Source organism: Streptomyces sp. CB01881, from assembly GCF_002953255.1.
Taxonomy (GTDB): domain Bacteria; phylum Actinomycetota; class Actinomycetes; order Streptomycetales; family Streptomycetaceae; genus Kitasatospora.
Genome location: NZ_CP026498.1, coordinates 814559 through 872229 on the forward strand (window position 1 = coordinate 814559; position 57671 = coordinate 872229).

The window sequence follows — 57671 nt, forward strand, 5'->3', positions numbered from 1 at the left end:
GGGCTTCACCGTTCGACTTGCATGTGTTAAGCACGCCGCCAGCGTTCGTCCTGAGCCAGGATCAAACTCTCCGTGAATGATTACTCGGCCCACTGATTAGAAGGGGCCGGTTCACACCCGCGTTGAGCGGCACGGCAACCACCGGAATAGGGCGGCCCCGCGCACTGCGTCCTCGCTGTGTTATTTCAAAAGGAATCTCCAACCCCAGAAGAATCTGAGGCCGGGGATGTCAACATATCTGGCGTTGACTTTTGGCACGCTGTTGAGTTCTCAAGGAACGGACACTTCCTTCGGACCGCCTTCCAGCGGGCCCTCCGGGCGCTTCGTTCTTTCGTGTTCCCAGCTTATCAGATGTTTTCCGCTCCGTTTCCGGCGCTTCGTTCATCCAACTCGCTGGTGTCTTCTGCGGCTTGACGCCCCGTCCGACGTTCCAAACTCTAGCCCATCACCGCTCCGAGAAGCGAATCCGGCCGCAATCCATATAAACGGACACGCCGAATAAGACCCGAGCCGCGCCGCCGAAAAAGGCAAAGCACGACCCGGCCCGAACCGGGAAGTGGTGTTTCCAGGGATTGGCCGCTCCGGGACCGTCCGCGCCGATGCGTGTCCGGTGCTCCCTGCCGAGCGACTGGGCGACAGTACTCCTCTTCCACGCCCCAGAACAAATTGCCCCGCCCTGCCGCGCAGATGTCTCCGCCAACTCCCGCACGGCAGCGCGGCAACGAACGTCGGGTCAGTTCGGCGTCTCCGGCACGGCCTCCGGCACGGCCACCGGCGACGAGCCGCCGGGCACCAGCAGGTGCGGCGTCCCGCTGCCGTCCGCCGGCACGCTCCAGACGTCGGTGCCCTTCCCGTCCTGGCCCGGCAGCGCGTAACCGAGTGTCCCCCCGTCGAGCCAGGCCGCCTGGTCGTCCACGCTGCGCGGCTCGGCCAGCGGGTACTCGCGCATGCCCGCCAGTTCCAGGACGTGGAGCCGCCAGGGCGCCGCCGGGTCGGCCGAGACCTTCTTCTTGAAGGCGATCCGGGTACCGTCCGGCGAGAGCGAGGGGCACTCCACGTTCTCCCGCAGCGTGCGGGCCGACCACGCCCGGAGGTCGCCCTCGACCAGGTGGGTCCGGCCGCCGGTCGAGACGGTGGCGTAGAAGCGGTTGTCGTCGGCGGCGAAGGTGACGCCCCAGTAGTTGACGTCGGCGGCGTGGTAGCGGGTGCCGCCGACGGTCAGCGGGATGGACTCGACCGACTTGACCAGGTAGCCGGTGCGCAGGTCCAGGATCGAGGTCCGGGTGGAGAAGGTGCCGGCCGCGTAGGAGTCCCCCACGGCGAAGGTGGTCCAGGAGAGCAGGTGCCCGGAGGCCGACACCCGGGCCCGGTTCGGGATGCCGGGGACCGTCACCGTCTGGAGCTCGGTGAACCGCCGGTCGTACACCACCGCCTGGGTGCGGGCCGGGGTGCCGGGCAGCGCCCGCAGGCACAGGGCCCGGTCGCCCGCGGCGTAGAAGCGGACGCAGGACGGGCCGTCCGGCGCCCCCGGGCTGCGGGCGACCCGTCCGGTGGCGGTGTCCCGGTAGTACAGCCCGGGTCCGTCCAGGGTGAACGAGCTCTCGGCGGCCACGAGCCGCTGCCCGCCGCCGCGCTGCCTGGCGTGCAGCACGTACCCCAGCGAACCGCCCAGCAGCACCAGGGCGGCGGCGATCAGCACCACCGAACGCGCCTTCACGAGGCCTCCCCCTCCGGCAGGATCCGCCATGCGGCGGCGAGTGCGGCGGCCAGCGCGAGTGCGGCCACCGTCAGGGCCGGGCGCGGCCCCCACCACGTCCAGGCCGCGCCGAAGCCGGCCGCACCGACCAGCCGGGCCAGCGCCTGGCCGGTCTGCAGGACGGCGAGCCCGCCCGCCCGGCCGTCGGGCGGCAGCACCGGCCCGGCGAGCGCCATCAGCACACCGTCCGTGGCGGCGTAGAAGACGCCCAGGAGGACCAGGACGAGTACGGCGGCCGGCCATCCCGGCGGGGCGGTCATGGTGAGGTAGGCCGCGAGCAGCGCACCGTGCCCGCAGAGGAACGGCGTGCGCCGCCCGGTCCGGTCCGCGATCCGGCCCGCCGGTACGGCCAGCAGCAGGTAGCAGGCCGCGGCACCGAGCGGCAGCAGCGGGAAGAGCAGGGGCGGCAGGTCCAGGCCGCGTTGGAGCAGTAGGTAGAGGAAGGAGTCGCCGATCGTCGCGGCACCCAGCAGTGCGGCGGCCGTGACGATCCGCCGGAACACCGGATCCCCGAGGGCCCTGCTCCTCCTCCTTCCGGCCGGCCTCGGCCCGGCGGCCGCCACCGCCACCGCCGGCCCGGCCGGGACGAACAGCACCAGCACCAGCACGCCGAACAGCCCGGTGGCGAAGCTGACCACGAAGACCGCGTCGTACGCGTCGGCCGTCGCCCACAGCACCACGAACGCGACCAGGGGTCCGAGCAGCGCCCCCGTGGTGTCCATCGCCCGGTGCACGCCGAACGCCCGGCCGAGCGCCTCCGGCGGTGCGCTGAGCGAGATCATCGCGTCCCTCGGTGCGGTCCGCACGCCCTTGCCGAGCCGGTCGGCGGCCAGCGCGGCGGCGATCCCTCCGGCCGCCCCGCCGGCCAGCAGCAGCCCGAGCCGCGAGAGCGCCGAGAGCAGGTAGCCGACCCCGGCGACGGTCCGGTGCCGGCCCCCGCCGCGGTCGGCGAGCCTGCCTCCGAGCAGCCGGACCACCGCCGTGGCGCCGTTGAACAGCCCGTCGAGGAAACCGAATTGCAGTGGTGAGAGGCCGAGCCCCAGCACCAGGTAGAGCGGCAGCACGGCGGTGACCATCTCCGAGGAGACATCGGTGACCAGGCTGACCGCGCCGAGCGCGATGACCGTGCCGGGGACGCGTCGCCCCGGCCCCGCGGGGCGGGGCGACGCGTCCGGACGGCGGCCGGTGGTGGCCAGGTACATCATCAGTGGCAGCTGTACTTCGGGCTGGCGTCCTTGACCTGGCCGTCCGTTCCGACGTAGCTCCAGCCGTAGCCGGAGTCGGTGAAGTCCAGCTTCAGCACGCCGTACTCGCCGCTGATCCGCTTCTGGCTGTTCGGCTGGACCTGCTCGATCGGGTACGGCTCGGCGCCGCCCATCCCGCCGACGATCTCGACGATCCCGTCCGCGGTGGCCTTCCCGTCCGGGTCCTGCGGGGCGAACCGCTCGTAGTGGTGGTCGTGCCCGTTCAGCACCAGGTCGGCCCTGGCGCCGTAGAGGATCTTCCACACCGGCCGGGAGACCGGGTCGTTGCCGTGCCCGCCCGAGGAGTACAGCGGGTGGTGCCAGTAGGCGGCGACGCACTTCTTCGCGTTGGCCGCGAGGTCGGCCTTGAGCCAGTCGATCTGGGCGCTCTGGTCGAAGGCGTTGGAGTCCAGGGCGACGAAGTGCCAGTTGCCCTCGTCGAAGCTGTACCAGCTCTTCCCCTGCGGGTAGGCGATGCTGCCGAAGTACGCCTTGTACCCGGCGAGCGACCCGGCCGGGTCGTAGGTCTCGTGGTTGCCCGGCACCGGGTGGGTCTTCGCCTTGAACGCCCCCCAGGTCTTGTCGTAGTAGTTGCGGAAGTCCGCCAACCGGGCGTCGTCGTACTGGTTGTCACCCATCGTCAGGTAGAACTTCGGGTTGATCTGCTGGGCCAGCGCGGCCGTCTTCGGGTGCGCGCAACCGCTGTCCGAGGCGGTGCACTGTGCGGCGATGTCGCCAGCGGCCACCACGGTGAACGCCCCGCCCGGCGTGGGCGTCGCCGTCGGCCCGGTCGGTGAGGGGCCGGTCGGCGAGGGGCTGCCGTCCGGCACCCCGTACACCTGCATCTCGAACAGCGAGTACCCGTACGACGTCCCGCGCGCCGTCCCGTACATCCGGACGTAGCGGCCGTGGCCGGCCAGCCCCGTCCAGTCGTCCGTCCCGCCGTTCCCGGCCTTCTCCTCCGCCAGCGTCGTCCAGGTCACCCCGTCCGCCGACACCTCCACCCGGTACGCCTTCGCGTAGGCGGACTCCCAACTCAGCTTCACCCGGGAGATGCTGACGCTCGCTCCGAGATCGACCCGCAGCCACTGCGGGTCCTTCCCCTCCGCACTCGCCCACCGCGTGGAGGCGTTCCCGTCGAACGCCTTCCCCGCCGCGTACGACGACCCCTCGGTGGACGAGGCCGTCGCGGCCTTGCCCTGGGAGACCAGCGGATCGGCCGCCGCTCCCGCCCGCCCGGACCAGCCGAGCAACAGGCCGCCGAGCAACGCGAGCACGGCGGCGAAGATTCCGACACGAACAGGCCTTGCCGAGACACCCAGACGCATCCCTGGACTCCATGACCTTGAGAAACGGCGAGAGCTGGACTCCGGTCCACACCGCACGAACTCACCGGGCAGCGGCGACCGCAACACCGTGGCGGCCGGGTCAGAGCTCTCACTGAGCGCGTCACGCCCCATCCGGCACGGGCGCCGCGCCAAGCCGCCAGCCGACAGCGTAATAGAAAGTAAAGTTCCCTACCAATAGTTGGGCGGCACCGACTTCGCCCGTCTCCGGGCCCGGCGCACCACGGGGGTTGAGGCGGCGTCGGGCCGCTCCGCCGCGGCCGTCCCGCCCGGCGTCCTCCCCGTACCCGCAGCGCCCGGCCGGGCCGGCGGCCACCGCCCGGGGCCGATCCGGCCGCACTGATCGTTACTGCTTGACAGGGTGCGTAATACTGTAACGCGCACGGCCCGGGCGTCGTCGGAGCGGGCAGCGCCATCGGGGCCTCGCGGGTCCAGCGGGTCCCCTCTCCTCCCAGCTCGGAGCACGACATGCACCCCTTCCTCGACCAGCCGGGGCCGCTGGCCTTCGCGCACCGGGGCGGCGACCTCGGCCACCCCGAGAACTCGCTCGCCGCCTTCGAGGCCGCCGTCGCCCTCGGGTACCGCTACCTCGAAACGGACGTGCACGCCACCCGCGACGGAGTGCTCGTGGCCTTCCACGACTCCCGCCTCGACCGGGTCACCGACCGCACCGGCGCGGTGGCCGAACTGCCCTGGGACGCCGTCAGGCAGGCCCGGATCGGCGGGACCGAGCCGGTGCCGCTGCTGGAGGACCTGCTCGACGCGTTCCCCGGGGCCCGCTTCAACGTCGACGTGAAGGCCGCGCCGGCCGTCGGGCCGCTGGTCGAGGCGGTCCGCCGGACCAACGCCTGGGACCGCGTCTGCGTCGGCGGCTTCTCCGACAGCCGCCTCGCCGCCGTCCGCGCCGCCGCCGGCCCCCGGCTCGCCACCTCGCTCGGCCCGCGCGAGGTGGCCCGGCTGCGGCTGCGCTCGCTGGCCGGGCCGCTGCTGCGGGGGCGCGGGGCGCCGTTCGCCGGGGTCTGCGCGCAGGTGCCGGAGCGGCACCGCGGCGTGCGGGTCGTCGACCGGGCCTTCGTCCGTGCCGCCCACCGTCTCGGTCTGCAGGTCCACGTCTGGACGGTGGACGATCCCACCCGGATCAGGGCTCTCCTCGACCTGGGTGTGGATGGCATCATGGCCGATCGCATCGACGTCCTGCGCGACGTCCTCGGTGAGCGCGGCTGCTGGACCGACGGCAGCACCGGCTCCAGCACGAAGATGGGAGCCTCATGAACACCACGGCCCACCTGTCGGACCGTCTCCCGGACCATCCGGCGACCACCACCACCGACGACCGCGCCCTGCGCCGGATGCAGTTCGGCTGGTACATCAACGACTGGGCCAACGCCGCCTTCTCGGCCACGGTCCTGACGGTCTTCCTCGGGCCCTACCTGACCTCGGTGGCCAGGAACGCCGCCGACGCGGCCGGCGACGTGCACCCGCTCGGTCTCTCGGTCCGCGCGGGGTCGTTCTTCCCGTACACGGTCTCCTTCTCCGTCCTGATCTCGGTCGCGGTGATGCTGCTGACCGGGACGGTCGCGGACCGCACCGGGCGGCACAAGGAGCTGATGTGCGGCTTCGCGTACGTCGGCGCGGTCGCCACGATGGGGATGTTCCTCCTCGACGGCGACCGCTACCTGCTCGGCGGCGCGCTGCTGGTGGTCGCCAACATCGCGTACGCGGTGTCGGTCGCGCTCTCCTACGCCTACCTCCCCGGCCTGGCCTCCCCCGACGAACGCGACGCGGTCTCCTCCAAGGGCTGGGCGTACGGGTACGCGGGCGGCGGCCTGCTGCTGGTCGTCAACCTGGCGTTGTTCGAGGGCCATGACGCGCTCGGCCTGTCCTCCGGCACCGCCGTGCGCATCTGCCTGGCCTCGGCCGGCCTGTGGTGGGCGCTGTTCACGATCGTCCCGATGCTGCGGCTGCCCTCCCGGGCCGGGGCGACCCCCGAGCGTGCGGCGCCCGTGCCGGACCGGCCCACCGCCGGCAGCCTGCGCGAACTCGCCCGCACCCTGCGCAGCATGCGCGACCACCCGCTCACGCTCCTCTACCTGGGCGCCTTCCTCTGCTACAACGACGGCATCCAGACCGTCGTCTCCCAGGCCTCGCTCTACGGCAGCGAGGAGCTCGGCATGGACCAGACCTCGCTGGTCGCCGCCGTGCTCCTGGTCCAGATCGTCGCGATCGGCGGCGCGCTGCTCCTCGGCCGGATCGCCCGCCGGTACGGCGCCAAGCGGACCATCCTCGGCTCCCTGGTCGGCTGGGTGGTCACCGTCGGCCTCGGGTACCTCATGCCGGCCCACCGGCCCGCCTGGTTCTTCGCCCTGGCCTGCATGATCGGCCTGGTGCTCGGCGGCAGCCAGGCGCTCTCCCGTTCGCTGTTCTCCCACCTCATCCCGGCCGGCCGGGAGGCCGAGTACTTCGCCGTCTACAAGGTCAGCGACCGCGGCACCAGCTGGATGGGCCCGCTGGTCTTCGGCCTCGCGTACCAGATCACCGGCAGCTACCGCTCGGCGATCATCTCCCTGCTGGTGTTCTTCGTGATCGGCTTCACCGTGCTGGCGACGGTTCCCGTCCGCCGGGCCGTCGAGGCCGTCGGCAACCCCGTCCCCGAGCGGCTCTGACGGACCGGGACGACCCGACCGGCCGGGCAGCCCGGTCGGGTCGTCCCGGTGCCCCCGGGATCGGGGAGCAGCGGGGCCCGGCCGGTCCGCCGGGCCCTCACGAGCCGGCGGTGGCCGCCTCCAGGGTGGTCGCCATGACCGGGCTGGTGAAGGTGTTCGTCGCGTCCCCCGAGGAGGGGTGGTAGGAGCCCCACTTGAGGTAGTTGCGGTCGCCGTCCCAGGTGGTGCCCTTGAAGGTGCCCGAGCCGGTGGTGAAGGTCTGCTTCACACCGTCGAACCAGAAGTCGATGGTGCCGTTGGTACGGCCCAGGCGGATCTTCAGCGCGTAGGAGTGCCACTGGTTGTTGGCGGTCGGCGCGGTCCACAGCTGGTGCGCGACGTGGTTGACGTCCCACTCCTGGAGGCGGATGCGCCCGGTCGTCGCGTCGATCTCGATCGGGTGGTTCGCCGTGTCGGTGCTCGGCGAGCACTTGAGCTGGAAGACGTAGCGGCTGTTCGAGTCCTTGATGTCCACCTTGGACGACCAGCCGAGGTAGAAGGTGTCGCCCTCCTTCAGGTCGGGGCCGACCGTCTCGCAGCGCTCCTCCCCCGCGGCCTGGAACGCCCGCCACACACTGCCCTTGACGGAGTCCTTGACGACGCCGAAGCCGCCCTGGGCGCACTGGACGGCGGCGAAGGAGGACGGTCCCTTGCTGGTGCTCGGGGTCCACAGGACCTTGCCCGCGGCGGCGGCGGAGCTGCTGGCGGTGGCCGAGCCGCAGGAGATCGCGAACGTGGTGAGGGCCACGAGGCCGAGGGCGGTCTTGCGGTACCGGGACAGAAACGACATGCGTCTCCCTGGGGATGAGTGGCCGGAAAGGACGCCGTCCGGGCCGGTCGGCCGGGGCGCACGGAGCGATTCGACCACCTGACGGACTGTCGGGCCAAGCGGGCCGGCCGGCTGCGGCCCTTTCGGGCACGTCCACCGGCCGGCCGGGGGCACCGCGGCGGGGGCTGTGCGGACGCCCTGGACGCACCGCACCACCCCGGCCGGGCGTACCGCTACCGGGTACGCCGCTCCGCCCCGCCCGGTTCCCCGGAGTTCTCGACGTCCACGTCGTCCACGTCGTAGGAGGAGGTGCCCGCGTCCAGCAGCGGCTCCTCCGTCTTGAGGTGCGCGGGGGCCAGCGCCCGCAGCACGTGGTAGCCGGTGATGACGACCAGGGTGCCCAGCGCGATGCCGCTGAGGCTGAAGGTGTCGCTGAACTTCAGGGTGACGTTGCCGATGCCGATGATGATGCCCGCGGCGGCCGGCACCAGGTTCAGCGGGTTGCGCAGGTCCACGTCGGACCGGATCCAGATCTGCGCGCCGAGCAGGCCGATCATGCCGTACAGGATGACGGTGATGCCGCCGAGCACCCCGCCGGGGATCGCGGCCACGACGGCGCCGAACTTCGGGCAGATGCCGAACAGCAGCGCGAAGCCGGCCGCGGCCCAGTAGGCGGCGGTGGAGTACACGCGGGTGGCGGCCATGACGCCGATGTTCTCGGAGTACGTGGTGTTCGGCGGGCCTCCGAGCGCGGTCGAGAGCATGGAACCGACGCCGTCCGCGGAGATCGCGGTACCGAGCTTGTCGTCCAGGGTCCGGCCGGTCATCTCCCCCACGGCCTTGACGTGCCCGGCGTTCTCCGCGACCAGCGCGATCACCACGGGCAGGGCCACCAGGATCGCGGACCACTGGAAGGAGGGGCCGTGGAAGGCGGGCAGGCCGAGCCAGTCCGCCTTGCCGACGCCCGACAGGTCCAGGCGCCAGTGGTCGGTGGCCTGTCCGCTCGCGTCCACCGAGTGGATCTTCCCGAAGACCCGGTCGAACAGCCACGAGATCCCGTAGCCGAAGAGCAGCCCGAGGAAGATCGCCACGCGCGACCAGAAACCGCGCAGGCACACCACCGCCAGCCCCGTGAACAGCATCACCAGCAGCGCCGTCCACTGGTCCTGCGGCCAGTAGGTCGAGGCGGTGACGGGCGCGAGGTTGAAGCCGATCAGCATGACGACGGCGCCGGTGACGATCGGCGGCATCGCCGCGTGGATGATCCGAGCCCCGAACCGCTGGACGGCGAGGCCCACCAGGAACAGTGCCGCACCCACCACGAACACGGCGCCGGTGACCGTCGCACTGGTGCCGCCCTGCGCCCGGATCACCGCGGCCACACCGACGAAGGACAGCGAGCAGCCGAGGTAGCTGGGCACCTGACCGCGGGTCGCCAGCAGGAAGATGACGGTCGCGACGCCGGACATCATGATCGCCAGGTTGGGGTCGAGCCCCATCAGCACGGGCGCCACGAAGCTCGCGCCGAACATGGCCACCACGTGCTGGGCGCCGAGCCCCGCCGTTCGGGGCCAGGAGAGTCGTTCGTCGGGGCGGACGACCGCTCCCGGTGCGGGCGTCCGCCCGTCACCGTGCAGTTTCCAGCGCACGCCGAGATCCATGGGGGAGATCGCTTTCTCTGTACTTCCGGTGGAACCTTCCGCATCATTCTCCGGGCCACCGGATCCTCCGTACGCCACCGCCCCCGGCTCCCGGCCTGCGCACTCACCCGGCGCGGGCGGAGTGAGGCCGCGTCAGGAGCCGACGGATCCCACGGCGCCGCCCACCGCGGGCAGCAGCGGTGGGCGGCGCCGGGCCGGCATCGGCGTCCGACGGTACGGGCGGGCCGGTGCCGGCCCGCCCGTACCGCCGGACGCCATGACGCGGCGGCGGACTACCGCCTCGGCCCTGCCACGGCGTACGCCACGGTGCCGGTCGCCAACAGGGCCCACGCGATCGCGGCGGACGCCGACGTACCGGGGGGAAAGAGCATCCAGTGGACCACCTCTCCCACCGTGCCGTCCGGAACCGGAACGAGGAGTGTGACCGCGAGCCACGCGGTCGGCAGGGTCCACGCGAACTGGGCTCCGAACAGCGCCGCCCCGAGCGCGGCCAGGCCGACCAGGCCCGCGCTGTCCCGGACGACGACCGCGGTGGGGGCGAGCTCCACGCCCACCGTCTGGACGGTCAGCAGGGCCAGGCCGGCGACCGCACCGATCAGCAGCACGTGCGCCGCCCGGCGGGGCATCCACCGGATCGCCGCCGTCCGCTCCAGCGCGACGTCCCACCCGCCGAGCCCGACCGAGGCGGCCGCCACGTTCGCGGTGAGGACGAGGACCGCCGTTCCCAGGTCCACCGGGCCAGGGCTGTGCAGGGCCCACAGCGCCAGCGAGACGAGCGCGACCGCGGCGGCCGAGCCGGGCACCTGCCGTGAACGGGCGTACAGGGTCAGCCACCTCATCGGGACGCCTCCCCCGTCAGCAGCAGACGCTGACCGTGCCGCGAGCAGGAGAAGGTGGCGGCCCGCAGCTGGGCGATCCAGGAGCGCTGCTCGGCCGGTGACACCGCCATCAGCTTCTGCCAGGCCGCGTCGGCGTCCGCCCAGGTCTTCTGCGAGTACACGTCGGCGCCCTTCTCCTGCAGTGGTCGGAGCTGGGAGTCGTGGAGGGCCCAGCTCACGGCGATGCTCTGGAGCGCGACGTCCTCGCTTCCCCCGCCCTCCCGGTCGCTGTACCCGTGGCAGTTCGGAGCCAGCCCCTGGGAGATCAGTGCGCGGGTCAGCACCTCACCCGTCGCATCGGCGAACAACCGTTCGTCGAAGTCGACCAGCACCACGTCGGGGGAGAGCTCGCGGTCCTCGCCGAGCGCGCGCAGCCTGTTGTCCTCCCGCACCGAGTGCGGTGCCTGCTCGCCCAGGACGTCGCGCAGCACGCGCAGCGCCTCCGTGCCGCGCAGCGCGAGCTCGGGCAGGCGTGAGCGGTTCGCCTGCGTCACACACACCGGTCCGTCGCAGACCAGGGCGGCGGCGGCCTTGTCGACGACGTAGGTGTCGCGGGCAGCAGCCGGCAGGACCAGCAGGGCCAGGGCCGCGCCGGCCAGGACGGGGACCACCCCGAGCAGCCGGGCCCGGCGGGTCACCGCCGACAGCAGGACGAAGCCGGTGGCGAGCAGGCCGAGCAGCCAGAGCGTCTGGCCGAGGTGCACGCGGCCGGACAGGGTCAGCAGCATCTCCCGCGGCTCCACGACCGTCGGGGACAGCTGGGCGAGCCGGTTCGGCGCGATGCCCGACGGCAGTTCCCCGGAACCGTCCTGCCGCAGGAGGAGGCCCGTCATCATGAGGAACAGCACCACGAGCGTCGGCGGGGTGAGCACGGAGGGCAGGGCCCGCGCGACGCCCATGCCGAACACGGCCCCCGCGACGAGGGCCAGTGCCGCCACGAGCGAGATCGGCAGCCACCCGAGCGACGTGTAGGTGGTCCGGCCGAGGGCCACCTGGACTCCGCCCACGAGGACCACGAGCCCGAAGCCCGACACCAGCGCGAGCGCCATCGCACCGGTCGGCAGCGCCGCACGGCGCCAGGCCGGCAGCGGCGTGGTCGTCAGCAGTTCGGCCGTCCGCGAGCGGGACTCGCGCAGCCCGTACACCGCCCCCATGCCCACCACGAGCGGCCACCAGAAGGCCAGCAGGTACCGGGTCCACATGGCCATGGCGGTCCACTGGGCCGTCCACCCCGCGGTGCCCTTCCACCAGATCCCGTCGATCAGGAAGAAGACCGCCAGGCTGCCGCCCAGGACGACGACGCCGGCCCACGGGGCGACGGAGCGCCTCAGTTCGATGCGCAGGACACGTCCGTTCACCAGTTGCCTCCCGGACGGACGGAGTCACTGAGCAGCGCCGAGTAGCCGCGCTCCAGCGGGCTGTCGCCCGGGTGCTCGGTCCCGCCCGCCGCGGCCAGCTGCTCCGGCGTGCCCTGGAAGACGAGGCGGCCGTCGGCGAAGAGCACCACGTCGGAGCAGGCGGCCGCGACGTCCTCGACCAGGTGGGTGGAGACGACCACGCAGGTGTCCCGGCCCAGTTCCTGCAGCAGTTCGCGGAAGCGCAGCCGCTGCGCCGGGTCCAGGCCGGCCGTCGGCTCGTCCAGCAGCAGCACCGCGGGATCGTTGACGATGGCCTGGGCGATGCCGGCCCGCCGGACCATGCCGCCGGACAGCGTCTTCATCCGGTGGTCGGCGCGGTCCGCCAGACCCACCCGTTCCACGGCCCGCTGGACGGCCGCGGGGACCTCCGCCTTCGGCACCTCCTTCAACCAGGCCATGTACTCGACGAACTCACGCACCGTGAAGCGCTTGTAGTAGCCGAAGTCCTGCGGCAGGTAGCCGATCCGGCGACGCAGGGCCCGGTGGTCGCCCAGCCCGCCGGCCGCGGTGCCGAGCAGCTCCAGTTCGCCCTCGGTGGGGCGCAGCACCGTGGCCAGCGTCCGGATCAGGGTGGTCTTGCCGGCTCCGTTGGGCCCCAGGAGGCCGTGGGTGCCGATGCCCAGGGAGAGGTCGAGCCCGTCGACGGCCATCTTCTTCCGGCCGACGCGGACTCTCAGCCCGGCGGCCCGGATCTCCCAGGCGTAGGTCTTCGGCGCGGTGTCGGCCACGCTCGTCTTGAGCGGCATGCAAAGGTCCCTTCCGAGGGTCGGTGGTGGTTTCACAGCGTTGAGTACGCGTTCCTGCGGACGATCACGGCGCCGGTGCCGAGTGCGAGGAGCACTCCCCACACGGGCAGCCGGTCCGACTCCAGGACGAGCTCCAGGGCGAGGGGGACACGGCCGGTGGCCCAGGCGGGTGTCACGACGACGACGCCCCACGCGACCGCCAGCCCGATGGCGGCGCGGGTCACACCGACCACGCTGCCCAGCGCCAGGGCGGTGGAGGTGAAGGCCAGGGAGGGCAGCAACCACTGCGCGGCCGTCATGGTCCCGGTCAGCCATCCCCCCACCAGGAGCGCCGGCAGGACCACCGCGAGGACCGCCGTGGTGCGCCGGAGGAGCAGGGGCAGGCCGGACCGGGCGGTCGAGGCCGTCAGTTCGTACGCCGGGTCCAGGCTGCGCGACCACGACGCGGCGACACCGCACAGCGGCAGCACGGGCGCGATCGCCACCAGGGGGGACGCGCCGCCGAAGAACGGCGGCGACGCGACCGCGTCCAGCAGCAGCGCCGCCAGGGTGACGACGCCGGTCATGGCCAGCCAGGGGGCCATGACCGGCGTCAGCCAGGTCGAGACCCACCTCGGGCGGTACCGCCGCGAGGGCGCCCTGACGGCCGCGTCCAGCTGCGGTTCCAGACCGGCCCGGACGGTGCCGAGGAGCGCGGTGAGGTCGGGAGCCTCCGTGGCCACGGAGGCTGCCAGGTGGCTCCGGCACGGCGCGCACGTCTCCAGGTGGGCCTCCAGCGCCCACACCGTGTCCGTGGCCATCGTCGCGTCACCACGTGCGTAGTCGTCGATCAGCCGCTTCGACGGGTGTTCCCCGCTCCTGACGATCCGCTCGCTCATGCGCCCACCTCGCTTCGCTCGGCAGACGCTTCGCTCAACGCGCACCTCTTGATGACTCTCTCGCTCCGCTCGCTCATGCCAGCGCCTCCCGCATCGCGATCCGGGCCCGGCGGGCGCGGGTCTTGACCGTGCCTTCGGGCAGTCTGAGCAGGACGGCGGTCTCCCGGACGGAGAGCCCGTCGAGCACCGTCGCCTGCAGTACCTCGCGGAGTTCCGGGGCCAGTCGCCGCAGGGCGTCGCCGACGTCGCCGCCGACGGTCCCGGCGAGTGCCTCCTCCTCCGCCGCGGGCACCACGGCCCGCTCGGCGGCGGCGACCGGCGGTTCGGCGTGGTGGGCGCGGCGCCGGAACGCGTCGACGAGGCGGCGCGCCGCGATCGTCCACAGCCACCCGACGGCCGTCCCGCCGACCGCGCTCCCGGCGAACGCGTCGGCCGCGCGCCACACCGCCAGATAGGTCTCCTGCATGACCTCGGCGACGATCTGCTCGTCCGCGCAGCGGCGGCGCAACCGCACCGCCAGCCACGGCGACGTGCGCCGGTACAACTCGTCGAACGCCCCTCGGTCGCCCCTGGCCACGAGCTTGACGAGGCGTTCCTCGTCCAGCTCGTCCAGTGCTCTCCTGCGTGATCTCACACCAGCCAGACGCCCGATGCGGCGCGCAGGTTCTTCATCCGCCGTGACCTGCGTCACAGTCGCCGACCCCGGCCGGCGGCCCCGGGGCCGACCCCGCGGCAGGTGCCGGGGAGTCGGGGCTCCCCGATCCTGACGCCCACCGGACCACGGCCGCCCGCGGGCGGGGCCGCAGGTCGCGGCGGGTGCGGTGGCGCCGCCGGCACGCTGGTGGGGGCGGGGCCCGATCCAGGAAGCTGGTGGCATGCGAAACGATCACGTCGACACCGGGCCGGACACGCCGGAGCAGTCCGCCGCGGCCCCGGGGTACCGCCGTTCGGCCGGCTCCCCGCGCGGGCAGGCGCGCCGGCAGGAGCTGTTGGAGCTGGTCACCGCCGACATCGCCGAGCAGGGCCTGGTCGGCTTCTCGCTGCGGCGCGCGGCGAAGGCGGCGGGCACGACGCACAAGGTCCTGCTCTACCACTTCCCGAGCGCGGAGGACCTGTTGCGGGAGGCCGTGGAACGGCTTCGTGCCCGGCGGGTCGACCGCGGGCTCGCGGCGGGGCGGGCCGCGCCGACGAGCCTGGCCGAGCGGGTACGCGCGATCTGGCCGCTGTTGTCCGGTCCGGACGAGGGGGCGCGCGCCCTGGACCAGGCGCTGGGCCTGGCCATGTACGACCCGGAGCGGCACGGTTCGCTCGCCCTGGACGCCACGTCCTCGATCCTGCCGGCGCTGCGTGCGCTGTGCCCCGCCGACTGGGAGGAGCGGCGCAGGCAGGAGGTCGCCGAGCTGATCCTGGCAGCGCTGCGCGGATTGCTCGTGCAACGGCGCATCGGCGGGCCGCAGGACACGGGCGAGGCCGGCCTCGCGGCGCTCCTGCGGATGCTGGAGCGGGAGGAGGCGGCCGGAGAGAGGGGCTGACCAGGGCGGATCCGGACGACCGGGACCGTGGGCGACGGTGCGGTCGACCAATTGCGAACCATGTGGTTCACTTTTTAGGACGGTCCTTCACGGTCGATCCGCTCCGTTCCCGGAGGTCAGCATGAGCACCGATGGCGTCACCCTCCAGCCCGGCCGGCCCACTCCGCCCCCGCCCCGCGTCGCCGTGCGCCTGCGCAGCGGCCCGGTCGAGCTCGCGGCCTGGCACTATCCGGGCACCACCGGTGCCTGCGTGGTGATGGCCGGGGGCTTCGCGGTCACGAAGGAGCCGGCGACCGACCGGTTCGCCGCACGCTTCCACGCGGCGGGGCTGAGCGTGCTCGCGTTCGACTACCGGCGCCTGGGCGGGAGCGGCGGCAGCCCGCGGCAGGTCGTGCGCGTCCGCGAGGCGCTCGACGACTGGAGCGCCGCCGTGGAGCACGCGCGGACGCTTCCCGGCGTCGACGGCGACCGGATCGCGGCCTGGGGGTTCTCCGCGTCGGCCGGCCACATCTTCGCGCTCGCCGCGCGCGACCGGCGCCTGGCGGCGGCCGTGGCGCAGTCGGCGAACGCGGGCGGGCCGGCCGCGACGAGCCACGCGATGGCGTTCCAGCACAAGGGCACGGCGCTCCGGGTGCTCGGTCTGGGCCTGCTCGACGCGGCGGGCGGCCTGGTCGGCCGGGAGCCGCTCCTGATCCCGCTGGGCGGGAGGCCGGGCGAGGTCGCGGCGCTGACCACGCCGGACGTGCCCGACGGCGTGCGCGTGCTGGGCGCCGAGGCCGGGTACCCGGACTGGCCCCAGGTGGTGGCCGCGCGCTCGGTGCTCACCCTGGGCACCTACCGGCCGGGACGGCACGCGCCGCGCATCGCCTGCCCGCTGCTCGTGGTCGTGTGCGAGGACGACCACTCGGCGCTGCCGGCCGCGGCCGAGCGCGTCGCCCGCCGGGCCCCGCGCGGCGAACTGGTGCGCCTGCCCGGAGGTCACTACGCGCCGTTCCTCGCCGCACACGAGCAGGCCGTGGCGGCGCACCTGGACTTCCTCCGCCGCCACCTGCACCTGGCCGACCCGGAGGAGCCCCGTCGGGCGCGCCCTCGCATCGACGGGACCGTCCCGGCCCGGGCCGTGACCGCCGCGACCGCTCCGACCGCCGTGCAGTGGGAGCATTCCGACGATCCGTCAGGCCGAAGGGATGGCCCGTGACGGGGCGGGCCCGACCGGCACCGGCGCGGTCAACGGGCCGTTACGTGCAGGACCTCCTTCACGATCGTCCCGGTGGCGCCCACGACGTGGGCGACGGCCCCGGCCGCCAGGAGCAGGGAGCCGAGCAGGATCCAGCCACCCGGTCCGCTGACTCCCTGGGCCTCCGAGCCGGCCGACCTCGAATCACGACTCGCCTGCTCCGGTGACCGCAGGAGCTCCTTCATGATGTGTTCCGCCCCGACCACGGCATGGGCGGCTCCGGCCAACGCCATGCCGGCGACACCGATGGCCACCCACCCTGCTCGACCGATCTCGTCCATCGCTCTCACCGTCCTCCGGCGAGGCGCAGCGGGAAAGCGCCTCTCCTTCGCGTCGCCTCGATCCTTGCGCCTGCACCCACACGGCCGCCAGAGCCGACCGGCCCTGCCCACCAGGGCCACTGGACCCAGTCGACCGGCCGCCGCGACGACGGAGCCGTCGCCCCCGGCCGGAGCCGCCGCCCGGCGGAGCACCCGGCCGCACCCGCCGGAGTAGCAGCCGTACCGCGGTCGTGCGAACTTGGTGGAGGAGATCTCCGACCGGGTCGCGCGGAAACGGGCGACGGATCTATCCGAAGGAGCCCGATCATGGCGAGCAACGTCAGCCGGAAACCGTTCGCGACCGGCTGGACCACCTTCGCAGCCTGCCTGATGATCTTCGGCGGAGCGATGGCCGTCCTTGAGGGGATCGGCGCCATCGTCAACGACGAGCGCTACGTCATCACCGGCAACTACGTCTACAAGTTCAACGTCACCGGCTGGGGCTGGCTGCACCTCATCCTGGGCCTCCTCATCGTGGTGGCGGGCTTCATGCTCTTCACCGGCGCGATGTGGGCACGGATCCTCGGTGTGGTCGCCGCAGGGCTGAACATGATCGTCAACTTCCTGTGGCTGCCCTACTACCCGTTCTGGGCCATCGTCCTGATCGCCATCGACATCTTCGTCATCTGGGCCCTGACGGCCGGCACGCACCGGGAAGCCCACGCATAGACGGCGGGTCGCCGCCGGGCCGGGTCCAGGACCGGCCCGGCGCCATCCGTCCGGCAGGCCCCCCCGCTCCGGCACGCCGCCCGGGGCCGCTCAGGCGGGCGAGACGGCGACCCCGAGGGAGTCGGCCCCCATCGGCTTCGGGGCGCCCTTCTCGTAGAACACGTCGAGATCGGTGATGACGAAGCCCGCCCCGGTCAGCAGCCCGGCGACCGGACGGGTCAGGTGGCACCCGGCGAACAGCCGCTGCTCCAGCGGGTCGAGACGCCGCTGCCAGCGGCGCACGGCCTCGTCCCCCTCCGGGGCCAGGCCGTGCTCGACGAAGTGCAGCGTCCCGCCGGGCCTGAGCACGCGCCGCACCTCGCGCAGGGCCGCCTCGACGTCCGGGACGGTGCACAGCGTCCAGGTCGACAGCGCCGCGTCGAAGCAGTGGTCCGGGAACGGCAGCACCTGACCGTCCAGGCCGCCGCGCTCGACCGGGACGGGGGTCGCGGCCAACCGGTCGGCCGCCAGCCTCCAGCCCACCTCGGAGGGGTCCACCGCGGTCACCCGAGTCACGGCCGCCGGGTAGAACGGGACGTTCAGCCCCGAGCCGAACCCGATCTCCAGGACATCGCCCTCAAGCCCCTCGCAGACCCTCCGCCGCAGGTGCGCGGCCTCCTTCGTCCCGCAGACGACGTTGACGATCCGCGGCACGACCTGATCGGCGTAGAACCCCATGGCGGCCTCCAGCCCTCAGGACCAGTCTGGCATCGGGCCGGTCCACCCGGCACCCCCCGGCCGGGCCGCACGGCGCGGGGCCCGGCCGGGCGTGCGGGGAGGGCCGACGGGCGTCAGGCCCAGAGCACCTCGCCGAGGGTGCCGCCCTCCCGGGCGCCCGGGAGGACGTACGCGACGGCCGAGGCGGTGTGTTCGAGGTGGGGGTTCAGGGCGTCGCGGGCAGCCAGGCGGGACTGGACGCGGGAGAACTGGGCGGGGTCGCGCACGAAGGCGCAGAAGAGGAGGCCGCGGTCGTCCGGTCCGTCGTCGTAGCTGTAGCCGCGGCGGAGCATCCGGGCGCCGCCGTCGAGGCGGGGGCTGGTGAGGCGGACGTGGGCGGTGGCGGGGATGACGTAGGAGCCGTCCGGGTTCTTGGTGTAGATGTCCGGCTCGTCGTGCTCGGCGGTGCCGGTGAGCGGGGCGCCGTCGCCGATCCGCCGGCCCATCGCCAGGTTCTTCCGGTCCTCGGGGAGGGCCGCGAAGGCGGCGGTGTCCATGCGGATGCGCCGGTAGACCAGGACGGTGCCGTTCTCGTGCGGCCCGGGCGGGCCCCAGACCCACTGCCGGGCGGCCTCGTCGTCCGGGTTGGCCGTGCCGTCCTTGAAGCCGAAGAGGTTGCGCGGGGTGGTGCCCGGGGCCGTCGGCGGCAGGAACCCCGACTGCGCCCAGCGCGGTACGGCACCGACGGCACGGGCCGCCGACCCGGCGAGCTCGGCGACGACGGCCAGTGTCCAGTGGTCGGTGGCGCACGCCTGCAGCAGCAGGTCGCCGCCGCCGCGCGCCGGGTCGAGCCGGTCGCCGGGGAACGCCGGCAGCTCCGCCAGCCGGGCCGGGACGTTGAGCCCCAGCCGGGTGGCGAGCGCCGGGCCGACGCCGACCAGGGAGGTGAGCCGGGTCGTGCCGCCGCCCTGCAACCGCGGGTCGGCCGGCGCGTCGGACGCCGCGGACGACAGGGTGCGGGTGAGTGCGGCGAGGAGCGCGCGCAGGGCCTCCCGGTCCGCGGCGGCGGAGGTCTGCGGGAGGTCGAAGGCGATCAGCCGTGTGGCGGCGGGCTGAGGGGACGTCACCCCGGCCTGCCGGGCGCCGTGGAAGGGGATCGCGGCCTCCGGGGGCGGCCCACCGGTGGCGCCGCGGTGGCCGGACGTGCGGTCGCCGCCCGCCAGTTCGCCGGCCGCCGCGCCGATCCCGGCGGCGAGGACCCCTCCGGCGGCGAGCAGTGCCCTCCGCCGCCCGATACCGGTCACGGCGGGCCCGGTCGGCGGCTGCGCGTTTTCCGGTTCGGTAGGCATGCGCCCTATTGGAGACGATAGAACACTTGCCATGCAAATCATGCCTTCTGACGATTCGTCGACCCCTGCGGCCGCCCGGCCGCCGGCGTTCCGGACGGCCGCCCTGCGACACCTGCCGACCCTGGCCGTGTCGGTCGCCCTGGCCGTGTCGGTCGCCCTGGCGGCCGCCGGGTGCTCCTCCAGCGGTTCGGGCTCCGCGGACGCCGGGCACCCGGCCGGGAGCGTGCTACGGGTGCCGGAGGACTTCCCCACCGTCCAGAAGGCCGTGGACGTCGCCCGCGAGGGCGAGACGGTGCTGGTCGGCCCGGGCGTCTACCGCGAGAGCGTACGCGTCGCCAAGGCCCGCATCGTCCTGCGCGGGACGGACCGCAACAGCGTGGTCCTCGACGGCGGGCTGCGGCTCGTCAACGGCGTCACCGTCACCGGCCCGGGCTCGGTGGTGGAGAACCTCACCGTCCACGGATACCTCGCCAACGGAGTCCTGTTCACCGGGGTCACCGACGAGAAGCTGCAGCAGCACGGCGCGGGCGGCTCCGCGTACGACCCGCTGGACACCGCCCGTTTCCCGGTCGTCCAGGGCTTCCGGGCGACCCGGGTGACGGCCTATGACAACGGCCTCTACGGCATCTACGCCTTCGACGCCCGCGGCGGCGTGATCGAGGACTCCTACGCCTCCGGGCAGGCGGACTCCGGCATCTACGTCGGCCAGTGCAAGCCGTGCGACACCGTGGTGCGCGGCAACACGGTGGAGCGCAACGCGGTCGGCATCGAGCTGACCAACGCCTCGGACGGGCTGTCGGTGCTGGGCAACCGCGTGGTCGGCAACCGGGTCGGCGTCACGGTGAACTCCAACGACCTGGAGGCCCTCGCCCCCCAGCACGGCGCGGTGATCGCGGGCAACGTCGTCGCCGACAACAACGCCGCCGACACCCCGGAACAGGCGGACGGGGGTTTCGGGATCGGGATCGGGATCGGCGGCGGCACGGCGAACCAGGTGCTCCGCAACCTCGTCCGGGGCAACCGCGCCGCCGGGGTGCTCGTCACCGACCCGCCGGGGCACCCGGCGAGCGGCAACCGCGTCGAGGGCAACCGCACGGACGGCAACGGCGCCGACCTCGTCCTGGCCTCCGCCGACCCGGGCAACTGCTTCACCGGCAACCGGCCCGCCGTCCAGAGCCCGGACGACCTGGAGACGGTGGCCGGGTGCGGCGCCCAGGGCCGCAGGCCGCTGGCCGCCGGCCGCACGGCCCCGGTCCAGGCGCCACCCGGCATCCCCTTCAGCCAGGTGCAGGCCCCGCCCGCGCAGCCCTCGCTGCCCGACCCGACCACCCCCGGCCGCCCGGCCACCGACCTGCCGGGAGCCGTCGACCCGGACGCCTACCGGCTCCCGGCCGACCCTTCCGACGCCCCCCAGAAGGTGGGTTGAGCGCCGGGACACCGCCTCGGGTCACCTCCGCCGTCACCCCGTGAGCCACGGCGCCTCGGGGAGCTTCGCGTCGCCGTTGCGCCCGGAGAACTCCACGGTCGTCGGGGTGCCCAGGTCCGCCATCCGCATCGTCACCCGCCGCAGCGTGCCCTCGCCGTCGACCCAGTACGTCAGCGGCGAGCGCCCGGTGTCGGGCGCGGCACCCTGGGCACGCGGTCCGGCGAACCGGTCGTAGCTCCGGCCGTCGATCCGGTCCCGGCCGAGCCAGCGCGCACCCGACTGGGCGAGCAGCAGCGGGTTGTCGGGCCGGTCGGCGCCGAGCTGGACCATCAACTGGAGCCCGGCGTCCAGCGGATCCGCCGTGTACTGGCGCGGCGACCAGCCCGCCCGGGGGACGTGCTCGGCATGCTGCCAGGGCGGCCCGGCGTCGCCCTCGGGCGCGGGGGCCAGGCCCAGGCCGCCGGCGTCCCAGACGATCAGACCGTGGTCGAGCGGACCGTTCGCCCCGGTGACCTGGTAGCGGCCCGCACCCCGGCGCGTGCGGTGGTCCACGATCCCCTCGACCCTGACCTGTACGCCTCCGCCCTCCGCCGCCGTGAGCACCACCGCCACCGGAGCGGCCTGGTACAGGTTCAGCCGCGACAGGGCCAGCCGTGCCGCCTCGTCGCCGGTCACCGGCCGCTCCGAGGCCTCGTCGGAGACGGTCCGGTAGGCGGCCAGTCCGCCCACCGCGAGGCCGCACACCGCCACCGCGACCAGTGTCCTGAGCCAGAGGGTCCGACGCGGCCCACGGCCGTCGGTCTTCGTCTTCCGGGCCATGCCGTTGCCTTCTCTCCTTCGTCGGTCACAACGGTCGGGCGGGTTCCCGGACCGGTGGTCCGGGAACCCGCCCGATACCGGCCCCCGCGGGAGGGCCGGAGCGACTACTGGTGCCGGGCCCTTCGCCTACGGGCCGTCACCAGCAGGGCCGTTCCGAGGACGGTGAACACCACGGCACCGGCCAGGGCCATCGACGTCCCCTGCCCCACACCGGTACCGGCCAGGTGCGAGCCGGGCGCGGGGCGCGGTGGCACCGGCGCGGCCGGGGTGTCCGGCCCGCCCGGGGTGTCCGGCGGCGTCGGCACCGGCGTCGGCACCGGCGTCGTCGTCGGCGTCGTCGTCGGCGTCGGGGTGGACGTCGTCGTCGGGGTGGGAGTGGGCGTCGGGGTGGGGATGAGCCGGTTGACGGCCGTCACCGAGACCCCGGCGTCGAGGTTGTCGGAGGTGAGCACCAGCGGCCCCGCCACCGGGTTCTCCGGTGCGGCGTAGCCCGTCGGCGGGCTCAGCTCCTGCCAGTAGTACGTCCCCGGCGTGCCGCTGCCCTGGCAGACGCCGTCCGCACCTGTCGTACAGGGTTCACCGACGGGCGTGTCCGGCTTCGCCCCGGTGGCCTGCAACCCGTCCGTGCCGTTCGTCTCCTGCCACAGCCGGAACGTCGCACCCGCCAGCGGCTTGCCGTCCTGGTCGTGCTTGACCAGGCGCAGCACGCCGTCCTGCCGGCGGAAGCCGAAGTCGAAGGTGTGGTCGTTCTCGCCCGGTCCGCCGGTGGTCAGGGCCCGTTCCGGATACTTGCCGCCGGACGGGACGACGCCCTTGGAGTCGACGAAGTGGTTGTCGCCGACGTCGTGGTCGGTGGGCACCCACTGGTAGAGCGGGCCACCCTTGGCGTAGTCGGCCGGCTCGTCGATCCGAATGGTGTACTTCGTCCTCGGCTTCAGGCCGCCGGGCACGTTGGAGTCGTCGAAGTAGTACTCACCGCGCTTCGTCGTCTTCGTCGTGGCGACCACCTTCCCCGACTCGTCGTAGAGGTGGACGGTCGCGCCGGGGACCGGCCGCTGGCCCGGGCTCTGGGTGCCCTTGCGCTCGGGGTCGTACCAGACCCGGTTGCCGATCTGCAGCGGCGCCTGGTCGCAGAGCACCTCCAGGTCGCCCATGGAGGCGCCCTTGCCGAACGGTGCGTTGGTCCCCGCCGGGGTGAGCCGCAGGCCGAACTTCGGGTCCTGCTGTCCGTTCCGCTGGAGGAACGACGTGCCGTAGCCGAGGGCCTGGTGGTTGGGGTCGAAGGCGGAGGTCGCGATGGTGTTCTCCACCTTGGAGAGCGCCATGCCGGCGAACGCCGTGTTGCGGTGGCCGCCCCAGCTGGTGTCGAAGAAGCGGGTGCCCCGGGGGGACAGTCCGCAGCCCTCGTTGGTGTCCATCACGTACGTGCCGTTCGCCGGGCAGGCCTTGTTCAGGTCACCGCCGGACATGACGCTCGCGACCGAGCCCGGCGCGGGGGCGCCCGGACCGCGGTCGGCGAAGCGGTCGCGGAAGGCGAGCAGCATCGAACCGTCGGCCTCGAAGGCGATCTCGCCCAGCTCCGGTTCGGGGTTGGCGATGGTGGTGGTGCCGCACGCCCGGCCGTTCTGCGTGGTCGGGTAGGTGGCGGTCCACGGGAACCAGCCCGCACCGTCGCACGGGACCCCCGGGCCGACGGTCGACTGGCGCGGGTAGTCCAGCGGCTGGTCCAGCACCGCCTTGCCGAACACCCCGGTGCCGAGGTCGAACGGCAGGACCACCGCGCGCAGGTCCGCGAGCTTCCCGGTGGACTCGCCCGAGCAGACACCGCCCAGGTAGCCGGTACCGTCCTGGAGACCCAGGCCGAAGGGCCGCCAGTCCCCGGCCGCCGGGCAGCCCGGGTCCGGGATCTCGTAGACCGCCTTCGGTGCGCCCGCGCTCGGCACGGTCGCGTCGTAGCGGTACAGCCTGCGGTCGGCGAGGTTGACGACGAACAGGTCCCGGCCGTCGTCGGTGATCTTGATGCCGCCCAGGCTCTCCTTGCCGGGCACCGTCAGGAAGGCGTCGTCCGTGCCCGGGCCGTGCACCGACGCCCCGGCGTCCGGGACGGTCGTGAACAGCGTGGTCCGCTTCTGTGCGGGGTCGGTGACGTAGATGCCGCCGGCACCGCCGGGGCCGTAGTCCGTGCCGCGCTTCGCCACCGCCGCCGAGAACACCCGCCTGTCGGCCTTGTTCCACGCGATGCCGAACAGCGTGCCCGTCTCCGCGTCGGTGGCGAGGTTCGTCACGTTGACGTCCACGCCGTCCTGCCCGCGCGCACTGTACGGGAAGGACACCAACGTGCGGCGCGTCCCGCCCTCGGTCGTCGTCGGCTGACAGGTCGTCACCAGCGGTGCGTTCTTCTGGCAGTAGTCGCCCGGGTTCCACAGCCCGGTCGTGTACGCCACCTCCTTCCCGCCGGTGAGGTCCACGAACTCCTCGTTGCTGCTCAGCTGGTTCGGCGCGCCGTCCAGCCCCTGCCGCGAGGCGAACGCCGGGAACAGCACCCCCGGCTTCGGATTCACCACCTGCACCCGGTACTTGCCCCCGGACAGCTTCGATACGGCCGGCGCCAGCTTCACCGTGCCGTCGGCCGCCGTGACGCCCTCGATGCCGGCCCCGGCGTCGTCGGTGAGCTTCACCTGCACACCGGCGATGCCCGGCTCCAGCGCCGGCGTCCACACCCCGCTCGTGTCGACGGCCCGCACCACGCGGACCGTCACCGTCCCGTCGCCGGACTGCGGAAAGGCCGACGGGGCCACCGCCAGCGAACAGGCGCCGATCCCGACGGCCACGGCCACGGCACCGCCGAGGGTGCGACTGCCCGGCACACCCGTCCGGCGCCGGCCCGGGCCGCGCGCGGCACCGGCTGTTTTCCCAGTTGTCGTTGTCATCCCTGCTCTCATCGTCCAGTTGGGCCTGTCGCCCGACCTCTTGAGGGAGTCCGCGAGTGGCGAAAAGCCGCCATTGTTAACGGGAGCTTAAAGGGGCATCGCACAAGTTCGCAGCAGAACTTGAACGTTGACGCTCAATCAGAGATCTGTCGACATCAGGCCAGGCCTCCCGCACCGGCTGCACCGCACGACTGCCCAACCCGCCTCCACCACACGCAACTTGCGCAACAGCGCCGCCCTCCGGAGACCGCCGGAGCAGACGTGTTCCGGGCCCGTCGCATGCCGAGCGCCCGACGGCGGATCCCGTGTCGAAACCCCGGCGCGGGCCCTTGCCCCGCGCGCCCCCGGGCCAGGGACTTTCACGGCTTGGCAATGCCCGGGCCAAGCGGGCCGAAAGCCACCGGCGGGCAGGGCCCGCCGGTTCGACGCTCCCCCGCTCCGGGAACACGGCATTTCGATTGTTCGGGTGGGACCCGACCGGTCCTGGTCGAACCGCCCGCGCCGACTTCACGGCACGTCGGGCACCGGGCCGTCACCGCCTGCGCCGGCGGTGCCCCGAGCCCGCCTCAGCCCGCCGCGCCCGCGTGCAGGAGGTTGCCGGCGCGGGCGGCCAGGCCGTCGGCGCCGCACCGGGTGGCCAGCTCCAGCCCCCGGGCCAGGGCGCTGCGGGCGGCCGGAGCGGCGCCCAGCGCCTCACCCAGGTCGACCAGGGCGATCGCGTGCTCGTACCGGGCCGGTGACCGCTCCAGGTGCCGGACGGCCTCCGCGAGCAGCCCGGCCGCGCGTGGCCGGTCGTGCACCGCCGCGCAGAGCCGCAACGCGCTGCCGATGGCCGAGTCCGTCCCGGACTCCCGGGCGCGGCGGACGGCCTCCTCGGCGAGGTCACGGGCCCGGTCCGGCTGGTCGGGCGCGACCGCGCGCGCCAGGTGCCCGAGCCACGGCGCCCACACCGTGTTGCGCCACCCGCGCGCGTCCAGGGCCGCGCCGGCGGCGGTCAGCGTCGCGGCCGCGCCGGGCGCGTCGCCCCGGGCCAGCAGGAGACGGCCGTACAGCGTGGGGGCGTCGGGCAGCACCATCACCGTCGGGTACGGCGGGCCGAAGGCGTGCTCGCGCGCCAGTTCCAGGGCCTCGGGGAGCCGGCCGCGCGCGGCCAGGGTCTCGGCCAGCGCCCTGACCGCGTCCCAGTGCAGCGGGACGCCCGGGCCGATCCGTTCGGCGAGGCGCAGGGCCCGGCGAAGGTAGTCCTCCGCGGCCGCCAGGGCGCCGCAGCGGAACCGGAGCATGCCGGTCAGCAGGTAGGCGAAGCCGAGGTGGCCGCCGCTCCACCCGGCGACCTCGTACGCGCGGACCGCCTCGGTGAACAGTTCCTCCGCCCGGTCGACCCGGTCGGCGTAGAGGTAGCTGATGCCGAGGATCCCGGGCAGCTCGAAACCCCAGGTGGTGTTGGTCCAGCCGAGGCTGCGGGGCAGGCGGCCGTCCGGCAGCGCGGACTCGGCCAGGGCGATCGCCTCCTCGCGGTCCACCCCGCGCAGCGTGAGGTCCCAGCAGCGCAGCACGGCCACCGCATGGGCCAGGCCGCTGTGTTCGAAGACGCCCTCGTCCGGGGCCGGTCCGCCGTTCGCGCCGGTGCCGTTGGCGGTGGGGGCCGGACCGTCCGCCCCGGTGTCGCTGAAGGCCAGTCCGACCGTTTCGAGCATCCGGTCGAACTCCGCGAGCCTCCGGGAGCGGCCCGGACCGTCCTCGTCCTCGAACTGGAAGGCGGCGAACATGAAGTGGGCGACCTCCAGGCGCAGGCGGCCCGGGCCGGGGAGGGTGCGGGCGGCCTCCTCGGCGCACACCGCGGCGGCCTCGCCGAGCCGGTTGCTGTGGGCGAGGGCCTGGGCGAGCCGGAAGATCGCGTCCACCCGGAGCTCGGGGCCCAGCCCGTACGGGTCCGCGAGCGCCAGGCGCAGTTGGTTGACCGTGGTCGCCGGGTCGGTGAGCAGGGCCGAGCAGCCGAGTTCGTAGAGCACCACGGCCCGGTCCTCGTCGGCGGGCGGTTCGCTGATGGCGCGGCGCAGGCAGCGCTGGGCCGCCTCGGGCGCGCCGATGGCCAGGTGCTCGCGGGCCGCCCGGCGCAGCTTGCCCACGATCTCGCCGTCGCCCTCGGGCAGGGTCTCCAGCAGGTGCCGGGACGCCGTCAGCAGGCCGAGGCCGGCGTTCTCGGTCTCGACGGCGGCGACCCCGTGCATCCCGGTGCGGGTGGCGGGAGGCATCGACTGGTAGACCGAGGTGGCGATCAGCGGGTGGACGAACTCCAGCCGGCCTCCCGGCGTGCTGGTCAGGACCCCGTGCCGGCGCAGCTCCCGGACGGACTCGGCGGCGGTGTCCGGGCCCTGGGCGCAGATGGCGGCGGCGAGGTCCGGGCGGATGTCGGTGCCCAGCATGGACGCCGCCCAGGCGAACTGCACGGTGGTCGGGCCGATCTTTTCCAGCCAGTGACGGAGCGTCATGCCCCGTGCAACGACGGCGAGTTCGCGCAGCTGACCGGTGCTCTCCTCGACGGGGTCGAGCCGTTGGTCGAGCACCTCGCGCAGCAGGGCGGTGGTCTCGTACGGGTTTCCGGCCGTGACCGCCCAGACGTGGCGGCAGAAGACGTCCTCCGCCTGCGTGCCCAGGGCCGCGCGGACCAGGTGCGCGACCGAGGCCGGCTGGAGCGGGCGCAGTTCGTGCCGCCGGTCGGCCCTGCCGACGAGGCCGCGCTGCAGTGCCAGGGCCTCGTCGGGGAACTCGTCGCGGCAGGCGAACACCAGCAGGGCCGGCAGCTCCCGTGCGCGCACCGCGAGGCCCGCCAGCCAGCCGAGCGACTCCGGATCGGCCCAGTGCAGGTCGTCGACGATCACGGCCACCGGCGAGCGCTGCTGCACGAGGCGGGTGAGCACGAAGTCCAGCCCGTCGCGCACTCCCTGCGGGTCGAGCTGCCCTCCGGGCGGCAGCAGTCCGACCGCCGGACCGACGATGTCCTCCCAGGGCCCGAACACCTGCGCCCGTTCCTCGTCGGACAGGGCCGCCAGCACCGGCTGTACCAGCTGGCGCACCACGTGGAACGGATCGTGGCACTGCCGCTCCCCGCCCCGGGCGAACAGCACCGTGCAGCCCGCGCGCTTCGCCTCCCGTCGCACCTCGGTCAGCATCGCGGTCTTGCCCAGCCCGGCCGCGCCGGTGTACACCAGCAGTTCCCCGATCCCGGTACCGGCGGGCCTGGTGAGCGCCCCGACCGCCTGCCCGGCCGACCGGATCTCGGCCTCGCGCTCGTGCAGCGGACAGCCATCCCCGCCGTCGCCCCGGACCGCGGACTCCCCTTCGGCCACCGTCGCCTCCAACTCACTCGTCCACGGCCGTCGTTACCGATCCCGAGGCTACTGCTGAACGGAGCGCTCCGGTGCCCGCTTGACAATCCGCCCGGCCGAAGCCGTGGCGCCGCAACTCGCCGCCCTCACCGGAACGTCGGCGGACTCGGCCTTCCCAGCCCTTTCCGGGCCGTTGGGCTGCCCGACCGATGCCCCGTGGTCAGCCCGCGGTGCCGGCCGTACGCGGCCGACGGCCGTCACGTTCCAGCCGGTGGTCCACCCACCGTCGGCCTGCGGCGGCCAGGGCGTCCAGGTGCGGGGCGTAGCCGAGACGCCTCCGGTGTTCGCGCACGCCCGCGATGACGACGGCGAAGGCGGTGATCGCCTCGGGACCGGCCGTGCTCCAGGCGGGGACCGCGGCGGCCCACTCCTCCGCCTGCCGCGGGCTGTGTCCTTCGTGGATGAGGCGCAGCACCAGCGACGCGGTGTCGGTCCAGGAGGCGGCACGGGCAGGCCACGCCCAGTCGACGGCCCGGGCCCTCCCGTCGTGGACGAGGAGATTGCCGGCGGACAGGTCCGTGTGGGCCAGCGTGTCACCGTCGACCAGGCCGGGCGCCGCCGCCTCGATCCGCACGAGCTGCTCCAGGCGGGCCGTCGCCCAGGCGTCCAGCCGGTCGCGGTCGTGTTCGGCCATCAGGTGCCAGAGCCGGCGTTCCGCGAGCCGCGCGGCGAACGGCTGCGTCGGTACGGGCGGCGCCGGGGTGAGCCGTTCGACGAGGGCGACGAGGGCGGCCGCCACCGACGGCAGGTCGGGGGAGCCCGGGCGCAGATCGGCGTGGTGCCCGGGGAGGTGCTCGAACCCGAGCAGCAGCCATCCCCCGGTCTCGATCAGCCACTCCAGCCGGGGGGCGACTCCCGGGAGGAGGGGGTGCACCTCGGCCTCCTTGCGGTGCTTCCAGGCCTGCGGATTCGCCGTCCGCACGGCTTTGCAGAAGACGTCGCCGTCCGAGGTGCGCAGTGTCGCCGCGAATTCGGAGATCGTTCCCGCCGTGGCCGGTTCGGTGCCGGTCACCGGCCTGCCGATGGCGGTTTCGACGGCCAGTCGCACGTCCCCCGGCAGCTCCGTCCAGTCGCAGGTCATCGGCGGTCCGTTGCCCGGTGGGGCGGACGGGTGGCGGCGCGGCGTGTCCGGTCAGAGGTCACCGGCGTGCTCCAGGTATCCGGGGAGCTCGGCGAAGTGCCCGATGACCCCGATGCTCCCGGGAAGGTCGTCCGGTCGGGGCGACGACGTGACCAGGACGGCGCGCATGCCGGACCTGGCCGGCCCGATCGCATCCTTGGCCGGGGTGTCCCCGACGAACAGGATGTTTCCGGGCGGACAGCCCGCCGCGCTCACCACGGCGTCGTAGAACAGCGGGTTCGGCTTGCGGACCCCGAGGGTGCTGGACAGGACCAGTGCGTCGAAGCAGTGGGCGATGCCGGCCGCCCGGAGGGTGCGGCGGCGCACGGTCTCGGGGCGGCGGGTGTCGCAGGCCAGGACGCACACCAGCCCGCGCCCGTGCAGACGGCGCAGCGCGTCCGCGGCCCGCGGGTCCACCTCGGCATCGGGCACCGCGGTGAACACGGCCTCGTACGCGGCCCCCGGATCGGGGATCACGGCTCCGCACTCGTGCGCGCTGCGCCGCAGCAGGTCGGTGAACCGGCTCTGGGTGAGGTGTGCCCGGTCCTCCTCCCGGGCCCGGCGGCTGACCAGGTCGAAGGCGTCGGGGAAACCGTCCGGCACGACGGTCGCGCCGAGGCCGTGCAGGACCCGGGCGACCGTGACCCCGTCCGGTTGCGGGCCCGGGTGCGCCAGGGTGTCACCGAAGTCCAGCGCCAGTGCGCGGATCCTGGCCATGCTCGACACCGTCCTTTCAGGCCGTCCGCCGGTGTTCTCCGCGGCCGGATCGGACGGTGCGCGTTCCGCGCGTGCGGCCGAGCGGCGCGGGTGCGTCACGGGACGACGAGGGTCTTTCCGAGGTGGCGGCCGGTGGTCTGCTCCCGCAGGACGCCGGGCAGCTCGACGAGGCCGACCTGCCTGGCGATCATGCGCTCGATGCGGTGCGGTGCGATGGCCGGTCCGGCGAGGTCGCCGAGAGCCGCTTCGAAGTCCGCGGGCACGGTGCCGTAGGTGCCCGCGATGCGGACCTCCCTCCCCTGCCAGCCGGTCGTGACGATGCCCTCGCGGCGGCGTACCGTGTCCAGGTCGCAGTCCAGGCCCGGTAGCGAGTCGCCGGGCGCGGTACCGCCGTAGAGCAGGAGCAGGCCGCCCCGCGTGGTCATCCGCAGCGCCTCACGGAGGACGTCGGGGCGGATGAAGCTGGTCGCGAGGACGGCGACGTCCAGTGCGCCGGTCGGTACGGACGCGGTCGGGCCGATCGGGACGTCGACGATCCCCCGCTCCCGCAGGAACGCCCGGCGGTCCGGGGTCCGGTTGGTCAGGACGACGTCGAGGCCCATCGTCCGGGCCAGGGCGGCGATGAGCACGCCGGCGGCTCCTGCGCCGAGCACGCCGAGCCGCACGCCGGCCAGGTCGCGGTCCAGGTGGCGGGCGGCTCTGGCGAGGCAGTGCCGGGCGCATGCCAGCGGCTCCGTGAAGACCAGTGTGCGTGCCGGGATGTGACGCTGCACGGCCGGCAGCGCGGCGCCGAGGCGGTCGGCCGGGCCGGCCGCCCACATCGTGGTGGCGAAGCCCGTGCTCCGTTCGATCGCGACGTTCGGGTCGAGGGTGACCCGCTGTCCCGGCGGGAGGCCCGGGAGCGTGGACTCCTCGACCACCCCGACCAGCTCGTGCCCGAACTGGCTCACGCCGTACCGGCTTCCGGCGACCTCCTTCAGGTCCGACCTGCAGACCCCGGCCAGTTCGATCCGGACGCGCACCGCGTGTTCGCCCGGCGGGCGTTCGGGCGGACCGGGGTCGAACCGCGGACCGCCCGGCTCCAGTACCACCCGCATCAGAGGGCTTCCAGGGCTTCGCCGAACCTGTCCGCGACCAGATGGGCCTCGGCGGGCGTCAGGACGAGCGGCGGGCGCACCTCGATGACGTTGCCGAGGCCGTGCTCGGAGACCCGGGTGAGCACGCCCCGCCCCTCCAGTGCGCGGTGGTAGGCGTGCGCCTGCTCGACGGCCTTGCCGCCGTCGGGTCCCACCAGCTCCACCCCCAGCATCAGGCCGAGGCCGCGGACGTCGCCGATGACCGGGTGGTCCTGCTGCAGCCCGCGCAGGCGGTCGAGCAGGACGGCCCCGCTGGCGCGGACGTTCTCCAGGAAGCCGGGCCGCTGCACGATCTCCAGGGTCTTCACCGCCGCGGCCGCCGACAGGTTGTGCCCGCCGTAGGTGAAGCCGTGCAGCGAGCGGTCCCAGTCGGCCATCCGCTCCTCGGTCAGGATCGCGGCGAGCGGAAGGCCGCTGCCGGTCAGTCCCTTGGCGAGGGTCATGACGTGCGGTTGCACACCGAAGTGGTCGGCGGCGAACATCTCACCGGTGCGGCCGAACCCGGTCTGGATCTCGTCGAAGATCAGAACGATCTCACGGGCGTCGCAGAACGCCTTCAGTTCCTGGAGGTAGCCCGGCGGCGGGACGACGTTGCCGCCCGCTCCGCTGATCGGTTCCATGATCACGCAGGCCACGCTGCCGGAACTGGCGTAGTCGATGAAGTCCTCGATCCGCTGCACGCAGAGCATCCCGCACACGTCCGGCGTCTGCCGGTAGAAGCAGCGGAAGCAGTACGGCCCGGGAACCTGCACCCCGCCGGGGAACCGGTACGGGAAGGGCGCCCGCATCCTGCTGGTGCCGTTGAGGCCCGCCGCGGCGAGCGTCTGGCCCACGTGACCGCGGAACGGCACGATCACGTCGCGCCGCCCGGTGTGGTGCTGGGCGATCTTGACCGCGCCCTCGTTCGCCGTGGAGCCGCCCGAGCTGCGCAGGTTCACCCGGGTCAGATTGGCGGGGCTGATCCTGACCAGCTCCCGCATCACCCGGTTGGTCGCCTCGGTCTGGAACGAGGAGCCCGCGAACAGCAGCTCCTCCGCCTGGGCCCGGATCGCGGCGACCACCTCCGGATGGCTGTGGCCCAGCAGCAGGTTGAACGTGCCCGAGACGCAGTCGAGGTACTCCCGGCCCGCACCGTCCCAGCAGCGCACGCCGTCGCCCCGGACCAGCACGGCGTCACCGAGCCGGTACTGCGCCACCTGCCGGGGGTCGGCCGCGACCTCACTCATGACGGCCCCGCCGATCGGCGTCCAGGGCGTCGAGCTGCGAGCGCACCCAGGCCTCCAGGGTCCACGGCTCGGCGGCCTCACGGCGGCGCCCGGCGGCCTCGGCCCGCAGCGCGGCCGGTGCGGTCAGGGCGTCGGCGATGGCCTCGGCCTGCTCGACCAGGTCGAACGGGTTGACGGTACGGCAGACGCCGCCGAGCACCTCGGCCGCGCCGCACGTCTCGGACAGCACCACGTCGGCGTCGCGCTCGTTGACCAGCGGCGCCTCGAAGGCGCTCAGGTTCTGCCCGTCGACCGTGGAGTTGAACACCAGCAGGTCGGCGCGCCGGAAGCTGCCGAGGGTGTGCTCGACGTCGTTGTCGCAGTGCAGGCGCACGGTGTCCGCGCCCAGATCGGCGTTGACCTCGGCGATGGCCGCCCGCACCCGGCGGACGTAGTCGGCGTTGGCCGCTACGTAGAGCCGGTTCGGGTTCATCCGGACCAGCATCCTGGTGCCGCGCAGCCTCGGGTCGGAGCGCACGGCCAGCCCGAACGCCCGCACGGCGCGCTCGGCGTTCTTGATCGGGTCGGTCCGTCCGCTGTGCACGACCAGCGGTCCGTCGCCCGCCCATGCGGCGATGTCGTCCGGCAGCCCGGGGGTGCGGCCGGCGAGGGTCAGCGGACTGTAGCCGAGCGGCATGGTCCGGACACGGGTGACAACGCCCCGGCGGCGGACGAGGCCGCGCTCCCGGTCGACCTCGGCGTCGGGGATCAGGTCGGCGACGCAGTCGAGGAAGTTGCGGCACCACCGGTCGGCGAAGAACCCGATCGTGGTGGCGGGCAGCATGCCCTCCAGCAGGCCCGCCCGCAGGCGCTTCGGCAGCACGCGCCAGTAGTCCGGCGACGGCCACGGAATGTGGACGAACATCAGGATCGGCGCGTCGGGCCGCTGTTCACGCAGCCTCCGCGGGACGCCGACGAGCTGGTAGTCGTGCACCAGGTACAGCGGCTCCGGCGAACCGGCCGAGCTCTTCAGCAGCGCGTCCGCGAAGTCGCGGGTGAACTCGTCGAAGCACTCCATCGCCCGGTACGTCTCGCGGTCGAAGGTGGGCGTCGTCCAGGAGTCCCAGCCGTGGTTGTTGGCCGCCCAGAGCAGTTCGGCGGTGAAGAAGTTCTGCACCACCTCGAAGGTCCTCCGGTCGTGGCGCAGCAACTGGACGCGGATCCGCCGGCCGGAGCCGAGGCCGAGCCCGATACCGTCCGGGTTCTCGCCGGCGGCCCGGTGGTCGTCGTCCGTGTCGGCGCTGGCGATCCAGGACACGTCGAGCACCCCGGCCTGCTCGGCGACCACGTTCCCGGTGCCGCCCGGCGCGAGCCAGGGACGCAACTCGCCGGTGCCGGGGTCGGGTGCGTAGGTCACCGCGGCCCGCTTGCTGGCCAGATAGATCTGATGCTCCGTCATCGGTTCTCCTCTTCCTGGGCGATGAGCCTGCTGCTGGCTTCGAGCACGTCCACCGGGTCGAGTCCCGCCAGTTCGGGCAGGTGGGCGGCGCGCTCGCTGTGCAGGCAGGCGTTGCGCGGCCGGCACGCGTACGCGGTGCTGTGCTTCGGCAGGGTGCGGACCAGGGCCGGGTCCCTGTCGCAGCACGTGGCGATGTGCCGCGCCCAGGCGAGCCTGCTCACCCTCCTCGGCCCGCCGAGGTGGACGACGCCGGTGTGCGCGGACCCGAGCAGGGCGGTGGTCCACACGGCGACGTCGTCGATCAGCACCGGGCTGTTCCAGTGGTCGTCCGGTACGGCCACCGGCTGGCTCCTGCTCAGCTGCTGCGCACAGGTGGTGAAGAAGTTCGGCCGCAGACCGTCGCGGTCCCAACCGTAGACGAGGCTCACCCTCAGGACGAGGACGTCGCCGGTGGCCAGCAGCGTGTCCTCGGCGGCGAGTTTCGCGCGGCCGTAGGCGTTGGCGGGCTCGGCGCGGTCGGACTCGCCATAGCTCCTCCTGCTCCCGGGGAAGACGTTGTCGGTGGAGATCAGCAGCGCCCTGCGGTTCCCGAGCGCCTCCGCCAGGTGCCGGGCGCCGCCGCGGTGGGCCGCCATCGCCTGCCCGGGATTGGCCTCGCACCAGGTGATGTCGGACGGGCCGTGGGCGACGACGACGGCATCCGGTCCGGTCGCGGCGAACAGGGCGTGGACGGAGCGGCGGTCCCCGACGTCGACGGGATGCCAGCCGAGCCGCCGGACCTGCGCCGCGGCGGGCCGGCGGCGCGAGCTGAGGGTGACGGTGTGCCCGAGCGCACCGAGCCGCTCGCCCACCCGGCCGGCGAGGTAGCCCGCGCCGACGACCAGGACGCGGAGCCGGTTGCCGGTCAGAAGCCGGTTGCCTGTCATACGTCTCCTCCAGTCGGGCCGGCCGGAAGCCGGCCCAGCAGCCGGCCACCCGCGGCCACGAGCACCCCGCCAAGCGCCACCGCGGCGAGCGCCGTGGACAGGCCGACCGCGCCGGCGAGCGTGCCGACCAGCGGCGGACTGGCCAGGAATCCGGCATAGGACACGGTCGTCACGGCGGAGATCGTCCGTGCGCGCCGCCCGGGCTCGACGCTGCGTCCGACCGCCGAGAGCAGCGTGGGCACCACGGGCGCCAGTCCGCACCCGGCGACCACGTAGCCCGCCACGGCCCACGGCACGTTCCAGGCGGCCGCGCCGACGGCGAGACCGGCTCCGCCGACCGCTCCGCCGACCGAGACCAGCGTGCCGTCCGACAGCCTCGCCCCCTGCCACTGGGCGAGCATGCGCCCCGCGGACAGTCCGGCCATGTAGGCCGCCGGTCCGAAGCTCGCGAGCAGCGGACCCGCGCCGAGCTGCTGCACCAGGTGGATCGCACCCCACTGCTCCACGCTGTTCTCCATCAGGAGCGCGACGGCACCCACCGCCCCGAGTGCCAGCAGGAGCCCGGTCATCCGCCGACGCCGGTCCGCGACGGGCGGCGGCTCCTCCCAGCCGCGCCCGTCGATCGCGAGGACCGCGCTCAGGCCGACCAGCACCGCGACCGCCGTCAGCACCGCTTGCGGGGAGGCGCCGAGGTAGCGCGCCAGGCCGGCGGCGGGCGCTGCGACCACCATCGCCAACGGGGTCGCCGCATGCACCTTGTTGAACAGCCGCCGGCCGTCCCTGGCCTCCTGGGCACCCAGCGTCGCGTTGAGCCCCACCTCGACGCCGCCGCTCGACGCCCCGAGCAGCAGCAGGGCGCCGACGAAGGCGGCCTGCGACCGGGCGAGCCCCACCAGCAGGACGCTCACGCCGAAGAGCGCCGTGACCACGGGCAGGGTGTACTGCGCCAGCCGGTGGGCCAGCGGACCGGTCAGCAGCATCGCCGGCACCGCGGCGACGGGGATCGCGAACAGGGACAGGCCGAGCTGCTGGTCGGTCAGCGAGAGCTCCGCCTTGATCCCGGGGAGCAGCGCGGACCAGGCGCCCCAGAACAGACCCCAGCTGACGGCTGCCGCCAGCAGTCCGGGCACTCCGCCACTTCGCCGCACAGACGCTCCGTCCGCTCAGAGGGCGTCCCGCCACCGTCGACAGGACCTGCCGGGCCGATCCGGTTAGCGTGAGCCCCAAGGACCGACGGAGAGCGACCATGCAGGTGCGAACGGTGAGGAACTGGGTGATCGACGCCGGGGGCAGCTGCACCACGGCACTACTGGACGACGGGACCCGGTGGCGGGAGGGTTCGGTGAACCCCGCTTCGGTCGGGGATCCGGCCGCCGACCGCGCCCTGCTCGGGCTGCTGCGCGCCATCGCCCGCCGCCTGGGCGGCGGGCGGTCGACCGGCTGGCTGGCGACCGCCGCGGTCGACGCCGACGAGCCGCAGCGCGAGCTCGACCGGTTGGCCCGTCTGGCGGAACGCTCCGGCCTCACCGGAACCCTGGTGATCTCGCGGGACATCGTCCCGCTGCTCCTGGCTCCCCCGCTCGGGGGGCGGGGCGTGGCCGTGGTGAGCGGGACGGGTTCGGGCTTCCTCGCGAGCGACGGGATCCGCCCGCCCGCCTCGGCCGGCGGCTGCGAGTACCTGGGCAGCGACGAGGGCAGCGCGTTCGCCCTCGGCCTGGCCGGCCTGCGGGCGGCCGTCCGGGGCGGCGACGGCCGGGGCACGCCGACGGCGCTCGCCCGGGCACTTGCCGAACACACCGGGTCCCCGGTGCCCGAGCTGGCCCGCCGGCTCGCCACCGAGCCCTTTCCCAAGGCCGCGGTGGCCGCGCTCTCCGCCGTCGTCTGCCGCTGCTGGCTGGACGGCGACGCCGTGGCGGCCCGGGTGGTGCGCACCGCGCTCGGCGAACTCGTCCGCGGGGTGCGCGCGGTCCGCGACGCGGCGGGGCTGACGGACGGCTGGTCGGCGGCTCTCGGAGGCGGGGTGTTCCACGGCTGCCCGGCCTTCGCCGAGGCGCTGCGCCACCGGATCGTGACCGAGCTCGGCGCCGACCGCCCACCCGTGGTCGTCGACGACCCGGTCCGCGCCGTGCTCGCGGCCCTGCGCGCGCACGAGCACGGCCCGCCCGCGTCCCTGGCCGGGCGCTGGGTGTGGCAGAGACCGCTGGGCGGAGGAGAGACGCGATGACGCACGGACCGATCACCCTGGGGCTGTGCCTGGCGGCGCTCGCACCCCTCGGCCTGGAGGACGCGCTGCGGGTCGCCGCCCGGAGCGGCGTCGGCGTGGTCGACCTGCCGGCCGACCGCGCGTTCCGGCTGGTCGACGCCGACCGGCTGGACGATCCGGGCCACCACCGCACGGTGCGGTCGGCGCTCGGCACGGCCGGGATCGAGGTGGGTTGCGTCAGCAACAGCCGTGACACGCAGGTCCTGCTCGGGCCGCACGGCCCCCACACCGATGCGGTGCTGGCGGGCCCGGCCGAGGCCAAGCGGGCGTACGGGCTGCGGGCCGCGCTCGGCACCGTCCGGCTGGCGGCCGGAGTCGGCGCCCCGCAGGCCAGGCTGATGCTCGGGGTGCCGGACCTCGGCCGCTGGCTGTCGTGGTGGGGCAGCGAGGTGAGCTGGCAGGACAACATCGAGGCGTGGGCGCGGGCGGCGGCGCCGGTGCTCGAACTGGCCGGCCGTCTCGGTGTGCAGGTCCTGGTGGAGCCGCACCCGAAGCAGGTGGTCTACGACCCGGCGAGCGCGCGGGCGCTGCTCGCCGCCGTCCCCGCGGTACGGCTCTGCCTCGACCCGGCGAACCTCGCCGCGGTGGGCCACGACCCGGTGGCCGCCGTGCGGGGCTGGGACGGCCGCGTGGCCGCCGTGCACGCCAAAGACCTCGAACAGTGGCGCGACCCGAGGGATCCGCAGGGGGCCGGCTGGGCCCGCTACGGTCCGGGGCCCGCGATCCGCTTCCGGGCGCTCGGCTCCGGTGAACTGCCCTGGCACTCGGTGGTGGCGGCGCTGCTCGACGAGGGCTACCGCGGGGTGGTCTACGTGGAGCACGAGGACGCTCTCCTGCCGACGGAACAGGGAGTGGCGAACTCCCTGGCGGTGCTGCGGGGGCTGCTGCCGGAGACCGCTGCCCAGGGGAGGACCTGGTGAACACGGACGGAGTGCGCGGCGCCCTCCTGGCGGGCGGCGTGGGCGAACGCATGGGGCCGCTGACCGCGAGGACGTGCAAGCCGCTCGTCCCGTACGCGGCGTCCTGCCGACTGGTCGACTTCAGCCTGGCGAACGCCGTCCGCTCCGGGCTGCCCGAGGTCGTGCTGCTCTCCCTGCACCGCGAGTCCGACCTGGTGCGTCATGTGCTGGCGCACTGGGACGGCCACCCGGACACCAGGCTGCACTTCGGCCCCCACGACCGGCTGGTCCGCAGCGGCGGCGGACCGGCTCCCGGCCGCCCCCTGCCGGAGCGCCCGGCCGAACGCGGCACCGCGGACGCGCTCCTGGCCAACGCGGAGCACCTCTTCGCACCGGGCGCGAGCGACCTGCTCGTCCAGCACGCCGACCACGTCTACGTCTTCGACTACCGGCCGATGGTGGCCGCACACCGTGCGTCGGGGGCGCACTGCACCATCGGCGTCCAGCGCGTCGAGCGCAGGTACGTGAAGCTGTTCGGAATGGTCGAGGTGGACGCCGGTCTGCGCGTGCGCGCGCTCGTCGAGAAGCCATCGGACCCGACCTCGGACCTCGTCTTCACGGCCTTCTGCCTGTTCCGCATCGACGCCCTCCAGGAGGTGCTCCGCGAACTGGCGGCCGGCGGTGACGACCACTGGCAGCACGACATCAGCCGCGACGTACTGCCCCGCATGATCGCGCAGGGCCGCCCGGTCCGGGCCTTTCCCGTCGCCGGCTACTGGGCGGACATCGGCACCGTCGACCGCTACCACGCCGAGCAGCTGAAACTGCTGCGGCGGCCGTACCCGATCCCGCCCGGGATGCTCCCCCGCACCCTGCGCGGGGCCGCACCGCGCTTCGTGCCGGCGTCGGGAAGCCTGCTCGGCACGGAACCCCCCGGGGACGCGGTGGTCGAGCAGAGCGTGCTGCACCCGGGCTGCCGGATCGGACGGGGGGCGCGCGTGCTCCGCTCGGTGGTGCTCCCCGGCGCGACGGTGGCCCGGGGCGTGACCGTACGGGACAGCATCGTGCTGGCCGGCGAACGGCTGACGGCCGACCGTGAGGGGCTGGCGGTCAGCCGGATCGATCCAGGGCACGGTTCAGTTCCTCCGAGGTGATGAACGAGGTGTGCGTGCCGGCCGAGCGGACGGCGTGCGCCCCGGCCAGCGAGCCCGCCCTGGTACACGCCTCCCAGTCCCGCCCGGACAGCCAGCCGTGGAGGAACCCGGCCACGTAGCTGTCCCCGGCGCCGTTGGTGTCCACGACCTCCGCCGCCGGCACCGCGACCGGTGGCACGTGCCGCACCGGCCGGCCGGGCAGCTTCAGATAGCTCCCGCGTCCGCCCGCCATGACGACCACGGCCTTGGCCCGGCCCCGGCCCAGGATGGCGTCGGAGACCTCCTCGATCCGGTCGCCGATGGCTCCGGCGGAGAGGAACACCAGGTCGGCACCGTAGGCGAAGTCCTCCCGGTACGCGTCCCGCCCGTCCCAGTTGTGCAGATCGGTGGAGGTGGACAGCCCCGCGTCGATCGCGTCCGCCAGCGCGTGCCGCGCCCAGTCGACGAGTGAGAGGTGTGCGTGCCGGGTGCGGCCCAGGGCTCCCCGGTAGAGGTCCGGGCTCACCGTCATGCCCGGCGGATGGCGGCCGTCGTAGAGCGAGATCCTCACGCCCTGCGGATCCACCAGGTTGACGCTGCGCCGGGTGCCGCTGGGGTGGATCCGATGGGTGAAGGACAGCCCGGCCTCCGCGTAGCGGGCCAGCACGAGCCGGCCCTCGGGATCGTCGCCGATCACGTCCGCGAAGTGCGTCCGCAGGCCGAGGGAGTGGCAGCCCAGCGCCACGCCGTTGCCCGTGTGCCCGACGTACCGCCGGATGGGCGGCACCTTGATCGTCTCTCGCGCGGGCAGCGGAAGCTGCGGCACCCGGACGATGGTGTCCACGCCGACTCCGCCCACCACGACGACGTCCCACTCAGTCATCCGGTCCCCCGGGGCGGTCCGCCTCGGCGATCAGCGCCCGGTGGATCTCCTCGTCGGTCACGTCGTCGGCGACCACCGTCTCACCGAGCTCCACGGGGAGGACGAAGCGGATGTGCCCGTCGCGGATCTTGCGGATCTGGCCCAGGGCGTTCAGCGTCTCGACCGGATCGACCCGGACCGGGAGGTCGGAGATCACGACGGGCAGGCCGACCTCCCGGAGGAGCCCGGTGATCCGCCGCAGCAGCGACGGAGCCAGCAGCCCACGGCTCCGGGCGATCCGGGAGGCGCAGGCCATTCCGTACGCGACCGCCTCGCCGTGCAGCACGTGCTCGTACCCGGCGACGGTCTCCACGGCGTGGCCGACGGTGTGGCCGAAGTTCAGCGGTCTGCGCAGGTCCTCCTCGTACGGGTCCTTGGCGATCAGCCGGCACTTGATCACACTCGCGCCGTGCACCAACCGTGCGGTTGCCACCGGGTCGGCGCGGAGGAGGTCGGCGTGCCGCTGCTCGATCAGCTCGAACAGCTCGGGCGAGGCGATGACCCCCTTCTTGATCGCCTCGGCGAGCCCCGCCCTCAGGTGGCGGCGGTCCAGCGTGCGCAGGTAGCCGACGTTCGAGACGACCGCCGAGGGCTGGTAGAACGAACCGATCAGGTTCTTCGCCGAGGCGTGGTCGACGGCGACCTTGCCGCCCAGTGCCGCATCGACGTGGGCCAACAGCGTGGTGGGCACGTTGATGTAGGGCACGCCCCGCATGTAGGCGCTCGCCACCCAGCCGACGGTGTCGATCACCACGCCGCCGCCCATGGCCAGGACCACGTCCCGGCGGGCCAGCGCACTGCCCGCCAGCCAGTCCAGCAGCCCGGCCGCCGTTGCCAGGCTCTTGCTGTTCTCCCCGGCGGGGAAGGAGGTCATCGCCACCGTCAGCCCCGCGGCGGTGAGGCGGTCGGCGAGCCGCCGGGCGTGCAGCAGCGCCACCGAGTCATCGGTGATCAACGCCACTCGCCGACCGCCGATCTCCGAGCACAGCCGTTCCACGGCGTCCTGCTCGTCGTGGCACACGTGGACGGCGTACTCGTAGCTCCGCCGCGCCGAGGCGACGATCGGACCGGCCGAGTCCCGCGGCAACGCGAGCCGTTCTGAAATCCTGACGCATTCGGCCAAGCTCCACCGCCCTCAGACCTGCCGCATGGCGCGCCGACCGGGAAAACCGTCCCGAAGATAGCGCGCCGCGGGCCGATCAGTTCGTATATTTCCTTGTTCCCGACGCGTCGTCACACGGATGGGGATCGGCCGGTTCATCGGATCGTCCGATGACCATCCCGCGCGCAGGTGCCGAGCACGGCCCGCCACGGGTGGCCGCCGGCCGGTCGCCGAGCGCGTCCGGCACTGCGACGGTGGCGCCGGCGGCGGCCCCGTGCGGGGAGGGCCGCTACCCGTCCACGGGCCCGGCCCGCACGACGCCCGGGGGCCCGGCCGACGGGGCACCCGGCGGGAGCGGCTGCTCGGCCCAGATGATCTTGCCCTCCGAGGTGTACCGGACGCCCCAGCGTTCGGTGAGGCGGGCGACGAGGAACAGGCCCCGGCCGCCCTCGTCCTCCGCGACGGCGTAGCGCAGGTGCGGGGCGGTGCTGCTGGTGTCGGAGACCTCGCAGATCAGCGCGCGGTCGTACAGCAGCCGCACCTTGATCGGCCCGGTCGCATAGCGGATGGCGTTGGTCACCAGCTCGCTGAGCACCAGCTCGGTGACGAAGACGGCCTCGTCGAGGCCCCACTCCGTGAGCCGGCGGGTGGCCTCGGCGCGGGCCCGGGCCACGGCCTCGGGAGTCGAGGCCACCTCCCACGCGACGGTCCGGTCGGGCTCCAGCACGCGGGTGCGGGCGACGAGCAGGGCGATGTCGTCGCTCTGGCGGGCGGGCAGCAGAGCGTCGAGCACGGCCTCGCAGGTCTCCTGCGGCGACCGGCCGGGGCGGGCGAGGACCGACGTCAGGACGTCCAGGCCGACGCCGATGTCGCGGGTACGGTCCTCGACGAGGCCGTCGGTGTAGAGGACGAGGCTGCCGGCCCGTGGCAGCCGCACCTCCGCGGCCTCGAAGGGCAGCCCGCCCAGACCGAGCGGCGGACCGGCGGGGAGGTCGAGGAGCTCCACCGTGCCGTCCGGGTGGACCACGGCCGGCGGGGGATGCCCGGCCCGGGCCAGGGCACAGGTGGCGGTGCTGGGGTCGTAGATCGCGTAGAGGCAGGTGGCGCCGGTGATCGCGGGCTCGCCCCCGGCCGCGGCCGTCTCCTGGTCGATGTGGGCGACCAGTTCGTCCAGGTGTCCGAGGAGCTCGTCCGGCGGCAGGTCGAGGGCGGAGAAGTTCTGGACCGCGGTGCGCAGGCGGCCCATCGTCGCGGCCGCGTGCAGGCCGTGGCCGACCACGTCGCCGACGACGAGCGCGACCCGGGCACCCGGCAGCGGGATCACGTCGAACCAGTCGCCGCCGACCCCGGCCTGCGCGGGCAGGTAGCGGAAGGCGATGTCGACGGCGCTCTGCTCGGGCAGTGCGCGCGGCAACAGGCTGTGCTGCAGGGTGACGGCCATCGTGTGCTCGCGCGTGAAACGGCGGGCGTTGTCGACGGACACGGCGGCCCGGGCGGCCAGCTCCTCGGCGAGCGACAGGTCGTCCTCCTCGAACGGACCCCTCTCCCGGTCGCGCCAGAAGCAGGCGACGCCCGTCAGCACACCCCGTGCCGTCAGCGGAACGGCGATCAGTGACACCAGGCCGTACTCCAGCACCGCCTGCGTGAGCTCGGCGTCCTGCCGGCGCCACCCGGCGTCGGCCGCCAGCTCGGGGACCAGTGCGGACCGCCCGCTGACGAAGCCCGCCGCCTGCGGAGTGCTCCCGGCCCACCGGACCAGCGTCCCCGGGCGGTACAGCGGCGAATCGTCGGGAAGGCCGCTGAGTGCCACCCTCTGCAGCTCCACCGGGTCGTCCGCCGCCAGGGTCAGCGGCTCCTCGCCGCGCAGGACCGCTTCGGCGAGGTCGACGGTGGCGTAGTCGCAGAACTCCGCGGTGGCCAGGTCGGCGAGCTCCTCCGCGGTGCGCCGGACGTCCAGGGTGGTGCCGATCGCCATGCTCGCGTCGTACAGCATCCTGAGCCGGCCGCGGGCGACCTCGGCCCTGCCGGCGAGGGCGCGCAGCTCGGTGGAGTCGCGCAGGGTGGTGACACTGCCGGACGGGCCTCCCGCGCTGTCGATGGGGCGGTTGTTGACGGCCAGCATCCGGTCGCCGACGGGGAGCACCTCGTCGGTGACCTCGCGGTCGGAGAGCAGCAGGTCCTCCGTGCGGGCGGCGAGGCCGAGATCGGTGACGGCGCGCCCCTCCACATCGGGGGGGAGGTCGAGCAGCTGGCGCGCCTCGTCGTTGGCGAGCAGGATGCGGCCGTCGCCGCTGCCGATGACCACGCCCTCGCGCACCGCGTGCAGCACCGCGTCGTGGTGCTCGTACATCCGGGTCATCTCCTCCGGCCCCAGGCCGTGGGTCTGCCGCAGGAGACGCCTGCCCACCAGCGCGGTACCGGCCGTGGCCAGTCCGAGCGCGACGGCGCCCGCGCCCAGGACGACCGGCAGCTGGCGGTTGATCGCACTGCTCACGTTGGCGACCTTCACCCCGGAGGACACGATGCCCACGACCGCGCCGTTGGCGTCCTTCACCGGGACCACCACCTGGTACTCCCGGCCGAGCGGGCCGTGCACCTGCTCGACGGTGACCCCGCCGTTCAGCGACGGCCCGATGGTGCCGACGAACTGCTTGCCGATCTGCGCGGGATCGGGGTGGGTGTAGCGGATGCCGTTCCGGTCGGTCACCACGATGAAGTCGACCCCGGCCGCCATGCGGGCGGACTCGGTCAGTGGCTGGAGCACCGCGCTGGGATCGGGGCCCTGCATCGTCTCCACCAGACCGGGGCCGTGGGCGAACGACTGGGCCGCGGCGAGCGAGCGGTCGCGCGCCGCGTCGTAACGATCGCTGCGGGACTGGATCAGCAGCGCGACGACGGCCGCCACCACCAGCAGCAGCACGATCAGCACCTGAAGGACGAACATCTGCCCGGCGACGCTGCGGATGCTCATCATCGACCGCAGGCTCTGCGGCGACGGCTCCCGCGGCACCGGGGGTGAAGGTCGCCGCCCACGACGGCTGCCCGGTCGGTGCAGGGGCAACCGGAGAGAGCGGCCCGCGTCTTTGGCCATACGCCCATGGTCCCGCGCAGGACACGAGGAGGACACACGACGCGGGTCGGACCTCGCGCGGGAGCCCGCGCGGGAGCCCCCGCGGGTGCCGCGCCCCCACGGGTGCCGCGCGTACCGCCCGGACGACGGCCCCGATCACCGGCGACGCAACGTCACCGGCGACGCACGCTCCGCGCGCGGGCCGCCCCGGACACCCGTGGTGTCCGGGGCGGCCCGGCGCCCTGGCGGCCTGCCGCTCGGCGGCGGCGTCAGTAGGTGGTGATGCCGGGGTCGGAGAGGCCGGGGGCGCCGGTCTCGACGTGGCCGGCGAGGCGGCGGACGAAGTCGCCGGTGCCGCCGGAGGTGACGGTCACGTCGTACCAGTGGCGGCAGGCGCTCAGGTCGACGATGTACGCGAGGGTGGCGCCGCGACGGACCGTGACGGTCTGCGGCGTGCCGCCGTAGGCGTTGGCCACCGTGAGGACGGCGTCCACGGCGCCCGTGTTGGTGAAGGTCAGGTCGAGGTTGCCGGTGGTCGGGTCGTGGCGGGCGGTGACCTCGGGCCCGGCGGTCGTGCCGGGGTTGCGGAAGCGGCGCAGGAAGCCGTTGGGTCCGTGGACGGTCAGGTCGGTGACGCCCTTGGAGTACGTGGTGTTCCACGCGTCCGCGATCGTCTTGCCCGCCTCCGCGGTGTACGTCCACGGGCCGTCGGTGCGGTTGGGCGAGGTCACCAGGAACTGGGCACCCGCCGAGCTGCCCGCACTGAAGGTGAGGCGGTACTTGCCGGTGGCGGTGTCGGCCGAGCCGTCCACGTACGGCGCGTACTTCAGCGGGCGGGTCGGCCTGGCGCCCGGTTCCTGCTTCGGCATGGTGCCGGTGGCGGGCGGGGTGGGCACGTAGTCCGGGTGCCGGACGCGGTCCGGCGGGAGGTAGGCGGCGGTGGAGGGCAGCGTCGCCGGCGTCGCGTTGGACGCGGTGAAGTCGAAGGCGGAGGTCAGATCGCCGCAGATCGCACGCCGCCAGGGCGAGATGTGGGGCTCCGCCACGCCGAAGCGGCGCTCCATGAACCGGATGATCGAGGTGTGGTCGAAGGTCTCCGAGCAGGCGTAGCCGCCGGTGCTCCACGGGGAGACGACGAGCATCGGCACCCGCTGGCCGAGACCGTACGGCCCCGCGGAGTAGCCGATGCTGCCGGCGTACTGGTCGGCGGTGGTCGCCACGGTCGACAGGCCCTGGGAGGCGGAGGCGGGCGGGAACGGCGGCACGACGTGATCGAAGAAGCCGTCGTTCTCGTCGTAGGTGATGAACAGCGCGGTGCGGGCCCACACGGCGGGGTTGGAGGTCAGCGCGTCCAGCACCTGCGAGATGTACCAGGCACCGTAGTTCGCCGGCCAGTTGGGGTGTTCGGTGAAGGCCTCGGGGGCGGCTATCCAGGAGATCTGCGGCAGCGTGCCGGCCTGGACGTCGCGCCGCAGGAGGTCGAACAGGCCGTCGCCCGCCTTGGCGTTGGTGCCGGTGCGGGCCTTGTCGTACAGCGGGTCGCCGGGCTTGGCGTTGCGGTAGTTGTTGAAGTACAGGAGTGAGTTGTCGCCGTAGTTGCCGCGGTACGCGTCGCCGATCCAGCCCCACGAGCCGGCCGCGTCCAGGCCGTCGCCGACGTCCTGGTAGATCTTCCAGGAGATCCCGGCCTTCTCCAGCCGCTCGGGGTAGGTCGTCCAGCTGTACCCGGCCTCCTGGTTGCCGAGGACCGGGCCGCCCCCGGTGCCGTCGTTGCCGGTGTACCCCGTCCACATGTAGTAGCGGTTGGGGTCGGTGGAGCCGATGAACGAGCAGTGGTAGGCGTCGCAGAGGGTGAAGGCGTCGGCGAGCGCGTAGTGGAACGGGATGTCGTCGCGGGTCAGGTACGCCATGGTGGTGGCCGTCTTGGCCGGGACCCACTGGTCGTACTTGCCGCTGTTGAACGCCTTGTGGCCACCGGCCCAGTCGTGGTTCAGGTCCTGGATGAACTGCATCCCCAGGTTGTTGGCCTGGGGTCGGAACGGCAGCACCTCCTTCTTGGCGGCGTCCGTCTGGTGCCACACCGACTTGCCGCTCGGCAGGGTCACCGGGCGGGGGTCGCCGAAGCCGCGGACACCCTTCATCGTTCCGAAGTAGTGGTCGAACGAACGGTTCTCCTGCATCAGCACGACGATGTGCTCGACGTCCTGGATGGTGCCGGAACCCCCGGCCGGGGCGATGGAGGCGGCTCGCGCGATGCTCTGCGACAGCGACGAGAACGCGGCGGTCGCGCCGGCGAGTTGGAGGAAGCGGCGACGGTTCAGCTCTGGCATGGGTGGATTGACCTCTGCATGTCACGAAGGTGGAGGACGGCCTCCCCAAGGACAGCGGCTGCGGGGTACCGTCCGGCGGACCGTTCATGACTGCCCGCTGTACGCCCGGCGAACGCATCGAGTTGTACGGACATGTGGCGGCGGATCACCTCGTCGCGCCGCCCTCGCCGGGTTCGCACCTGCCCGTCCTGCTCCGGCTTCCGCCCGGAGGCCGGGGGGCCGGGGGGCCGGGGCCGGAGCAGGACGGGTTCCCGTGACGGGTCGGGATGTCAGGCGGGCTTCCGGCAGAGCAGCGCGTACGGCCGCGAGGCCCAGAGTTCGTACCAGGGCTGGCTGTAGGCCACACCGGCGACGAACTCGCCGTCGGCGCACTGCCCCTTCGAGTAGCGGTACGCGAAGTCACCGCCGCCGGCCGCCGCCGGGCGGTTGTCGCCCTTGTCGAACCAGACCGTGCGGACCGAAGTGCTCAGCGGAACAGCCGACTTGGCGCACAGAACGCCGATGGAGCGGCCGTTGCGGCTGTACCCGGTCGCGACGTGGCCGGCGGGGCACTGCGCCTTGGTGTAGCCGTACGCCCAGTCGGTGGTCACGTACGTCTCGTCGTGCACGACGGTGGACGCGTGGCCCGCGTCCCACGGGTCGGCCTGGGTGGCGTTGGTGCACAGGCCGCGGTCGCTGCCGTGGCTGAGCCCGATCAGCCGGCTGCCGTCCGGGCACGAGGCCTTGCGGGCTCCCGAGTCCCAGTCCGGCCGGGTCTTGAGGTAGGCGGAGCGGTTGTCGTCGCCCGCGCTGGAGTCGAGCTGGGTCCAGACCGGCGAGCCTGTCGGGGCCTGGCCGACGCTCTGCGAGGTGATCGGCCACTCGCGGTGGAAGGCGAGGAACGGCAGCTCCTTCTCCAGGACCGGAGTCCCGAGGACGACGAGGCGGGCCATCAGCGCACCGTCGATGTCGAGGCCGCCGTAGAGGTCGAGCGTGCCGTTGACGCTGGGCGTCGCACCGCCGAGGACGACCGAGCCGTTCACCGCGGTCCGCAGATAGGGCTCGATGGAGGCCTTCACCCCGACCGCGTCGTAGAGGGCGATCGAACCCTCGGCCAGCAGACCGGTCCGCACGGAGGCGTTGCCGCTGAGGGCGAGGCGCAGCGGGGAGACGGTGGACGTGCCGGGCTCGGTGGTGGTGGTCCAGCCCTGGCCGACGGCATAGTCGGAGTGCACGCCCCAGTGGCCGTCGTACGACTGCTCGGCGTCGATCGTCACCGTGCCGTCCGCGCTGATGGCGGCGGACAGCGTGAGGTTCAGGTTGATCACGACCGGCAGGGGGCCGACCATCACCACCGGGCTGGCGCCGAGCTTGGCGAGCGGGATCTTGACGGAGGCGCCGGCAGCGAGGTTGGTGCCGCTGACGTGCCAGTCGGCGTGGGCGCCGAGGTCGAAGCCGACCCGGGCCTGCTGGGGCGCGAGGACGCCGAGGCCGCCCTGGTAGGAGAAGCTCACGGCGGGGTCGATCCGAACCGAGCCGGACAGCCGGACCGAGGAGCCGTTGGGCAGCGGGACGGTGGCGTCGGCGCTCAGGCCGAGACCGCTCGTGATGGTGCCCCGGCCGCTGGTCGGGCCTATGTCGACGGACGCCTTGAGGCCCTCGACCTGCGGCTCGACTCGGATCGAGGCGGGGTCGACCGGGGCCTTGAGACTGGTGTTGGCGTCACCGAGCAGTTCCGGGAGGGTCGCCGGACGGGTGCTGACGGCGACCGTCCCGTCGAAGGCCTCCTTCACCCCGGTGACGGCGACCAGGGCGCCCTGCGGTGCGGCCGGCGTGGGCGGACTGTCGATCAGCCGGCCGGGCTGGACGTCGGCCGTCGAGGTGCCGGAGGTGGCGGCCGCGTTCCCGGCCGCGGTGAGCACGGCGTCGCCGGTCCTCGGGTCGTAGGAGGTCAGTGCCAGCGCGGGTGCGCCGGCGGGCGTGGCGGGGGCCGCGGGCGCGGCGGCCCCGACGGACTCGCCCCCCTTCGCCGGGATCGCCACGGTGGCGGTTGACACGCCGTCGGCCGGGGGTGCCAGGGTCGCCGCGGTGGCGGAAGCGGCGGCCGGGGCGGTTGCCGTGGCGGTGGCGCCCGAGACGGGGGCGGGTGCCGCCACCGCGACGTCCAGGGTGAAGCCGGAGAAGACGAGCAGGGCGCTGGTCGCGGCGACAGGGAGTAAGAGCTTGCGTTTGGCCACGTGAGGTCCTTCCGGGTCGGCGGAGGTGTGATGCTGTGCAGCCAAGTCTTTCGGGAGGTGCTTACCCAGGACCTCGCACCAACCAAAGCCTCACCGGACGGATCGTGAACTTCCCGTGTCCGCTTCGAAGTCGAACCATCCACCGGTGCAGCACAGACCGGCACGGGCGGGCACGGGCGGGCACGGGCAACCGTGGGCAACCGTGGGCAGCCGCCCGTCTGATCGCACGTCACCTCCCGCCAGGCGCCGGCGCGGAAGACGCTCGACAGCACCACCGTCGGCACCGGTGCCGCGGGCGCCCCGGACGCCCGACGAGCCCTCCGTGCGGTCCCGGTCGAGGCGGGGCCGGCACGGAGGGCTCAACGTTCCACAGCGCAGCCGACCGGCGGCCCCGAGAGGTGGATCAGCCCAGGATGGCGGGGTCCTCGGCGAGTTCGGCGAGCAGGGCGTCCAGCTTCGCGCGGTCGACCGAGGGCATCACGAAGACGTGCACGTAGCTGCGGCGGGTCGACTCGTCACCCGGGACGAGCAGCACGTCCTGCGAGGACAGCGACCACTTCGCCACCAGTTCGGCGCTCGGCTTGCGGAACCGTACGGTGACGGCGCCCGGGGTGCGGGCAGGCCAGAGGGCGACGCCGAGCTCCTGCTCCATGGCCAGCAGGCGCCGCTCCAGGTAGTCGGCGAGCTCCTGCGCGGTCCGGATCCGGTCGACCTGGTCCTGGTAGGAGTGGCGGGACAGGTGGTCCCAGAGGATCAGCGGGGAGAACCCGTTGCGGGAGCCGGCGAAGGTGGTGTCGGGCGCGCCTATGTAGTCCGGCTGGGACGGCGGCGAGATCTGGTACTTCACCTTCGTCATGTAGATGCCGCAGGGCCACGGCGCGCCGGCCCACTTGTGGCCGCTCATCGCGATCGAGGAGACCATGTCGACCTCGCCGGACCCGGCGGTGGGCAGGGCCAGTCCGAAGTCGAACTCCGGCAGCTCCGCCTCCGGCGTCCAGCCGTACGCCGGGTCCTGGGAGGCCATCCGCAGGAACGGCGCGTAGCCCGCGCCGAGCGCGCCGTCCACGTGGATCCAGAAGCCCCGGCGCACGTCGACCAGCGGCTGCCCGGTGTGCGGGTCCGTCCCGTACACCACCTCGCGCCGCAGCAGGCCGTGCCGCTCGAAGATCGGCAGCAGGCGCTCGCAGACCGTACGGACGTCGTCGTGGGCGCCCTTGAAGGTGCTGCCGAGGTTGAGGTTGACGAAGACCGGGTGCCCCTTGGCGGCGAAGAACTCGACCAGCACGGCGAGCGCGTCGACGTCGATCTCGCCCGGGCCGTCCCAGGAGAACCCGGACGGGCCCGGGCGGGACGGCACCTCGGCCGGCCACTCGCGGCGCCCGGTGGCCGGGTCGACCAGCGGGCACTCGTCCGGGTACAGCTCCAGGCCGACGGCCTGGAAGGTCTCGACGGCCAGCACGCGGACGGCCTTGGCGAAGGAGTAGTGGGTGTCCTCGGAGTAGAAGGCCACCGGGCGGTGGGCGTTCGGGTTGTGCCGGTCGGGCGCGGCCTGGACGTAGCGCACCTCGTCGCGGGGGGCGGCCGGCGGGTGGATCAGCGCCTTGCCGCTGAGGTAGTCGCGGGCGTTCCAGAGCGCGTACATGTTGCCCTCGGTCGAGCCCATGGACAGCATGTAGCCCCAGTACGACTCGGGGTCGGCGGGGTCGTGCGGGCGCTTCGCGTGCCACAGCTTCGCGTAGTAGTCGAGGACGGCGCGCTCGACGACCTTGGTGTTCGGCTTGTAGCCGCCGCTCTGGAACGGGTCGCCGAGGTTGTTGATGTTGTTCGGCATGAACCGGGCCAGGTCCAGCGCGGTGCCCTGCATGTCCTGGGTCGCCTGGTAGCCGACCAGGTGCTTGCGCTTGCGCGTCAGGTACTCGTCCACCGTGTCCAGCGCGCGCAGCCGCTGGGCGTCGTCCAGTCCGGCCGCGGGGAGCACGAAGTCACCGCCGTCCAGCTCCGGGCCCGGGTCGACGGCGGTCGCGGCGGCGGTCGCAGGCACGGTCGCAGGCGCGGCGAAGGTGGCGGTCGGGCTCATGGGCGGGGCACTCCGGGCGTGGTGGGGAGGTTGGGGGGCGTTCGCCGCCCGCGCCCAGGATGGAACTCTCCAGCGATTCTGGGAAGCTCCTCCGAACAAGATTCGATCGAAGGCCGGATGAGTTTGCTCATCGACGGATTCGGCTGGAATCCTGGCGGGCATGCCGAACAATCCGCAGCACCGGCGGACCCCCATCGACGACACGGACCGGGCGATCATCCGCGCCCTCGCCGACAACGCCCGCATCCCGAACAACGCCCTCGCCGAGGCGGTGGGCATCGCCCCCTCCACCTGCCTGGCCCGCGTCCGCGCCCTCCAGGAACGCAACGTCATCCGCGGCTACCGCGCCGAGGTCGACCCGGCGGCCATCGGCCTGCCGCTCCAGGCGATGATCTCGGTCCGGCTGCGCGCCCACACCCGCGAGCAGAACGAGAGCTTCCGCAGCACCGCCCCCGACCTGCCCGGCGTCCTGGCCGTCTTCCACATGGCCGGCTCCGACGACTACCTCCTGCACGTCGGCGTCGCCGGCCCCGAGGCCCTGCGCGACTTCGTCGTCGACCACCTCACCACCCACCCGGCGGTGGCCCAGACCCGCACCAACCTGATCTTCGAGCAGATACCGGGCCGCCGCTACCTGGGGCGCGTCTGACCGCGTCTGGCCCTTCCCGCCGGGCACGCGTCGTCCTGCCGGCAGGCGCGCGTCGTCCTGCCGGCGGGAGGCCGGGGGCCGTCCTCAAGGTGTACCGGCCCGATGCGGCGACGGGCGCGGGGCCACGGCCTACGGGGCCATGGAGTGCCGGCCAGAAGCCGGCACCGATCACGGACCTCGTGGTGGCGCCCGAGCATCGGCCGGCGCCTCCTTGTCCGTCGACGGCGGTGACCCCTTCCCTCCACTGTCCGAAACGAGGGAACGCCCCCCAACTGCCCGTGAGGGCCACCAGCCGAGCCACTGGTGAGGACCGTCGGACAGGTCGGAAGCGCAGCCATTGCCCCCGGAGCGCCATACGACAGCGCCGCCTGAGTGAGGCTCAGCCTTCAAGAAATCAATCGAATCAGACTTAAGGGCCGCTTACGGTTACAGGCATTGACGTGTCCAGGCCCGGGCGGGAGGGTGACGACCAGGCGGCGCAGTCCGCGCTGCCGGCCCGCCCCCACCACCTCCGGAGCCCCCGTGATCACTCGCCGGACCATGCTCGGCGCCTCCGTCGCGGCCCTGACCGCGCCGGCACTGTTCGCCCTGTCCCCGACCGCGGACGGCAGTACCACCCCGCAGCGGCTCGACGTCGATCTGGTCAACACCGTGTCGTCCCAGCCGGTCTACGCCTACGTCCTCGGCCTCGACCCGGCCCAGGGCAACAGCTGGGCCTTCCTGCGCTCCGACGGCAGCACGCTCTACCACCCGGCCTCCCCCGCCGCCCCGGGCGCGCCGCTCGGCGCCGACTGTGCCATCGCGCTGGGTGCACCCGGCGGCACCCCGAGGCGGATCCAACTGCCTTACCTCTTCAGCGGACGGATCTACTTCTCCGTCGGCCGTGAGCTGGTCTTCCTGGTCAACCCGGGCCCGGGCATCGCGCTGCCCTCGGTGAGCAACCCGAGCGACCCCAACATCGGCACCTCCTACGGGTTCTGCGAATTCACCTACGGGCCGGACCAGTTGTACGCCAACATCAGCTACGTCGACTTCGCCGCCGTCCCGATCGCGTTCGACCTGACCGCCGCCGGCGGGCGGCAGAGCGTCCGCGGCCTGCCCGCCGGCGGCCTGGACTCCGCCGCGAACGCGCTGCGCACGCAGGCCGCCGGCGACGGCGGCGACTGGGCCCGGCTGATCGTCCCGGACTCCGCCGGCCGGACCCTGCGCATCCTCAGCCCCAACACGGCGATCAGTGCCGATCCGTCGCTGTTCAACGGCTACCTGGACAGCCACCTCACCGCCGTGTGGCAGAAGTACCAGGGCACCGACCTGGTGATCGACACCCAGGCCGGCTGGGGCACCGTCACCGGCCGGGTCAGCAACGGCGTGCTCACCTTCCCCGGAGTCGGCGGCTTCGCCAAGCCCTCCACCGCCGCCGTCTTCAACTGCAGCTCGGCGCCGTTCACCACCGGCAACGACCTGATGGGCAACCTGAGCGCCCGGCTCGCCGCCGCGCTCAACCGCACCACCCTGCTGGGGAATCCGCACCAGCCGGACGGCGAGAACCCGGCCGCCTTCTACACCGCCCCGCGCACCAACCACTACGCCCGCATCCTGCACGCGACCAACCCCGACCACCTCGGCTACGCGTTCCCGTACGACGACGTCCACCCGGCCGGCGTGGACTTCGAGGGCAGGGTGCAGTCGGCGAGCCCGACCCTGCTGTCCGTCACCGTCGGAGGCGCCCAGGGCCCGGCCGACCCCGGGCCGTCACCGCAACCCGGCGGCGGGACGAGCGCGTTCGCCACCATCCAGGCCGAGTCCCACAGCTCGCAGTCCGGCACCGCACCGGAGGCCTGCGGCGACACCGGCGGCGGCCAGGACATCGGCTGGATCGCGAACGGCGACTGGCTCGGCTACGCCGGCGTGGACTTCGGCAGCTCCGGCGCGACCCGGTTCCAGGCCCGGGTCGCCTCCGGCGCCGCACCCGGGGTCAGTGGCCTGGTCCAGGTGCGGCTGGACAGCCCGACCGCCGCACCGGTCGGCAGCTTCGCCGTCGCCAACACCGGCGGCTGGCAGAGCTGGCGGACGGTGCCCACCGACATCACCCGGACCACCGGCAGGCACACCGTGTACCTCACCTTCACCAGCGGGCAGGGCGCCGACTTCGTCAACCTCAACTGGTTCACGTTCGGCTAGGCACCCTCCGTCCGGATCATCCGGACCATCCGGCGGACCGGAGAAGGACGCCCGCGCTGCGGCGGCCCGGCCGGGGAGGCGGTTGCGGTCCTCTCGCAACTCGCCGGTCGCGTGGAAGCGAACGACACACCGTCCCTGCCGGTCGCAGGGGACGACAACGAGCGCCGGATGCAACGTCCCACCTCCCCGGGGGACCTTGCCTCTCCCGCCGCCCGTCCACGCCCGCCCGTCCATGGCCGCTGATGTCGGCGGCCCCCGCTACGGTCGTCCCCATGAACACCGAATCCGCCACCCGGTACGAGCCGTTGCCCGGACGGGTCGGCCATGTCGCCGCCATCGAGTCGCTCACGCTCGACGGGCGCCGCCACTTCTTCGGCTTCGACCACCGCAGCGACCTGGTCGTCTCGCCCCTCATCGACGACCCGGACGCGATGGCCGCGTTCGCCGCCGCCCACCTGCGCCAGAGCGACGGCCCGCACGATCCGGCGTACTGGGCCACGCTGGTCGCCGAGGCCGCCGAAGGCTCCGGCCTGGTCGAGGACGACGCCGAGCGGACGTTCACCACCGACGGCCTGCGCACCGAACTCCCGGAGCCGGGCGGCCATCTGCTCTACCTCCTCGATGCGGTCACCGACCTCGACGCGGAGACCGGCCCGTCTGCCGACATCGAGCAGGCCTGCGAGCGCCTGGGCTACGCCGGGCCGGACGACGACGACTTCGCCGACGCCGTCGACGACTGCCTGGAGACCGTCATCACCCACGGCCCGCTCCACCACCCCGACGAGTGGACGGTCGTCCGCGGCTACCTCGCCGCCGCGATCGCCACCGTCCCGGACAGCTGGGGCCTGCTGTTCGGCCCCCTCGCCGAGGGCCTGGCCCGCACCCACTGAGCCCGCACCCACTGAGCCATCACCCCGCCCGTGCGTCACCGAGCGCCACCGCCGCACGTTCGGCAGGGCCGTGAGACGGGGCTACGGCGCGCTCGCACCCCCGCCGACACTGATCAGTCCGGTCTCGTAGGCGGCCACCACGGCCTGAGCCCGGTCGCGGAGGCCCAGCTTGGCCAGGACACGGGCGACGTGCGTCTTGACGGTCGCCTCCGAGAGTTGGAGCCGGGCCGCCAGTTCGGCGTTGCTCAGTCCTCGGCCGAGCAGGCCCATGACCTCCAGCTCCCGGGGTGTCAGCGCGGTCAGCGAACGGTGCAGTGACGCCGTGCCGCAGTCGCGGCGGGCGAAGCGTTCGACCAGGCGACGGGTGATGGCCGGGGCCAGCAGGGCGTCACCGGTGCGCACCAGGTGGACGGCGGCGGTGAGGTGCTCAGGGCTGACGTCCTTGAGCAGGAAACCACTCGCGCCTGCCGAGAGCGCGGCGTAGACGTAGTGGTCCAGGTCGAAGGTGGTCAGGATGAGCACCCGGGGGCCGTCGGCCGCATCCGTGACGATGCGCCGGGTGGCCTCCAGGCCGTCCATGTCCGGCATCCGGATGTCCATCAGCACGACATCGGGGCTGGTGCGGCGGACGGCTTCGACGGCCTCGGCACCGTTGGCGGCCTCGGCCACCACCTCGATGCCCTCGGACATCAGGATCAGCCGGAACCCGGTGCGCACCAGCACCTGGTCATCGGCCACCACGACGCGCAGCGGATCGGTCACGGGCCCTCCAGGGGTATCAGCGCGCGGACCCGGTAGCCTCCGCGCGGACGCGGTCCGGTCTCCAGGGTGCCGCCGTGGACGGAGAGGCGTTCGCGCAGGCCGATCAGCCCGCGTCCGCTGCCGGTGGCCGCGGCGGCGCCGGGACGGCCCCCGGTGTCGGTGATCTCCACCCGAAGCCGCTCGGCGGTGTACTCGACGTTCACCTCGGCGGTCGCGCCGCCGGCATGCTTGATCGTGTTGGTCAGCGCCTCCTGCACCACGCGGTAGGCGGCCAGTTCGACCCCCGGCGGCACCGCGCGCGGTGGCCCCAGCACCGTCAACTCCACCGGCAGTCCCGCCCGCCGGACCCCGTCGACCAAGGCATCGAGCCGGTCCACGCCGGGCTGGGGTACCAGGTCCGCCGCGGCGTCGGGGCCGTCGGAGTCCATGGTCAGCAGGCCCATCACCTGGCGCAGTTCGGTCATCGCCGCCCGGCCGCCGCTCTCCACGGCGAGCAGGGCCTCACGGGCGAGGTCGGGTTCCTTGTCCATGATCTTGCGGGCGGCACCCGCCTGAATGACCATCACCCCGACGTTGTGGGTCACCACGTCGTGCAACTCTCGCGCGATCCGCGCCCGTTCGTGCTCCACCGCCCGGTTCAGCGCCTCGACCTGCCCCCGCTCCAGGGCCAGGAGCCGCTCCCGCTGCTCGTCGACCCGGCGGCGCCACTGCCGGATCTCGTACGCCACCGCGAGCACCGGGATCAGCACGAGCAGCGCGACCACGCCGTTCGGGAACTCCGGCAGCTTCGCGCCGGTGAACAGCAACACCAGCCCGGCCGCCGCCGCCGGCAGACTCGCCAGGGTGGCCGCCCGGTGGACGCAGTGCACGGTGGCGTTGTGGATCGCCACCAGGCAGACGACCCCCTCCCAGTACCCGAGGTCCCCGGAGAGCCGCCCCACCGGCACGGCGAGGACCAGCACCGCCCACAGCACCGCCAGCGGGAAGCGGCGCCGGAGCACCAGCGGCAGCGGCGCGAGAAGCACCAGGAGCGGCCGGCCGAGCCAGCCGACCGGACCGTCGATGATCAGAACGTACCGGCTGCCCACCAGCGCCAGGACCAGCGCCAGCGCCGCGTCGGACCATCGGCCGCCGCGTGGGGTCGGGCGTGGGGGGAGGAACCTCGTCACCGGACGATTGTGGCGGACCCCGCCGCCCCGGCGCATCCTTCCCCGCGATCATCCGCCTGCGACTTCCGGATACATCGCAAGGATGACATCGGGCGGCATGCTCCCGGTGCGGTACGCGAATTGCCCCGCCGGAGCGACGTGCCCGGCAGGCCCTCGGCGCCAGGCTTCACACCGTCACACAGAAGCGGACCGAGGGAGACGACCCATGACCGTGCCCGTGATCGAGCTGACCGGTGTGAGCCGCCGGTACGACGAGGGGCCGCCGGCCCTGGACGCCGTGTCGCTGACCGTGGAGACCGGGGAGTCGGTGGCGGTCCTCGGACCCTCCGGCAGCGGCAAGTCCACCCTGCTCAACCTGATCGCCGGCCTGGACCGGCCCAGCGCGGGCACGGTCACGGTGGACGGCGTCCGGGTGGACCGGCTGGGCGAGGCCGGCGCCGCCCGCTACCGCCGGGCCAAGATCGGCATGGTGTTCCAGTTCTTCAACCTGCTGGACGACCTGACGGTGGCCGAGAACGTGATGCTCCCGGCCGACCTGGCCGGAGTGGAACGTGCCGAGGCGCGACGCCGCTCGGCGGAGCTGCTCAACGTGCTCGGGATCGCCCGCCACGCGCGCGCCCACCCGTCCCGGCTGTCCGGAGGGGAGCGCCAGCGGGTCGCAGTGGCCCGCGCCCTGATGAACCGTCCGGCCCTGCTGCTGGCCGACGAACCGACCGGCGCCCTGGACTCCGCCTCCGGCGAGGACGTCGAGCACCTGCTCACCCGGCTGAACGAGGACGGCCAGACCATCGTCACCGTCACCCACGACCTGACGCTGGCGCGCGCCTGCGCGACCCGCACGATCAGCATCGTGGACGGCCGGATCGCCGCCGACACCCGGACGGAGGCCGTCCGATGAAGGGGGTCGGACGGGTGGTGCGGTCGGGCGTGCGCCGCCGGAGGGTCCAGACGGTGGTGATCGTGCTGGCCACGATGATCGCGGTGACGGCGTCCGTCCTCGGCGGATCACTGCTGGTGGCCTCCGGCGGGCCCTTCGACCGGGCCTTCGCCGCGCAGCGCGGGGCCCATCTGACGGCCGAGTTCGACGCCGCCCTGGCCACCGGGCCACAGCTCCGGGAGACCGCCCGGGCGGCCGGTGTCACGGCCACCGCAGGCCCGTTCCGCACCACGACGGTCGACCCGCAGGCGGACGTCGGCCTTCCCGCCGGCATGTCCCTGCCGCCGCTGCGGATCGTCGGCCGGGCCGACCCGGACGGCCCGGTCGACCGCGTCACGCTGGTCCGGGGAAGCTGGCCGGCGAGCCCCGGCCAGATCGTCCTGTCCGTCGACTACGACAGCCCTGTCGGGGAACTGGGCACGGTGCTGCGCCTCCCCGGGCTCCCCGGCGGTCCCGCTCTCACCGTCGTCGGCTTCGCCCGCTCGGTCGGCCGCAGCGGCGACGGCTGGGTGGCACCGTCCGGCATCACCGCGCTCACCGGCCCCGGCACGACCGGCGGCTACCAGATGCTCTACCGCTTCGCCGCCGCGGACACCGAGGCCCGGATCGCCGCCGACCGGGCCGCCATCACCGCGGCAACCCCGGCGGGGGCGCTGCGCGGCACGCAGTCCTGGCTCACCACCAAGCAGGGCTCCGACCGCAACACCGCGCTGTTCGTGCCCCTGCTCATCTCCTTCGGCCTG

Annotated in this window: 45 protein-coding genes (1 of these 45 cut by a window edge); 14 read left to right on the top strand and 31 right to left on the bottom strand. The window is 73.6% G+C overall.

Features of this window, described 5'->3' with window-relative positions:
- Positions 1–733: 733 nt before the first annotated feature.
- Genes C2142_RS03820 through C2142_RS03830 form a run of 3 tightly spaced genes read right to left on the bottom strand, consistent with a single transcriptional unit; the run spans position 734 to position 4328 of the window.
- Positions 734–1747: a hypothetical protein gene (locus C2142_RS03820; RefSeq protein WP_148641079.1), complete on the bottom strand. Its 1014-nt coding sequence runs from the start codon at positions 1745–1747 to the stop codon at positions 734–736.
- Positions 1714–2958, bottom strand: a complete 1245-nt coding sequence (locus tag C2142_RS03825) for an MFS transporter (protein WP_148642162.1) — start codon at positions 2956–2958, stop codon at positions 1714–1716. Before C2142_RS03825 ends, C2142_RS03820 begins: the two co-directional genes overlap by 34 nt.
- Positions 2959–2960: 2 nt before the next feature.
- A complete protein-coding gene (locus C2142_RS03830; RefSeq protein ID WP_148641080.1) occupies positions 2961–4328 on the bottom strand; it encodes a discoidin domain-containing protein in 1368 nt (455 codons plus the stop codon).
- 486 nt (positions 4329–4814) lie between these two features.
- Between C2142_RS03830 and C2142_RS03835 the strand changes: the two genes are divergently transcribed.
- Positions 4815–5618, top strand: a complete 804-nt coding sequence (locus C2142_RS03835; protein ID WP_148641081.1) for a glycerophosphodiester phosphodiesterase — start codon at positions 4815–4817, stop codon at positions 5616–5618.
- A 77-nt stretch (positions 5619–5695) separates the two neighbouring features.
- Complete coding sequence (locus C2142_RS03840; RefSeq protein WP_241003109.1) at positions 5696–7009, top strand: MFS transporter; 1314 nt, start codon at positions 5696–5698, stop codon at positions 7007–7009.
- A gap of 97 nt (positions 7010–7106) precedes the next feature.
- Here the strand turns inward: C2142_RS03840 and C2142_RS03845 are convergent, their stop codons facing one another.
- The 7 genes from C2142_RS03845 to C2142_RS03875 all read right to left on the bottom strand — a co-directional run bounded on the left by C2142_RS03845 (position 7107) and on the right by C2142_RS03875 (position 14032).
- Positions 7107–7838, bottom strand: coding sequence for a heparin lyase I family protein (locus C2142_RS03845; RefSeq protein WP_148641083.1), 732 nt, complete (start codon positions 7836–7838; stop codon positions 7107–7109).
- Positions 7839–8050: 212 nt separating this feature from the next.
- Complete coding sequence (locus C2142_RS03850) at positions 8051–9478, bottom strand: solute carrier family 23 protein (protein WP_148641084.1); 1428 nt, start codon at positions 9476–9478, stop codon at positions 8051–8053.
- A 272-nt stretch (positions 9479–9750) separates the two neighbouring features.
- Positions 9751–10317 carry a hypothetical protein gene (locus tag C2142_RS03855; protein ID WP_148641085.1) on the bottom strand — a complete coding sequence of 189 codons (567 nt, stop codon included), beginning with the start codon at positions 10315–10317 and terminating at the stop codon, positions 9751–9753.
- The gene (locus C2142_RS03860; protein ID WP_148641086.1) at positions 10314–11714 is read right to left on the bottom strand and encodes a hypothetical protein; all 1401 of its coding nucleotides are present in this window, start codon (positions 11712–11714) and stop codon (positions 10314–10316) included. The genes C2142_RS03855 and C2142_RS03860 overlap by 4 nt, the downstream gene beginning before the upstream one ends.
- Positions 11711–12520: an ABC transporter ATP-binding protein gene (locus C2142_RS03865; protein ID WP_148641087.1), complete on the bottom strand. Its 810-nt coding sequence runs from the start codon at positions 12518–12520 to the stop codon at positions 11711–11713. The genes C2142_RS03860 and C2142_RS03865 overlap by 4 nt, the downstream gene beginning before the upstream one ends.
- A gap of 32 nt (positions 12521–12552) precedes the next feature.
- A complete protein-coding gene (locus tag C2142_RS03870) occupies positions 12553–13398 on the bottom strand; it encodes a zf-HC2 domain-containing protein (protein ID WP_174315577.1) in 846 nt (281 codons plus the stop codon).
- A gap of 73 nt (positions 13399–13471) precedes the next feature.
- A complete protein-coding gene (locus C2142_RS03875; RefSeq protein WP_174315578.1) occupies positions 13472–14032 on the bottom strand; it encodes an RNA polymerase sigma factor in 561 nt (186 codons plus the stop codon).
- Positions 14033–14273: 241 nt separating this feature from the next.
- Between C2142_RS03875 and C2142_RS03880 the strand changes: the two genes are divergently transcribed.
- The gene (locus tag C2142_RS03880; protein ID WP_148641088.1) at positions 14274–14930 is read left to right on the top strand and encodes a TetR/AcrR family transcriptional regulator; all 657 of its coding nucleotides are present in this window, start codon (positions 14274–14276) and stop codon (positions 14928–14930) included.
- Positions 14931–15051: 121 nt separating this feature from the next.
- Entirely contained in the window at positions 15052–16128 is a 1077-nt protein-coding gene (locus C2142_RS03885) for an alpha/beta fold hydrolase (protein ID WP_148641089.1), read from the top strand.
- A gap of 29 nt (positions 16129–16157) precedes the next feature.
- On the opposite strand, the gene C2142_RS03890 is transcribed toward C2142_RS03885, so the two are convergent.
- A complete protein-coding gene (locus C2142_RS03890) occupies positions 16158–16448 on the bottom strand; it encodes a hypothetical protein (protein ID WP_148641090.1) in 291 nt (96 codons plus the stop codon).
- A gap of 306 nt (positions 16449–16754) precedes the next feature.
- On the opposite strand from C2142_RS03890, the gene C2142_RS03895 reads away from it, so the two are divergent.
- Positions 16755–17156, top strand: a complete 402-nt coding sequence (locus C2142_RS03895; RefSeq protein WP_148641091.1) for a hypothetical protein — start codon at positions 16755–16757, stop codon at positions 17154–17156.
- A 90-nt stretch (positions 17157–17246) separates the two neighbouring features.
- Here the strand turns inward: C2142_RS03895 and C2142_RS03900 are convergent, their stop codons facing one another.
- Positions 17247–17873, bottom strand: coding sequence for a class I SAM-dependent methyltransferase (locus C2142_RS03900; RefSeq protein WP_148641092.1), 627 nt, complete (start codon positions 17871–17873; stop codon positions 17247–17249).
- A gap of 113 nt (positions 17874–17986) precedes the next feature.
- The gene (locus C2142_RS03905) at positions 17987–19201 is read right to left on the bottom strand and encodes a Dyp-type peroxidase (protein ID WP_241002358.1); all 1215 of its coding nucleotides are present in this window, start codon (positions 19199–19201) and stop codon (positions 17987–17989) included.
- 40 nt (positions 19202–19241) lie between these two features.
- On the opposite strand from C2142_RS03905, the gene C2142_RS03910 reads away from it, so the two are divergent.
- Entirely contained in the window at positions 19242–20627 is a 1386-nt protein-coding gene (locus tag C2142_RS03910) for a right-handed parallel beta-helix repeat-containing protein (RefSeq protein WP_148641093.1), read from the top strand.
- A 33-nt stretch (positions 20628–20660) separates the two neighbouring features.
- Here the strand turns inward: C2142_RS03910 and C2142_RS03915 are convergent, their stop codons facing one another.
- From C2142_RS03915 to C2142_RS03960, 10 genes are all read right to left on the bottom strand, one after another.
- A complete protein-coding gene (locus C2142_RS03915; RefSeq protein ID WP_148641094.1) occupies positions 20661–21446 on the bottom strand; it encodes a hypothetical protein in 786 nt (261 codons plus the stop codon).
- Between the two features lie 104 nt (positions 21447–21550).
- Positions 21551–24283 (bottom strand): SdrD B-like domain-containing protein, encoded by a 2733-nt coding sequence (locus C2142_RS03920; RefSeq protein WP_241002359.1) that lies wholly within the window; start codon positions 24281–24283, stop codon positions 21551–21553.
- A gap of 659 nt (positions 24284–24942) precedes the next feature.
- The gene (locus C2142_RS03925) at positions 24943–27726 is read right to left on the bottom strand and encodes an AAA family ATPase (RefSeq protein ID WP_148641096.1); all 2784 of its coding nucleotides are present in this window, start codon (positions 27724–27726) and stop codon (positions 24943–24945) included.
- Between the two features lie 199 nt (positions 27727–27925).
- The gene (locus tag C2142_RS03930) at positions 27926–28846 is read right to left on the bottom strand and encodes a phosphotransferase (protein ID WP_148641097.1); all 921 of its coding nucleotides are present in this window, start codon (positions 28844–28846) and stop codon (positions 27926–27928) included.
- A gap of 51 nt (positions 28847–28897) precedes the next feature.
- On the bottom strand, positions 28898–29602 hold the full coding sequence (locus C2142_RS03935; RefSeq protein WP_148641098.1) for an HAD family hydrolase: 705 nt from the start codon (positions 29600–29602) through the stop codon (positions 28898–28900).
- Between the two features lie 95 nt (positions 29603–29697).
- Positions 29698–30699, bottom strand: a complete 1002-nt coding sequence (locus C2142_RS03940; protein WP_241002360.1) for a medium chain dehydrogenase/reductase family protein — start codon at positions 30697–30699, stop codon at positions 29698–29700.
- A complete protein-coding gene (locus C2142_RS03945; RefSeq protein WP_148641099.1) occupies positions 30699–31964 on the bottom strand; it encodes an aspartate aminotransferase family protein in 1266 nt (421 codons plus the stop codon). The genes C2142_RS03940 and C2142_RS03945 overlap by 1 nt, the downstream gene beginning before the upstream one ends.
- Positions 31957–33402: a trehalose-6-phosphate synthase gene (locus C2142_RS03950; RefSeq protein WP_148641100.1), complete on the bottom strand. Its 1446-nt coding sequence runs from the start codon at positions 33400–33402 to the stop codon at positions 31957–31959. Before C2142_RS03950 ends, C2142_RS03945 begins: the two co-directional genes overlap by 8 nt.
- Positions 33399–34328: a sugar nucleotide-binding protein gene (locus tag C2142_RS03955; protein ID WP_148641101.1), complete on the bottom strand. Its 930-nt coding sequence runs from the start codon at positions 34326–34328 to the stop codon at positions 33399–33401. The genes C2142_RS03950 and C2142_RS03955 overlap by 4 nt, the downstream gene beginning before the upstream one ends.
- Entirely contained in the window at positions 34325–35458 is a 1134-nt protein-coding gene (locus C2142_RS03960; protein WP_148641102.1) for an MFS transporter, read from the bottom strand. Before C2142_RS03960 ends, C2142_RS03955 begins: the two co-directional genes overlap by 4 nt.
- A gap of 116 nt (positions 35459–35574) precedes the next feature.
- Here C2142_RS03960 and C2142_RS03965 point away from each other — a divergent pair, with 116 nt between their 5' ends.
- Genes C2142_RS03965 through C2142_RS03975 form a run of 3 tightly spaced genes read left to right on the top strand, consistent with a single transcriptional unit; the run spans position 35575 to position 38644 of the window.
- Positions 35575–36552: a hypothetical protein gene (locus tag C2142_RS03965; protein WP_148641103.1), complete on the top strand. Its 978-nt coding sequence runs from the start codon at positions 35575–35577 to the stop codon at positions 36550–36552.
- Complete coding sequence (locus C2142_RS03970) at positions 36549–37511, top strand: sugar phosphate isomerase/epimerase family protein (protein WP_148641104.1); 963 nt, start codon at positions 36549–36551, stop codon at positions 37509–37511. Before C2142_RS03965 ends, C2142_RS03970 begins: the two co-directional genes overlap by 4 nt.
- Complete coding sequence (locus tag C2142_RS03975; RefSeq protein ID WP_206670887.1) at positions 37508–38644, top strand: sugar phosphate nucleotidyltransferase; 1137 nt, start codon at positions 37508–37510, stop codon at positions 38642–38644. The genes C2142_RS03970 and C2142_RS03975 overlap by 4 nt, the downstream gene beginning before the upstream one ends.
- Here the strand turns inward: C2142_RS03975 and C2142_RS03980 are convergent.
- The 6 genes from C2142_RS03980 to C2142_RS04005 all read right to left on the bottom strand — a co-directional run bounded on the left by C2142_RS03980 (position 38601) and on the right by C2142_RS04005 (position 50340).
- Positions 38601–39506, bottom strand: a complete 906-nt coding sequence (locus C2142_RS03980; protein WP_148641105.1) for a carbohydrate kinase family protein — start codon at positions 39504–39506, stop codon at positions 38601–38603. The genes C2142_RS03975 and C2142_RS03980 overlap by 44 nt on opposite strands.
- The gene (gene aroB / locus C2142_RS03985) at positions 39499–40632 is read right to left on the bottom strand and encodes a 3-dehydroquinate synthase (protein ID WP_241002361.1); all 1134 of its coding nucleotides are present in this window, start codon (positions 40630–40632) and stop codon (positions 39499–39501) included. The genes C2142_RS03980 and aroB overlap by 8 nt, the downstream gene beginning before the upstream one ends.
- Before the next feature lie 304 nt (positions 40633–40936).
- A complete protein-coding gene (locus C2142_RS03990) occupies positions 40937–43621 on the bottom strand; it encodes a SpoIIE family protein phosphatase (protein WP_241002362.1) in 2685 nt (894 codons plus the stop codon).
- Positions 43622–43986: 365 nt separating this feature from the next.
- A complete protein-coding gene (locus C2142_RS03995; protein ID WP_148641108.1) occupies positions 43987–46047 on the bottom strand; it encodes a phospholipase C, phosphocholine-specific in 2061 nt (686 codons plus the stop codon).
- Between the two features lie 269 nt (positions 46048–46316).
- A complete protein-coding gene (locus tag C2142_RS04000) occupies positions 46317–48263 on the bottom strand; it encodes a hypothetical protein (RefSeq protein ID WP_148641109.1) in 1947 nt (648 codons plus the stop codon).
- A gap of 403 nt (positions 48264–48666) precedes the next feature.
- Complete coding sequence (locus C2142_RS04005) at positions 48667–50340, bottom strand: histidine decarboxylase (protein ID WP_148641110.1); 1674 nt, start codon at positions 50338–50340, stop codon at positions 48667–48669.
- Between the two features lie 160 nt (positions 50341–50500).
- Between C2142_RS04005 and C2142_RS04010 the strand changes: the two genes are divergently transcribed.
- The 3 genes from C2142_RS04010 to C2142_RS04020 all read left to right on the top strand — a co-directional run bounded on the left by C2142_RS04010 (position 50501) and on the right by C2142_RS04020 (position 54060).
- Positions 50501–50989: an Lrp/AsnC family transcriptional regulator gene (locus C2142_RS04010; protein WP_148641111.1), complete on the top strand. Its 489-nt coding sequence runs from the start codon at positions 50501–50503 to the stop codon at positions 50987–50989.
- Between the two features lie 522 nt (positions 50990–51511).
- Positions 51512–53170: a beta-1,3-glucanase family protein gene (locus C2142_RS04015; RefSeq protein ID WP_241002363.1), complete on the top strand. Its 1659-nt coding sequence runs from the start codon at positions 51512–51514 to the stop codon at positions 53168–53170.
- A 272-nt stretch (positions 53171–53442) separates the two neighbouring features.
- Positions 53443–54060 carry a hypothetical protein gene (locus C2142_RS04020; RefSeq protein WP_148641112.1) on the top strand — a complete coding sequence of 206 codons (618 nt, stop codon included), beginning with the start codon at positions 53443–53445 and terminating at the stop codon, positions 54058–54060.
- 81 nt (positions 54061–54141) lie between these two features.
- On the opposite strand, the gene C2142_RS04025 is transcribed toward C2142_RS04020, so the two are convergent.
- Together C2142_RS04025 and C2142_RS04030 are read right to left on the bottom strand one after the other, a co-directional pair.
- Positions 54142–54822: a response regulator transcription factor gene (locus C2142_RS04025; protein ID WP_148641113.1), complete on the bottom strand. Its 681-nt coding sequence runs from the start codon at positions 54820–54822 to the stop codon at positions 54142–54144.
- Positions 54819–55991 carry a sensor histidine kinase gene (locus C2142_RS04030; RefSeq protein WP_241002364.1) on the bottom strand — a complete coding sequence of 391 codons (1173 nt, stop codon included), beginning with the start codon at positions 55989–55991 and terminating at the stop codon, positions 54819–54821. Before C2142_RS04030 ends, C2142_RS04025 begins: the two co-directional genes overlap by 4 nt.
- 205 nt (positions 55992–56196) lie before the next feature.
- On the opposite strand from C2142_RS04030, the gene C2142_RS04035 reads away from it, so the two are divergent.
- Both C2142_RS04035 and C2142_RS04040 read left to right on the top strand, forming a co-directional pair.
- Complete coding sequence (locus C2142_RS04035; RefSeq protein WP_148641115.1) at positions 56197–56889, top strand: ABC transporter ATP-binding protein; 693 nt, start codon at positions 56197–56199, stop codon at positions 56887–56889.
- On the top strand, positions 56886–57671 hold the 5' portion of the coding sequence (locus C2142_RS04040; protein WP_148641116.1) for an ABC transporter permease. It continues 1560 nt past the right edge of the window; 786 of the gene's 2346 nt are visible here — the first part of the coding sequence; its start codon is at positions 56886–56888; its stop codon lies off the right edge, out of view. Before C2142_RS04035 ends, C2142_RS04040 begins: the two co-directional genes overlap by 4 nt.

What these genes read in the sequence shown, in the direction of transcription:
- C2142_RS03820 (WP_148641079.1), bottom strand. Translation starts at nt 1,747, where the DNA reads ATGGCGGATCCTGCCGGAGGGGGAGGCCTCGTGAAGGCGCGTTCGGTG.
- C2142_RS03825 (WP_148642162.1), bottom strand. Translation starts at nt 2,958, where the DNA reads ATGTACCTGGCCACCACCGGCCGCCGTCCGGACGCGTCGCCCCGCCCC.
- C2142_RS03830 (WP_148641080.1), bottom strand. Translation starts at nt 4,328, where the DNA reads ATGCGTCTGGGTGTCTCGGCAAGGCCTGTTCGTGTCGGAATCTTCGCC.
- C2142_RS03835 (WP_148641081.1), top strand. Translation starts at nt 4,815, where the DNA reads ATGCACCCCTTCCTCGACCAGCCGGGGCCGCTGGCCTTCGCGCACCGG.
- C2142_RS03840 (WP_241003109.1), top strand. Translation starts at nt 5,696, where the DNA reads ATGCAGTTCGGCTGGTACATCAACGACTGGGCCAACGCCGCCTTCTCG.
- C2142_RS03845 (WP_148641083.1), bottom strand. Translation starts at nt 7,838, where the DNA reads ATGTCGTTTCTGTCCCGGTACCGCAAGACCGCCCTCGGCCTCGTGGCC.
- C2142_RS03850 (WP_148641084.1), bottom strand. Translation starts at nt 9,478, where the DNA reads ATGGATCTCGGCGTGCGCTGGAAACTGCACGGTGACGGGCGGACGCCC.
- C2142_RS03855 (WP_148641085.1), bottom strand. Translation starts at nt 10,317, where the DNA reads ATGAGGTGGCTGACCCTGTACGCCCGTTCACGGCAGGTGCCCGGCTCG.
- C2142_RS03865 (WP_148641087.1), bottom strand. Translation starts at nt 12,520, where the DNA reads ATGCCGCTCAAGACGAGCGTGGCCGACACCGCGCCGAAGACCTACGCC.
- C2142_RS03870 (WP_174315577.1), bottom strand. Translation starts at nt 13,398, where the DNA reads ATGAGCGAGCGGATCGTCAGGAGCGGGGAACACCCGTCGAAGCGGCTG.
- C2142_RS03880 (WP_148641088.1), top strand. Translation starts at nt 14,274, where the DNA reads ATGCGAAACGATCACGTCGACACCGGGCCGGACACGCCGGAGCAGTCC.
- C2142_RS03885 (WP_148641089.1), top strand. Translation starts at nt 15,052, where the DNA reads ATGAGCACCGATGGCGTCACCCTCCAGCCCGGCCGGCCCACTCCGCCC.
- C2142_RS03890 (WP_148641090.1), bottom strand. Translation starts at nt 16,448, where the DNA reads ATGGACGAGATCGGTCGAGCAGGGTGGGTGGCCATCGGTGTCGCCGGC.
- C2142_RS03895 (WP_148641091.1), top strand. Translation starts at nt 16,755, where the DNA reads ATGGCGAGCAACGTCAGCCGGAAACCGTTCGCGACCGGCTGGACCACC.
- C2142_RS03900 (WP_148641092.1), bottom strand. Translation starts at nt 17,873, where the DNA reads ATGGGGTTCTACGCCGATCAGGTCGTGCCGCGGATCGTCAACGTCGTC.
- C2142_RS03905 (WP_241002358.1), bottom strand. Translation starts at nt 19,201, where the DNA reads ATGCCTACCGAACCGGAAAACGCGCAGCCGCCGACCGGGCCCGCCGTG.
- C2142_RS03910 (WP_148641093.1), top strand. Translation starts at nt 19,242, where the DNA reads ATGCCTTCTGACGATTCGTCGACCCCTGCGGCCGCCCGGCCGCCGGCG.
- C2142_RS03915 (WP_148641094.1), bottom strand. Translation starts at nt 21,446, where the DNA reads ATGGCCCGGAAGACGAAGACCGACGGCCGTGGGCCGCGTCGGACCCTC.
- C2142_RS03930 (WP_148641097.1), bottom strand. Translation starts at nt 28,846, where the DNA reads ATGACCTGCGACTGGACGGAGCTGCCGGGGGACGTGCGACTGGCCGTC.
- C2142_RS03935 (WP_148641098.1), bottom strand. Translation starts at nt 29,602, where the DNA reads ATGGCCAGGATCCGCGCACTGGCGCTGGACTTCGGTGACACCCTGGCG.
- C2142_RS03940 (WP_241002360.1), bottom strand. Translation starts at nt 30,699, where the DNA reads ATGCGGGTGGTACTGGAGCCGGGCGGTCCGCGGTTCGACCCCGGTCCG.
- C2142_RS03945 (WP_148641099.1), bottom strand. Translation starts at nt 31,964, where the DNA reads ATGAGTGAGGTCGCGGCCGACCCCCGGCAGGTGGCGCAGTACCGGCTC.
- C2142_RS03950 (WP_148641100.1), bottom strand. Translation starts at nt 33,402, where the DNA reads ATGACGGAGCATCAGATCTATCTGGCCAGCAAGCGGGCCGCGGTGACC.
- C2142_RS03955 (WP_148641101.1), bottom strand. Translation starts at nt 34,328, where the DNA reads ATGACAGGCAACCGGCTTCTGACCGGCAACCGGCTCCGCGTCCTGGTC.
- C2142_RS03965 (WP_148641103.1), top strand. Translation starts at nt 35,575, where the DNA reads ATGCAGGTGCGAACGGTGAGGAACTGGGTGATCGACGCCGGGGGCAGC.
- C2142_RS03970 (WP_148641104.1), top strand. Translation starts at nt 36,549, where the DNA reads ATGACGCACGGACCGATCACCCTGGGGCTGTGCCTGGCGGCGCTCGCA.
- C2142_RS03980 (WP_148641105.1), bottom strand. Translation starts at nt 39,506, where the DNA reads ATGACTGAGTGGGACGTCGTCGTGGTGGGCGGAGTCGGCGTGGACACC.
- C2142_RS03990 (WP_241002362.1), bottom strand. Translation starts at nt 43,621, where the DNA reads ATGATGAGCATCCGCAGCGTCGCCGGGCAGATGTTCGTCCTTCAGGTG.
- C2142_RS03995 (WP_148641108.1), bottom strand. Translation starts at nt 46,047, where the DNA reads ATGCCAGAGCTGAACCGTCGCCGCTTCCTCCAACTCGCCGGCGCGACC.
- C2142_RS04005 (WP_148641110.1), bottom strand. Translation starts at nt 50,340, where the DNA reads ATGAGCCCGACCGCCACCTTCGCCGCGCCTGCGACCGTGCCTGCGACC.
- C2142_RS04010 (WP_148641111.1), top strand. Translation starts at nt 50,501, where the DNA reads ATGCCGAACAATCCGCAGCACCGGCGGACCCCCATCGACGACACGGAC.
- C2142_RS04020 (WP_148641112.1), top strand. Translation starts at nt 53,443, where the DNA reads ATGAACACCGAATCCGCCACCCGGTACGAGCCGTTGCCCGGACGGGTC.
- C2142_RS04035 (WP_148641115.1), top strand. Translation starts at nt 56,197, where the DNA reads ATGACCGTGCCCGTGATCGAGCTGACCGGTGTGAGCCGCCGGTACGAC.